Below are 57,671 nucleotides of genomic sequence, written 5' to 3' on the forward strand. Positions count from 1 at the left end.
CTTCCGTTGCAGCCTTAACGAAGAACGGCAAGAACGTGAGTTTCGTACCCTCGCGCTCCATGAAACTCTTCTTCGCCCGAGCCCGCAGGTTCGCCACCCGGGTAACATCCACTTCCACCACAGTTGTGAGCTGCGCGGAGTTCTGCAAAGACTCGTGCATGCGGCGGGCAATGGTTTGCCGCAACCGCGTCATCTTCTCAGTCTTACCACGCAAAGTGGTGTCTTCCTCAATCTTGAACGAAGACTTCTTCGCAGCAGCCGGCGCGCTCGGAGCCTGCGACGGAGTCTGCTGATCGGCCTTAGCAGCCTGTGCAGCTTTCAGCACGTCCTCGCGGCGAATCCGACCGCCAATCCCCGTGCCCTCAACCGTTGACAGGTCTACGTTCTGCTCCCGCGCGAGCTTACGCACCAGTGGAGTCACATACGAACCCGTTGCCTTAGATGCCTTCGGTGCCTGCGGTTTCGCGGGGGCATCTTCCTTCGGTTTCGCGGGGGCCGCGGGTGCCTTCGGTGCCGGGGGAGCAGCGGGCGCTGGCTTCGACGGTGCCTTCGGAGCCGGTTTCGGCTCGGGCTTCGGCTCAGGTTTAGGTTCGGGCTTCGGCTCAGCCTTCGCCTCTTCCTTCGGCGCGCTCGAGCCTCCCTCACCGGGCTTGTTCGCCGAAATAATGGCCACTACCGTGCCCACATCCACGGTCTCATCTTCGTCAACCTCAATGCTCGCAAGGTATCCGGAAGCGGGGGAGGGCACTTCGGAATCCACTTTATCCGTCGCCACCTCCAGCAGAGGTTCGTCTTCTTCCACCTCATCCCCAACGGACTTGAGCCACGCGGAAACCGTACCTTCCGTAACGGACTCACCCAGGGCCGGCATCTTAATTTCAGTGGTCTCACCCAAGTCACCACCAGCCCCGCCCTGGCCAGAATCGCTTGCGTCCGAGGACGCTGAGGAATCAGCGGAGCCTTGCGAATCAGAATCCGCAGCGGGAGCCTGCTCTTCTTCCTGCGCGGGCTGTGCCTGCTCACCGGAATCCGATGAGTCATCGGACACTTCATCCGCGTCCCCAATCAGGCAGAGCTCGGTTCCAACCTCGACAGTTTCATCCTCCTCAACGAGAATTTTCGTGATAACACCCGCGACGGGGGAGGGAACTTCAGAATCAACCTTATCCGTGGCTACTTCGACGATGGGTTCGTCAACCTCTACGGTGTCACCGACAGATTTCAGCCAAGCGGAGACGGTACCTTCAGTAACCGACTCGCCTAAGGCTGGCATTGTTAGCGCTTGCGCCATTTTAAACTCCTCTTATTTCCTTCAGCGGGTGTTCTAGTTGTGTGAGTGCAACGGCTTGCCGGCCAACGCCAACGCCGCTTCACCAACGGACTCGTTCTGTGTCGGGTGGGCATGGATCAAAGAAGCGACATCCTCCGGGTACGCTTCCCAGTTGACCATCAACTGGCCTTCACCAACCTGCTCGCCCATGCGGGCACCGATCGCGTGGAAACCAACGATGGGGCCGTCCTCAACGGCAACCAGCTTCACGAAACCGGTAGTGTTTAAGATCTGTGACTTACCGTTCCCCGCCAAATTGAACTCTGTGGAATGAACCTTGTCCTTGCCGTACTGCTCCTGCGCCTGCTTCTCAGTTAGCCCAACAGATGCAATCTCAGGCTCAGTAAAGGTCACGCGGGGAATACCGCGTTCGTCAATCTGCTGCGGGTTCTTCCCAGCGATTTCCTCAGCCACAAACACGCCTTGCGCGAACCCGCGGTGGGCAAGCTGCAAGCCGGGAACAATGTCCCCAACCGCGTAAATATTCCCCACCCCGGTGTGCAGACGCTCATTAGTGAGGACGAAACCACGATCCATCGGGATCCCAACTTCTTCGTACCCAAGGTTCATGGTCGCCGGCCCGCGTCCAATCGCGACCAGCAAGACGTCCCCGTCGTAAGTCTTCCCATCCTCAGTGGTGACAACCACGCCGTTGTCGTCTTGCTCAACGGACTTGAACATCGTCTTAGTTTTAAAAGTAATCTTGCGTTTACGGAATGCGCGTTCCAAATTCTTAGAGATCGCCTCGTCCTCATTTGGAACCAGGTGAGGCAACCCCTCAATGATCGTCACGTCCGCACCAAAAGAAGCCCAAACGGAAGCGAACTCCACACCGATCACGCCACCGCCAAGCACCACGACCTTGTTCGGCACCCAGTCCATCTGCAGCGCCTGCTCCGAAGTGATAACGCGACCTTCAATATCTAAACCGGGGATCGTCTTCGAGTACGACCCGGACGCAAGCACAATGTTCTTCCCCTTGTACTCTTTTCCGTCTACCGTGACGGTGTCTTGCGCTGTGAGGCGCCCCCACCCGGTCACCAGGTCAATCTTGCGGGACTTAACCAGCCCTTGCAGGCCCTTGTAGAGCTTACCGACCACTTCGTCGCGGTACTTGCCCACGCGTTCCATGTCAATACCCTGAAACTCAGAGTTAATCCCAAACACTTCCGACTGGTTAACCGTTTCCGCTACCTCGGCGGCGTGCAAATACGCCTTCGTCGGAATACAACCGCGGTGTAGGCACGTTCCGCCTAGCTTGTCACCTTCAACTAAAGCTACTTTCATGCCCAGCTGTGCGCCACGCAGGGCGGCCGCATAGCCACCCGAACCGGCGCCCAGAATGACCATGTCGTATAGTTCTTCACTCACGTGCTACTCTCCTTGACATCGTGTTGGTTACACAAACCATGTAGGTCTATTGTCCCACTGTTTGCAAACGAATGCGCCTTAACAGCACGGCATTTTCCGAAGTGCCGGTGACGCGCCGATATGCCAGGTGGGAGGTGTCGGCTCGGCAGACACCTCCCACCTATTGAAGCTACTATCTACTAAACGTTTGTAAACAGCTATTTAATGCGGCTTTCTACCCAGCTCACGAGCGTCAGTAATCCCATGCCGGTAGCGCCCTTATTGTTAGCCCCCCACGGGCTGTTTTCGTTGTACGAAGGCCCCGCTATGTCCACGTGTCCCCACGGTTTTTCGGCAACGAACTCTTGCAAAAAGATTCCCGCAACGAGCATGCCGCCCCACCGCGTTCCAGAGTTCTTCATGTCCGCCACATTCGACTTCAACGAATCCTTTAAATAGCTTGGCAGCGGAGCGGGCCACATGGGTTCACCCACCTGGTTAGCGCTCGTCACGATCGCGTCGCGCACACTGTCACTGCCCATCACGCCCGCGGTCCGTTCTCCCAGACCCACCATCTGCGCACCGGTTAAAGTAGCGACGTCCACAATCGCTTCCGTTCCAGTTTCCGCCGCGAGCGCCAGCGCGTCGGCCATAACTAGTCGCCCTTCCGCATCCGTGTTGGTCGTTTCAATACTCATCCCGTTGCGGGCAATGAGCACGTCGGAGGGGCGTTGCGCGCCGCCCCCCGGCATGTTTTCTGCAAGCGAGAGGTACGTGGTCACTCCGATTGGGGCGCCGAGTTTGGCAAGCGCAATCGTTGTGGCCAGCACGGTAGCCGCTCCGGTCATGTCGGATTTCATAGTTTCCATAGAACTAGAAGGCTTGAGGGACAGGCCGCCGGAGTCGAAGGTGATGCCTTTGCCGACGAAACTCACCTGGTGGGTTGCCCCCGGGTTGTAGGTGAGTTTCACGAGGCGGGGTGGGCGCACCGACCCCATGCCGACCGCGAGAATAGCACCGCAATTTTCTTGCGCAAGCCGGTGCTCATCCCACACTTCCATATCTATTTCCGTTCCTTCAATGAGGCGCTCCACCTCTTTCACGAAGGACTGCGGGTACAGGTCGTTCGGCGCGCAGTTAACGAGGTCCATCACGGTCGTCATCGCTTCGGCCAGCGTGGTGATCCGGTTCTGCACGGACTGCTGGTCAATGTCCTCAGGCACAATAATGGTAATTTCTTCCAAAGCCGCCTGAGCGGACTGGCGGTACTTCGTGTACTCGTAGGCACCTACGATCGCGCCAATACCAGCTTGAACAACGTCCTCTTGGTTCTCGTAATCACCGGCTAGGACCACGTGTTTGGCGCCCGTGTCGCGCACCCCGACCGCGCTGTAATGCCGGTGCGCTCCGGTGCCCACCACCTCAATCGCAGAATCGCGGTCGTATCCGCGAACAGACAGGGACTGCGCGGGGGTAGTGCCAACCATCGCGATACGGCGTGAATGTGAATCTAACGACGGTAAGAGAGTGCGGGAACACGCCGCGGTTTTCGCATCTAAATCAACCAGAGCCTGAGCCACGTCCTCAGACTTTAAAGAAATCTCTAACTCGGATCCAACGTACGCGACGAGCAGATCCGCGCTGATCTCTAACGGATTACCAGTAGAAAAATTAATCTTGACCATATGAACATGGTAACCACATGAACAGGGGGCGGCACGCGTTCTGTGCGGAGGTTAGGATAAAGGAAAGTGGCGAACCCTTTGGTGGATTGGAAGTTAGGGGTGGGGATGTCGAGCAATCTGGATAACGACCCGCAATACGTGAAGGACACGCGCGGAGCCTCGCACGGCCTGGGGCGCATCGTTATCGTCATTTTCTGGCTCATGGCCGCGTGGTCACTTTACGACGCCTTCTTGTTTTTAATGCGTAACCCCTCGGTGCCACTGGGGCCCCGTCTAGTAGGAATTGCGGTAGCAGTGGGGTACGTTGCCGCAGCCGCAGCGCTTACCCACAACGGTAAACGAATGCGGATCCTAGGATGGAGCGCCGTCGGGTTCGAACTAGTAGGTGTGCTGATGACGTCCCTCATGGAACTGGGGATCCCGCAAGCGCAACGGCAGTTAGGGATGTGGACGAGTTTCGGGGCGAACTACTATTTTGCACCGCTCATAGTGCCCGCTATTGGACTGCTTTGGTTGTGGTGGTCTAATCCGCGCAGAATAGTCGAAATCGCGGAACGTTTAGATAGCTAAACCCACTTTGGCAAAGTCTGCGACTCGTTGCGTTTAACGCCAGGTGCCGAAGATGCACGCCTTCAAGATATACACGCCTTCAAAAAAATTCGGCGCGTATGCTCGAAGTCTGCGCCCCGTGCCTTTGAGAGGCGGGGCGGATACCTAAGGAACGCGTATCTACACGCCCCCGGGGAACCCGATTTGCCGCCACGCCTCATACAGGCCGATAGAAGCGGAGTTAGCTAGGTTCAAAGAACGCGCTTTTGGATGCATTTGGATTCGCACTAGGCTCGTAATCCGCGGATCCTCCATAACCCACTGGGGTAATCCAGTGGGTTCGGGGCCAAACAGTAACGCATCCCCATCGTGGTACTGCACGTCCGTGTAATGCGTGTTCGTATGCCCTGTGAAAGCGTATACGTTACCGTCAATGTGCTCTAATGCTTCGTCCAGTGTCTGGCACGTCTTAACGTGCGCCAGATCGTGATAATCCAACCCGGCTCGCTTTAACTTTGTGTCATCCATGTCGAACAATGGGTCAACTAAATAAAGCATGGAACCCGTGCAGGCGGAAAGTCGGATAGCCGCACCCGAGTTACCTGGAATTCGGGGTTCGAAAAAAATAACGTTCAGCACTCACCCCACTTTAGTCGCTGCCGTCCGATTGCCTAAACTCGGTACATGGAGCGATCTGTATCCACTATTTTTGTAAGCGCAGTATTTTGTGGGCGCACTATTTTTGCTGGAACGTGAACGTCAACGACGCCCGCGCTAACGTGTGGAAAAGCGCGTTGAAAGACACGACGGTGGAACTCACATCGTCATCGAGTTCCAACGAGGGCGTATCTAGCGCATACACAGTGAACACGTACCGGTGCGGCCGATCTCCCTGCGGGGGAGCTGCGCCGTAGTAAGAGGCCTCACCACTGTCACCACGGATATGGAACGCAGGCCCGTCCAGTGTTAAATCAGACTCGCCAGCCCCCTCGGGCAATTCCGTAATACTGACGGGAAGGTCTACGATCGCCCAGTGCCAAAACCCAGAGGGGGTAGGGGCGTCTGGGTCAAAACAAGTGACGACAAACGATTCTGTTTCTGCGGGGAAATCGGACCATTTCAGCTGAGGGGAGATTGACCCGCCTGCAGCCGTCATGCTCGGTGGCATGACAGCCCCGTCCTCACCACTTGTGGACGTGAGGGTAAAACTAGGAACGGGTGGTAGAGCTTCGTCAGGATGCGGTGCCTGCGGACGTGCGTTGAGATCCATGAGACTCCTTCTCTAACTGGTTACTGTCCCTTCCATCATCGCATGAAAAGCAGGGAATGTGGTAGAGGTAACTAAAACTCTGTGGGGTAATAGTTTGCTTTGATTCGCAGATGGTGGGCCTTATCAGCAGCGGAATCAGACTTATCCACAGGATGGGGGAGCGGTTTTTAAATGAGGGCAAGTGCGGTACAGTAATTCGAACAGGTGTTCGATAATCCTTGGGGGAGGAAGCGGAATATGGATGGAGCTACAAGCTGCTACTAACTCAGCACCCAAACACGAATCAATGCCCACGCGACACTCAGCGCTCACGCGTCTAGAAAGACTGCGGATGGCCCGAGAAAGCCTCGCGCAAGCGGAATCTAAAACAGGGGTATGCGCATCTAGTGCAGGAGGGGTTTGGCACATCGAAGCGGGAAACCAAGCTATTTTCGAAGCCTTAACCACTCTTAAAGCAGGCACTTGGATAGGCTTCCTCTGCTTCCCTAACGTGGGGTGGGTGCGGGCCCAGCAGATGGGAATAGACCTCGACCGCACACTAGTGGTGCCTCAACTAGAAGAACTTGCCCCTGTTTTAACAGCCTTAATAGACGGGGTAGACGCGGTTGTGTGCGGCCATGCAAATCTGTCGAGGCGACAGCAACGAAACCTAGCGGGAAGAGTGCGCACGCGCGGGGTAACGCTAATTACAGTGGATGCGTGGCCAGGTATTTCACGTCCGTGGAAACGCTCCACACAAGCACCTGTGTTGACCTTCCCTACCCTCCTGCACTCACCCGGTAGCAACAGATCTGCAAGTACCTACCTGCCTGGGCAAGAAAGGAAAGCGGTGTAATGGGTAACGCGGTTATAGCTTTAGTTTGGATACCTCAATGGCCCACCTGCTCCCTTGCTATCGACGTGCCCGCAGGATCCGCCGCCGTGATTAGTCGCGGCGGAAAAGTACTGCACGCAACCATCGCGGCAAAACGGGAAGGCGTACGCGAAGGTATGAAAATAACGCTGGCGCGACACTTATCCTCAAAACTTATTGAACTGGACTACGACCCAGCGCGAGACGCACGAACCTTTGACGTAATTTTAGACGCCCTAAACGCTGTAACCCCAATGCCAGTGGCTATCAGACCCGGAATCGCTTTCTTCAACGCCAAAGCCGCGTTGAAATACGGCACCACTGCCGAGCAACTACAAATCCAAACAATCAACGCGGTTGCAGACGCGGGGGCAGAAGCTTACATCGGATTAGGAACAGACCTGCTCCACGCCTGGGTGGCTGCCACAACGGGAAAAGAACCTACCGAGCAAACCATCGCGAACCTCCCGCTGCGCTACTTGCAGGGGCTCGCGCCAATCCAGAATCTAGTTAACAACCTCCACCCCCTGGGAATACACACCGTGGGGCAAGCTAAAACAGTGGGGTTGAGTGACATCGCTACCCGGTTCGGTTTAGAGGGCATAACTTTGCAGCAACTACTGGAAACCACCGGTGCGGAGCAAGCTTGGAATTACCCGGCGAAAAATATTAAAACAGTAAACAATATAGAAGAACAAATAATTTTTGAATCACCAGTAACCGACGTGGCCCTCGCCGTAGGGCGGATACAACGCCTATCCATAAACCTGATCCGCAAACTAGTAGAACAGCAAGCGGCCCCACGCATAATCACCACCACCGTAACCGTAACGGCTGAAGGGCAAACACAAGAATGTGAACGACACTGGGCACTCCCAGATTTCCCCACGCCCAGAGAAATAACAGACCGCGTGCGCTGGCAAATCCAAGGTTGGTTAGATGCCCTATCTCGAAAAAATGCTGCCCACCAGGTGGAATCACAAGAACCCTGGGGGTTTACCAACATTCACTTAACTGCTAGCGAACTAACTCCCATCGGGGAACAAACCCGTTCCCTGTGGGGACAGCGATGTGCCTCAGACCAACGCGCCAGCCGAACCGCATTAAAACTACAAGCGCAAAACGGTGTAGAAACCGTGCAGCGCGTGCGCGTAACCCAAGGGTATAACCCAGCTGAACGCATGCAGTACTACAACTGGGGAGAGCAAACCCCACAGGAACCCTGGGAAACTTGGCGGCTCCCAGACCAGTATGCCCACCACGGAAACTACCAGCCCACAGACCGGTGGGAAGGTCAAATCAACGGTGCCGCCCCCGCCACCGTGCTAGATACCCCCACCCCCGTGCAGGTATATGACGAAACTGAACAACCCGTATCCGTACGCGACGGCGGAAACATCACCGCAACCCCACGCACCATCACACTGGAGAAACCCTCCTTCCAAAACCCGCCTGGCGCATTAGCCCAATCCTCGTTTGAGACACCTTCCCAACCCTCGCTTGAGGCACCTTCCCAATCCTCGCTTGAGGCACCTTCCCAATCCTCGCTTGGGACGCCATCTCAAGACCTAATTGGACCGCCGTTTCAAGCCCCGTTCCCCTCACCGAACAGGCATACCATCAAACGAGTGCGGGGTCCCTGGCCAATATTGGGACAGTGGTGGAGTGGAGAAGAACCTCAAGTTCTTATGGCATTAGAATGTGAGAACATCCCAGCACTACTCGTCGGGTGGCGAGCTGGAGCATGGACCCTGCGGGCGGTATGGTTTTAAACCAGAAAGGGAAGGAAGGTCGTGGCAAAACTCTATTTCCGATACGGAGCCATGAACTCCGGAAAATCTACCGCACTGCTACAAGCCGCATACAACTACGAAGAACGCGGACAACGCGTAGCATTAGCAAAACCCTCCGTGGACTCCAAAGGAGACCACTACATCATCTCCAGACTCGGAGTGAAACGCGAAGTAGACCTACTCGTATCCGCCCACGACAACCTCCGCACCAGATTCCGCTCCCTAACCCAAGGGGAAGACCCCAACTCCCTAATGCCCAACATAAAAGTAAAACCCATCGCCGCCCTACTAGTAGACGAAGCCCAATTCTTCACCCCCAAACAAGTAGACGACATGTTCAAAATAGCGGTCCTCGACAACGTCCCCGTACTCTCATACGGAATCCGCACCGACTTCCGCACCACCGCATTCCCCGGCGCCCGCCGACTCCTCGAAATCGCCCACACCCTCGAAGAACTAAAAACCATCTGCCGATGCGGCCGCAAAGCAATCTTCAACGGACGCAGAGTCAACGGACACTTCATCTTCAGCGGAGAACAAGTAGCCATCGACGGCGTAAAAGTCACCTACGAATCCCTCTGCGGCGCCTGCTACCTAGCGGAATCCGGTGGCGTCCTAGAACCGTGAACAACCTCAAACAAACAATCGCCCAAGCCCGCGACCAAGACATCATCGGACTCGTCGGCCCCGCCACCTACGGGCAAGCCCTCCGCACCGTAGACCGCGGCGACGTGAAAACCCTCAACTACAACCACCAACAAACCCAAATAATCGCAAAAGTAAAAGGCGCCGGCGTAACCTACACCTGCTGGATAAGCCAAACCGGCCCACTCATCCGCGACCTAGACCTAACCTGCGCCTGCCGCACCCACACCTACTGCAAACACGCCACCGCCGCACTCCTACAAGCACAAAAACAACTCACCCGAACCCACCAACCCAACTGGCGCGCCACCCTCACCCCACTACTCGAACCCGACACACAAGGAACCCCACTCGCACTCGTCCTAACCACAGGCGAACAAATCCTAATCACCCCCAGAAGAACTGGCAAAACCCACAAATGGATAGCCAAACGCGCGTCCTGGGCAGACCTCACCTCCACCAAATGGGAATCAGTAACCCGCGGAATCAGACCCGACCACCTGAACATAATCCGCCGCATCTACCAACAAGCCCGCACCAGCCCCACATGGACCAGCCCCAACCACGTCACCCTCAACGCCCTCGGCGCACAAGCACTCGAACTCCTCAAAGAAGCACAAACCCAAGGCATCCAACTATTCACACAAACCCAAACCGAACTCGACCCCCTCACCATCACCAGCAACGGAGTCGACCTCCAACTCCAAACCACCACGCACGAACACGGCCTCAACCTCCTCGTGCGCATCCGCGAAAACCAGCTACCCATCAGTAAATACCGCATAATCGAAACCCACCCACCCCTCGTGCTATACGAAAACAAACTCACCCACGTCCGCACCGCCCCCCAACCCCTCCTCGAACTCGCCCGCACCCACAAACCCATCACCATCCCCAACCCCGACCTACCCGACTTCTACCTCAACTACGCCCCCCGCCTCAAACAACTCCTAGACCAAGACAGTCAAGCAGTGCGCGGCCCCAAACTAAAAGGTATCGCCCGCTTCACCCCCGGACGCATCCAAATCAACTTCGAAGCCACCTACCAAGCAGGCAACCAAGAAATCCACCTAACCCCACAGCAAGTGCGCTCGCGGTTCCACTCCGACATCCAAACCTTCCGCCAGCAAATCCGGGACCTAGCGAACGAATTCCACCCCCTACGAGCCACCGAAAAAACCCAGTACCTAGACCTAGCGGACCTGAACGCTTTCCTCCAATGGGCACCCGCGGCCAGTGCACAACGCGACTGGCTCACCTGGGAGATTGACGACCAACTGCGCGATATTGACGTGGTAGACCAACCGGTTGACTTCCACGCGCAAGTTTTGGACGCAGACGACCCAGACTGGTTCGAACTCAAAATAGCGGTGGACGTAGATGGAGAGTCCGTGCCATACGGCGATATTTTGCAGGCCGTGGCCACAAACCGCACGTGGGTACGCACCCCATCGGGACGCTGGGCGCAAATTGACTCAAACATAGTGCAGCGGATCCAACAACTCCTGCACGATCTTGGGCAAGAGCGCGATAACAAAACACACGTGCCCACTCACTCGCTGGGGCTGTTGAAACTCCTAGAAGAATTAGACGTCAAAGTGGTGGGGGACAGCAGCTGGTACCAGAATATGCGCGCGCTCCTCCTCGACGAAGAATCCCACGAGAACAATAATGCCTTTACACCACCGGTTTCACAGCCAGAGAATGCGCAGCTGCGGGACTATCAACTCGGTGGCGTGCGCTGGTTGCAGCGCGTCACCACCCGCGGATTCGGAGCGATTCTAGCCGACGACATGGGACTTGGGAAAACCATGCAGCTACTGGCCATGATTCAAACCAAAAAAGACGAAGGGCAACTGAACCAAGGTGTGCTCGTGGTCGCCCCCACATCAGTGGTGAGCACTTGGCTAACGGAAACGCGGCGTTACTTCCCGAACTTGAAGGCCGCGGCTGTGCCCGGCATGCAATCGCGCAGAGCACACGCGCTGACCACGTTGCTTGACGACACCGATATCCTCATTACCTCGTGGGCACTACTGCGGCTCGAAGCCACGCAATATGAGGAACTGGAGTTGGACGGCGCCATATTTGATGAGGCGCAAGCAATAAAGAACCCCACTACAAACGGGCATAAAGCGGCTCGCAGCCTCAAAGCCCCGTGGAAAGTGGCGGTCACCGGTACGCCGGTTGAGAATACGGTGCGTGACCTGTGGTCTTTAATGCGAGTGGTGAACCCGCCACTCCTTCCCGGATTGTCAGCGTTCAACGAGCAGTATCGCCGGCCGATTGAAATTGATGAAAACCCGCAGGCACTGACTCAACTGCGTGGGCTCACCAGCCCGTTTATACTGCGGCGCACAAAAGAGCAGGTGGCGCGCGAGCTACCCGAAAAGATTGAACAAACCCTCGCGGTAGAGTTGGACGGCCCCCACCGGGAAGTGTACGAGCGGGCCCTCATGAAAGAACGCAAACGTATTCTGGGGCTAGAAGACGACGAATCCAGTGCAGCGGATATCCTCGCGGCCCTGACCCGCTTGCGGCTGCTGGCTTTGGACCCGACTTTGGTTCCACTGGAGGCGGAGCAGGAGAGTGGCGACACCGACACCCAGTCGGCAGACAAAAACGCGTCGCGAGCACAGCGAGTAGAACAATCCGCGTCGGCTAAAACCCGGTTGCTGCTATCGCACGTTGACGAACTGGTGGCCAGTGGCCACAGCGTGCTCGTTTTTTCGCAGTTCACGCGGTATTTGCAAAAGATCCGGGAGCAATTGGAACGAAAAGATATTGCTGTGGCTTACCTAGATGGGCATACGCGCCACCGTGACCAAGTAATAAAGAGTTTCACGTCTGGGCAAAAACACGTTTTCCTCATCTCGCTGAGGGCCGGTGGTACCGGGCTTACGCTCACGCAAGCGGACTACGTGTACCTGATGGACCCGTGGTGGAATCCAGCGGTTGAACAGCAGGCGATCGACCGAGCCCACCGCATCGGGCAGACGAAAACGGTGAATGTGTACCGGTTGGCGAGCGCGGACACGATTGAAGAAAAAGTGCTTGCCCTACAGGAACACAAGCGGAAGGTGACCAGTCAGGTCCTCAGCGATGCGTCGCCCACGTTGACGCGTGAGGATCTACGGGAGCTGCTGCAGATTTAATCACAGGCACTCCCGTTTCGAACAAGTGTTCGATACAATATGGGGGTGTCTTACGCTGAACTGCATGCGCACAGCGCTTATTCGTTTCTACATGGGGCGGACATGCCCAGCCGCATGGTGGAGCGTGCGCACCAATTGGGGCTGAGTGGAATCGCGGTGTTGGACTACGACGGCATGTACTCCACAATGCAGACTAATACGGCGGCCAGGCAGGTGGGGATGCCGGTGGTGCAGGGCACGGAGATACGTTTGGATTCCCAAACTCACCTGCCCATTTTGGCTCGTAACGTGCGTGGTTACGAAGACTTGTGTGCAGCTATCTCGCATTTTCAGCTTGCGGCCGGGCAGAAAACAGATTCTATTTTTTCGCTTGAGGAACTAGCAACTCATTCGCATGGGAACTGGACTGTGCTCACGGGCACGAACCATTCTTTAGTGTGGCGAGCGTTAAAAGAAACTGGGATGGCAGGTGCTGTTCGGGCGGTGGAGCATTTGCGGGAGTTATTTGGGCACGTGTGTGTTGAGTCGGCTCTGAAAAGCCCGGCGCAGTGGGAGGATGCGCAAGCGCTCCACGAGTTAGCAGCTAAAACGGGGGCGGCGCTGGTGGCCACCGGTGCTGCCCGGGCAGCTGGGCCAGAATCTGTGCGCCGCGCACACGTGTTGCGCGCAATCCAGTTGGGGGGCTCACTTTCGCAGGTGCAACCGTACTTGGAGGCGTACCCACCGATCTTGCGAAGTGAAAACCAGATGCTGCAAATCCACCGCGACTACCCTCAGGCCGTGTGGAATGCGGCGGAAATAGCGGAAGAACTGGCGTTTGACGTGCGTTTACTGGCCCCGCAATTACCGCGCGCGCAGGTGCCTGCGGGGTATTCGGAGGAAACTTGGTTGCGCCAGTGTGTTGAGGTTCAGGGGCGGAAGAAGTATGGGACCCGCACGCAGGCTCCGCAGGCGTGGGCGCTGCTCGATAAGGAACTGGGACTGATCTGCAGTTTGAACTTCGCGGGGTATTTTCTGATCGTGAAAGAGATTGTGGATTATTGTGCGCAGAACAATATTTTGTGCCAGGGACGGGGGTCGGCCGCTAACTCGGCGGTGTGTTACGCGTTGGGGATCACCGCGGTGGATGCGGTGCGGCACAAGATGATGTTTGAACGGTTCATTTCGCCGGGCCGCTCGTCCCCTCCGGATATTGACTTGGATATTGAAGCGCAGGCGCGTGAACGGGTGATTCAACACGTGTACGACAAATACGGGCGTGAATGCGCAGCGCAGGTGGCGAACGTGATCACGTACCGCAGGAAGTCTGCGGTTCGGGATGTGGCGAAGGCGTTTGGGTATTCAGAGGATGTGGCGCGCGCGTGGTCTGCGGATCTGGATGTGAAAGCGGATAAGAATGTGATGGAGATGGCGCAAAGCGTGCGGGGGTTGCCACGGCACATGGGGATTCACCCCGGTGGAATGGTGCTGACCCGCAGCCCGGTTTCACGCACTTGTCCGATCACGTGGGCGACGAAACCGGGGCGGACTGTACTGCAGTGGGATAAGGAGGACTGCGAAGCGGCGGGTTTAGTGAAGTTTGACCTGTTGGGGTTGGGCATGTTGGGGGCGTTGCGGCGCATGTACGACGCGTTATCGAACGCGGGGTACCAGTGGCGGGGAAAACCTTATTCGTTGCATAACATGCCGCAGGAGGATCCGAAAGTGTACGACTTGTTGTGTAATGCGGACACGGTGGGGGTGTTCCAAGTGGAGTCGCGCGCGCAGATGAACACGTTACCGCGGCTGCGGCCCCGCTGTTTTTACGACATTGTGATTGAGGTGGCTTTGATTCGGCCCGGTCCGATTCAAGGGCAGGCGGTGAACCCGTATTTGCGTAGGCGCGCGGGCGAGGAGCCGGTTACGTATCCGCATCCGATTTTGAAGCCGGTGCTAGCGAAAACCCTTGGGGTGGCTCTGTTTCAAGAGCAGATGATGCAGTTGGCGGTGGTTGGAGCCGGGTTCACTCCGGCGCAGGCCGATCAGTTACGCAAAGCGATGGGTTCGAAGCATCATGCGCAGCGGATGGAGTCACTGCGTCCACTGTTGTTCGCGGGGCTGGCGAAAAATGGGATTACCGGTGTAGCTGCCGACCAGATTTACGAGAGTTTGCAAGGGTTTTCAGAGTTCGGGTTCCCCGAGTCGCACTCGTTTTCGTTCGCCTATATTGTTTACGCTTCCGCTTGGTTGAAAGTGCATTTTCCTGAGGAATTCTACGCCGCAATTCTAGCTAGCCAACCGATGGGGTTTTACTCCCCGGCTTCGCTCGTGCAAGACGCACGTGCCCACGGAGTGCGAGTGGAACGCGCGGACGTGAACTATTCCCACTTCCACGCGCGCGTAGAGCAAGTGGGCGCGAAGCCAGCCGGCTCACAGCAAATGGGCGCGAAGCCAGCCGGCTCACAGCGTGTGAATGCGGAACAAACCTGCTCGCCGCGAGTTGAGGTGAAACAAACTTGCGTGAGGAAGCGGATTGCACCGGTGGAACCCGATGAGTCTAAGGCCGTGCGGTTGGGTTTGGATTCAATTAGGGGAGTGGATGAAGTGGTGGCGGACCGGATTGTTCAAGCCCGTGGGGACGCGGCTTTTACGTCTTTGACGGATCTGGCTCACCGCGCCGGCCTATCACGTGGGGACGTGCAGCGGTTAGCGCACGCGGGGGCCTTAACCAGTTTGGGAGTATCGCGCCGAGCAGGGTTGTGGAATGCGCAGCTCGTGGCCAGCAGTGCGCAGCAACTGACACTGCCGATCGACTGGGAGTTAAAGCGTGACTTACCTGCGATGAGCCCAACCCAAGCAGTAGTTGAAGACTACCTGTCGACCGGGCTTAGTGTTGACGCGCACCCCATGCAGCTAGTGCGCAGCCAGTTGCAGTCACAAAACATCCTCACGTGCCAAGAAGCTAAAACCCAACCTGACGGTAAACGCGTGAAAACCGCGGGGGTAGTGACGCACAGGCAGCGTCCACAAACAGCCGGGGGCGTAGTGTTCTTGTCGCTGGAGGACGAAACTGGGTTAGTCAACGTAGTGTGCCAACGGAACCTGTGGGAACGCTACCGCAAAGTAGCGCTCACCAGCCGGGCACTAATAGTGCGCGGAATGCTTGAAACCGATCGGGGTGCACACGTGTTCATAGCCGACCAATTGATTGCCTGCCCCATCCCCGTGTCCGGACGCTCCCGCGACTTCCGCTAACCAAGGTGCAGCGCCGTGAAACGTACGCTAACACGGGCGCGACGCTCAGAGCCCCGCTGGCTCAAACGCAATGTCCCAAAACCGAGACAGCTCAAACGCAACGCCCGGAACCCCGATAACTAGAACGTGCCCCGTTGGGGCAACGACACCAACCGTTTGACACTACTGGTCCAGGGACAGCAGCAGCCGCGTTAACTCCTCAGGGGAATGGACCACGTGGTTGGCGTTCGCGAACTCATCCGGGGACGTGCCAGACCACGTGACCCCAATCGTGTCCAAACCGCACGCATTCCCACCTTCAATATCGTAAAAACGATCCCCAATCATAACTTTCGTGGAACCATCCACATCCACGCCCGCATCCCGCAGGCGACGCAAAGCTAACTCAATGACAGACGCCTTAGTGTGATCCGCCGAATCCACCTGCGACCCTGCGAGCACTCGGAAAAAGTGGGTAATCCCATATCGGGCAATAATCGGGTTCGCAACCTGCTCCATCTTCGACGTTGCTGTCGCCATCACCACCCCCGCGTGCGCAAGAGCCTCAAGCATAGGAACGACGCCAGCGAAAAGGGGCGCGTCAAACATAACTTCCTGGTAATGCTTACGGTAAGTTGCAATCGCAGGCTCAATCTCAGCGGGCGCGAGGCCAGCAAAATCACTGAAACTAGACGCCAACGGTGGCCCCACCCAGCGGCGCAACTGCTCCTGTGTCTGCAACGGCAACCCCAAGTGCGCGAGCGTAGCATTCACACTATCGGTAATCACCTGCGCCGAATCGGACAGCGTGCCATCAACATCAAAGAGTGCAATCAGCATGTTCTTCCTACTCTAAAGGCCAGCGCCAAGCGATTGGCGTATCCACATCTCACCATGCTAGAGTTTCACTCGTCGCTTTTGAGTGCAAACTCGAATGTTACCCAGCGCGGGTGGCGGAATAGGTAGACGCGCTAGCTTGAGGTGCTAGTTCCTAATTTAAACGGGAGTGGGGGTTCAAGTCCCCCTCCGCGCACAGCAACAACCCCGGGAAACCGGGGTTTTCGCATATTCGCACACGAAACCACAGCATGGACTCCCTGCACATCTGCGAATCAAACACGTAAAGTTGAGACCATGATGCATATCGATATCTGGTCTGACATAGCTTGCCCCTGGTCCTACCTTGGGGTGCGGCACATGCGTCAGGCACTGCGCGACTTTGAACACCGCGACAACGTCCGACTCACCCTACACGCATATTTACTGCGCCCAGAACTAGAGAAAACCACGGATAAAACCGCGCTCGAATACCTCGCAGAAAACAAAGATATGACGCGCGAAGAAGTGCAAGAAGCACTCGAATCAGTTACGAAACTAGGAAGTGAAGAAGGCTTGCACTTCGACTGGGACCGCGTGCGCATCGCGCCCACCACCAGTGCGCACCGCCTCGTGTTCCTGGCGCGCGAAATCGACCTTGAAAACGACACTACCATCGGCCCGGACACGATGGAGCTAAAAGTTAATGAAGCTCTACAGCGCGCCTACTTCGAAATGGGAGCCGACATCAGCCACCCGGAAACCCTCATTTCCATTGCGCAAGACTTCAACATTGATGGCAAACGCGTGCTCGAAGCACTTGAAAGCCCCGACACGGGTACACAAGTGTTCTCGGACTTCCAAGTTGGTGTGCAGATCGGGGTTAACTCCGTTCCCACATTCGTGTTCAACAGCCAGTTCGTTGTCGCCCAGTCACTACCAGCAAAAGCGTACGCGAACGCGCTCCAAACCGCGTGGGAATCCGCAGCGCAGAAACAAGATCGCTAGCCCCGGGCCGGGAACCGAGCGGCATAAATAATAGGAGTGGGAGGAAGCCAATGAAACTAATTCTGCGTACCGCCACCGAAGCGGACGTCCCCAGCATCACCGCAGCTTGCCAGGACGAAGCGATTCAACGCTACACCTCGGTGCCCAAACCGTTCACCACAGAGGATGCGCAAGCGTTTGTGAAAATGAGTCAAGACAGCGTGCCCCCGCAGTGCCATCCGATTGTGGAAAATGAACGCGGCCACCTGATCGGCACGCTCGGCGCCACCAACTACGATCCCGTTCGGAAAAGCATTGAGATTGGATACTGGACAGCCCGCGCTCACCGCGGACAAGGCCTAATTAAACAGGCATGCCAGCAACTGATCGACACCCTGTTCGCGGACTTCGATGTCCAGATAATCCGCTGGTACGCGAAGGCTGGTAACTGGGGTTCATGGTACGTGGCCCGCGCCCTCGGGTTCATTTTTGAGGGAACCCAGCGGCGACTCGAAAATGGTGAAGTAGTCGAATACTGGTGCGCATCCCTGCTAAAAGGCCAAGACACACCACTCGATGCGGTGGATGCACCGGCGCGTTTCCACTTGGCGTCGAGCCAGCAAAAACCTCAAGAAAAAGAACTGGATCCAAGCCGCCCACTGGAACTCGTACGACAATTCCATGAGGTTTACGGGCTGCCCATAAAACTAGGGGAGCAGCCCACTGCGGATTTTGAACGCGTGCACATGCGGATGGGGCTCGTTGGGGAGGAATACGCCGAACTTGTGGGAGCTGTGTACGGGCCTCGGGCAAGGCAGGAAATTGAAACTGCGCAAGAGCAATTGCGAGAGTTAGACGACCAGGAACGCGACGTGATTGAAACCGCGGACGCGTTAGCGGACCTCGTGTACGTGCTTTACGGCATGGGACTCGAAGCGGGCATCGACTTGGACCGCGTGCTCGAACAAGTGCAAGCCTCAAACCTGTCGAAACTTGGGGCGGATGGCAAACCGATTTACCGCGAAGACGGGAAAGTACTCAAAGGCCCCGGCTTCTTCAACCCAGATATCGCCCGCGCCCTACAAGTACCACCATCAACAACGGAAAACTGAAGGAACAGAATCTAGAAGCAACGCGAAAAACAGGGGGATACACATGAATACTGTGGAACAACTACTACCCGATTTCACCAAACTAGACGCAGACCAAGTACGCGAGCAAGTGTTCGCCGCAATCGAAACCTACGAGCAGGCCATCACCGAGCTGGAGGCCGCGGAACCAACCGTCGCAAACTTCCTAGTGCCGTTCGATGAAGCAACCGGGGAATACGACCGGGTGCTCGGCGTGGCTTTCACAGCTATAAGTTCCATCGGGGGCCCGCAGTGGAACCAGTTGGAATCTGACCTCAACGAACCCCTTACCAAACTGGGGTTGCGCATTGACACGTCCGACGCGCTCTATGAGCGTTTCAAAACCCTGGCGCAACAAGACTTGGATGAAGAAAGCGCGCACTACGTACGGACAGAATTGAAAGATTTTGAGGTCGGTGGAATCACCCTCAGTAAACCCGACCGCGCGAAGCTTGAACAGTTGGATCTCAAAATCGCTGACCTGACAACTGAGTACTCGCAGCGCGTCAAAACCATGCTCACCAAGCCCGCGGTTGTAGACGGGCAAGAATATCCCCTCAATAACTTCACGATGCCTCTCGCGCTCGTGCAGGTGCCACAAGCGAGTGTGCGCGCGCAGATTCTGGAAGCATCCACTTCGCGCGGGTGGGGCGCAGACCCCGCCACCGACACGCGCGAACTAGTGCAGCAAATAACGCAGCTGCGAGACACACGCGCGAAACTCCTCGGATTCGACTCGCACGCCGCCCTCGTGCTCGAAACGGAAACCGCGACGTCAACCGCAGCGGTGCGTGACCTCCTGCAAATGGTTGGCACCCAGGCCCTCAAGCGCGTAGAAGAAGAGGCCCAAACGCTGCAGGCAGACGCGCAAGCGGACGGGCTTGAAGAACTGCGGGCAAGCGACTGGTCATACTACGAACAACGCCGGAAACACCACGAACTCGGGTTATCAGACGAAGCTCTGAGCCCCTACCTAGAACTGTGGCACGTATTAGAAAAAGGCGTGTTCTACGCAGCCCAAAAACTATACGGAATCACGCTGGAACACCGCCCAGACCTGACAGGTATCGACGAGTCCTCGCGCGTATACGAAGTGAGCCGTGAGGACGGTCAGACCCTGGGGCTCTTCGTCGCAGACCCTTATACGCGCGACGGTAAAAGCGGTGGGGCGTGGATGAACGAACTGGTAACCGGATACGCCGGCAACAACTACCAATCCATCATCATTAACTGCGCAAACTTTACCCCGCCTGAACCCGGGCACGAAAAGCACCTGGTGTGGGACGAGGTAGAGACCTGCTTCCACGAGTTCGGACACGCACTCCACGGCTTCCTCTCGCAAACCCGCTACCACGGGACCGGCGGTACCAACGTACCTCGGGACTTCGTGGAATTCCCCAGCCAGCTGAACGAAATGTGGGCATTCAACCCAAGCGTGATTGCTTCCTACGCCCGCAACAAAGACGGCGAAGTATTGCCTGAGGACCTGCGCGTAAAGCTGGCTGCATCAAAGTCGTTCGGACAACCGTATTCCACTGCGGAATACTGCGCGGCCGCACTACTGGACCAGTACTGGTACTCGCGTGAACGCGACCGCGGGCCCGCTGAAGTTGAGGCCTACGAACAGTGGGCACTGCAACAGGCGGGCATGAACCACCCGCTGGTACCACCGCGGTACCGCACCACGTACTTCCCCCACGCGTTCACGGTCGGATACGACGCCGGATACTACTCTTACATGTGGTCGGAAATGCTGGTTGGTGAAGTGGAACAATGGTTCGCCGCACACGAGCACACCAGTGGTGACGGTGGATTGAACCGCGAGGCAGGGCAGCAGCTGGAACGCGCAGTGCTTTCGCGTGGCAACAGCCGCGAACCCATGGATTCGTTCCGGGCGCTGCTGGGCCGTGACCCGCGTCCAGAAGCCGTTGTGCAACGCCGCGGCCTGTAAACACTAGTTGCGGCATCATAGTAGCGTAGCGGCGTGGGGCTTAGGACGATTAGGGAGCCCCACGCCGACCGATCAGGATAGACTAGGGGCATGACTATGAATCCACAAGACGCGTTGAATCGGTTGATGGCAGCGTTTGAAGCGCACGCCCAGGCGGCTCGGGCCGCAGAGTTTTCCGACCCGTCAATCGTTGAAGCTGCCGACCAGCGGCTTCGGGATGCCTTCTTCACTTACGACGATGCCTTGTTTAATGCGTACGAAGTGGAGCTGCCCCTGGAAATAGTCGACGAGGACGACGACGATTACGACGACTTCGACGACGATGATCTGGACGATCTGGATGATGACGACCTCGACGACGACTTAGACGAAGACGATCTAGATGAGGACGACGACCTGGATGACGATCTAGACGACTTGGATGATGAGTACGACTTCGACGACGATTACGATGATGACGGGGAAGAAGACTGAACCCCAACCTCGGGGTAATCACGAGTAACAGGTAGCAGGTCGCTAACCGCCTGGACCAGTGGCTGTGGGAGTTCAAAGTCGAGCCCCGCAGCCACTTGTTGCATCTGGATCTCAGTGCGTGGGCCAATGAGTGAACACATGACCCCAGTTTGGGCTTTCAACCATCCGAGCGCCACTTCAATCGGGGAGGCATCCAAGCCTTTAGCCGCGGCAAATACTCCTTCGACCGCAGACGCGTTTTGTTCCGTCAGCAAGGGTTGTACGAAGCCGGCTAATAAGGGGGAGGCTCCGCGTGAGTCCGCGGGGGTGGAATGGCGGTATTTACCGGTTAGCACCCCGCGCGCTAGAGCAGACCAGGCGATGAATCCGATTCCGTGGCGCTTGCAGGCGGGCAGTAGTTCGCGTTCCACCCCGCGGCGTAGCACGGAGTATTCGGCTTCCACCGCGGACGTCGGGATGGTCAGTTGGCGGGCAAGGTAAAACACTTCTGCCGTGTCCCACGCGCTCATGTTGGACACCCCAAAATAACGCACCCGCCCGGTTCTAGCTGCGATATCGATTGCACTCAGGGTTTCTTCAATGGGCGTGTGCGGGTCAGATCCTTGCAGTAAAAACAGGTCAATGTAATCGGTTTGCAAATGCTGCAGTGACCTGTCGATAGATGCGAGCAACGTGCCTCGCGCGTTCGAATGGCGCCAGTGCGGGTGGTTTGCGAAACCGCCTTTAGTGATCAGGGTGAAGTCTTCGCGGTTAAACTCTTGCGCGAGCACGTTCCCAAGTGTCGTTTCACCTTCACCCCCGCCGTAAGTTGGCGCAGTGTCGATTGTGGTGCCCCCGGCGTCCGCGTAGGCATGGAGTATGCGCGTTGCCTCGTCTTCAGTGGTGTCTTGCCCCCACGTGAGGGTCCCTAAACCGAAGTTTGAAACCTGGAGGCCGGACGATCCTAATCTCACCTGTTGCATGTCTCATAGCTTAACGGTATTTGAAGCAAGATAAGTTAGTGCCCATGACGTGGATCGAATCAATCATCATGGGGCTCGTGCAGGGCCTGACGGAATTCTTACCGATTTCTTCTTCCGCACACCTGCGCATTACCTCAGAATTACTGGGAATGAACGACCCGGGAGCGGCTTTTACCGCGATCACGCAGATCGGTACGGAGTCTGCGGTCCTCATTTTTTTCTGGAGGGACATTGTGCGGATCGTTACGCGCTGGTTCCGGTCCTTACCGTGGATTAGCTCTGAGCGGCGGGTGGATTCTTCTGACCCGGATGTGCGCCTGGGGTGGATGATTATCGTGGGTTCCCTTCCGATTGGGATTTTGGGGCTCGTGTTGGAAAAGTGGATTGATGCGCAGTTCCGGAACCTGTGGGTAACGGTCGCAATGCTAGCGGTATTTGCGGTGCTACTGGGGTTGACGGACTGGTTCATGCCGAAACGCAAACACTTGAACGAGATGTCGTGGAAGGATGCGATTTTGTACGGGTTCGCGCAGGCGATGGCGCTCGTACCCGGGGTGTCTCGTTCAGGGGGGACGATCACGATGGGGCGCTATTTGGGGTATACGCGTGAGGCCGCGGCCCGCTACTCGTTTCTGCTAGCTATGCCCGCAGTATTCGCATCGGGTTTCTACAAGACGTTTAAAGTGGCGGTTGGGGGTGACACGGTGTACGTTGGGCCAACCATTTTGGCTACGTTGATTGCCTTTGTGGTTGGGTACGTGGTGATCATTTGGTTCCTCAAACTGGTGTCAACCCGCTCTTACCAGCCGTTCGTCATCTATCGCGTGGCGCTTGCCGTGCTTGTTGCGGTCCTGCTTGGGATGGGGGTTTTGACGCCCACCTCGGGCGCCGCGGTTTAGTTCGCGTTAGGTCTTCACTATCGTGGGATAGGTGAGTCTTGGCCGTTAAGTGCTTGGTGGATTGTAAATGCCTAGGGGAGTGAGGGGTTGTAGTGGTTTTACCACAAGCATTGCTCTTTGATATGGACGGCACGATTGTCGACACGGAACCGTATTGGCAAGAGGCCGAGAAGACTCTGTTTGACCAGTTGGGGGCCGAGTGGGATCCAACAGCAGGTGCGCAGATGGCGGGCATGTCCCTGGCTGAATCCGTGGTCTTGATGCGGCGCGTGAGCGGTCTGGATTTAGATGAGGCGAAGACGATTGAATGGTTGATTACGCAGGTGACAAACCTGGTCACTCACCATGGGGCACCGTGGCTACCCGGCGCGCTGGAGGTACTTCAGCTGGCTAAAGAGCTGGATATTCCCACCGCGTTGGTGACCTCCAGCTACCGTGCGTTCGCGGATGCGGTGGTGGCGCAAGCACCGCCGGACGCGTTCGACGCGGTGGTGGCGGGAGATGAGGTGCACCGCGCTAAACCGCATCCGGAGGCGTATCAGCGGGCTGCACAGAAGTTGGGAACGCAACCGCAGCAGGCATTTGCGTTTGAGGATTCGCCCGCCGGCGCGTTGGCTGCGCTGCGCAGCGGTGCGAAAACCTTTGTGGTGCCCGGAGTTCACCCCGCGCAGGCAGATGAACGGGCGATCCGGATAAATAGTCTCGAAGTTGTCGATGAGGCGTGGCTTAACGCTCCCCGCGGGTCTTAGCGTTCGGCGTGTGTTTTAACGCTCCCCGCGGGTCTTAGCGTTCGGCGTTCGTTCTAACGCTCCCCACGAGTTTTAACCGTCAGCATTGCCTGCGCACCGTCGGCTGACATTTGCGGGGTGTCATCGGAGTAGAGCGGACACAGGTGTTTCACCCCACACCAGTTACACAATGGTTGCCGTTTTGGCGCGAACTGTTCAGTGTGGATCGCGTTTTCAATCTGCTCCCAAATTGCCACCAGGTGGTGTTCGAACGCGTCGATACTGTCCGCAGTCGGATCCATCGTGAGGATCTTGCCGTCTGCCAGGAACACGAGTTGCGTGCGCGCCGGTAACCCAGCTCCGCTGCAGCGCAAGAGGAGGGCGTAAAAACGCATCTGGAACAGCTTGTCTTCCACGTACCGCGGTTTCGGGGAACGCCCCGTCTTGTAGTCAACTACTCGCAGTGCGCCGGATGGAGCTTTATCGACCCGGTCAATGAATCCGCGCAGTAAAATCCCGTCGCGCATGGGGGCGTCCACCAGTTGTTCGCGCGCAATCGGTTCTAGCCGCTGCGGATTCTCAACGGTAAAGTAGCGTTCCACCAGCGCGTACGCGTCATTGAGCCACTGGGTTTTCAACGCCTCCTGGGGGAACATGGCCTCAAAATCTTCTTTCCCGGCAAACAGTTCACTGTAAGCCGGCTGCACCAAGTCCCGCGCTGCCTGTGAGGTTCTTTGCTCAGCGGGAAGCCCGTATAGATCCTCAAGAACGCGGTGCACCAACGTCCCTCGGGTAGTGGCCGGAGAAGGGGGTTCGCGAAAACCATCTATGTACACTAGCCGGAACTTCATGGGGCATTGCAACCACGTGCTAGTGGAAGATGCGGAGAGGGCTTTAGGCCGGGCTGTATTTGCGCTCATGTCTTTAAACATAGCGATGAGCCGCTGGGAAATCCACGTGGCACAACACCCCGGAAAATCTGAAACTGAGTGCGGGGCAAACTGTGAATGAGCACGAGTTTTGCAGAGAACCCGAGGGGGAGCCAGGTAGACTGTTTAAGCAACGGAATCTGCCGTTAATATAACGGGAGTAAGGTCGCAGTGATAATTGCCGATCGTTCTAGACCAAGCAGTTATCGAGCAAAGGAGGAACTGTGAGCGCAATGTCCATGCCGCGTCGTGTAGGTGTATTGTTGTTCGACCAGTTCGAACTGTTAGACGTATTCGGTCCAGTTGAGATTCTCGGCAATCTTCACGAGCAGTACAACGTGTCCTTCCACGCCGTCGAACCCGGCCTCGTGGAATCAGCAATCGGAGTGAAGGTTGATGCCCCTGAACCATTTGGGCAAGACGTCGATATCCTCCTCGTTCCTGGCGGCATGGGAACCAGAAGCCTGGCGCACGATGCGGAATTCATCAGCAAACTCGCTGACTGGGGAGCGCACACTCCATTGGTTATGTCGGTGTGTACTGGGTCTGCCCTTTTAGCGACCGCAGGCCTCCTCGACGGTTATCGAGCCACCTCGAACAAGCGAGCCTTTGACTGGGCAGCACAGTTCGGCACTGGGGTCGAATGGGTCAGGCAGGCACGCTGGGTTGCCGACCGTGACCGATGGACCTCATCCGGTGTGGCGGCCGGCATGGACATGACCGCCGCCCTGGTCAGACAACTCGATGGTGACCAGGTTGCAGACGACGTGTGCTACCGTATCGAGCTCGAAGTTCAACGAGACCCATCCATCGACAACTTCGTCTAATACCTAGCCAATACGCATTTCAGCAAAGTCCCACACGCGTGACGGTGTGGGACTTTGCTGTACCTGCCCGTCTGAACGAACTACGTCAAGCGCGGCACCAGCGCCACCAGCCAAATCTATGAGAAGGTTCTGTTGGTCAAGATGGCCGAGGCCATGCAGGTGCTCGCCGGGCACAGCCGTACGGGAGTCGATCTGTTCCACCTCGAATGCCTTCTGCGCAGAGAAACAATGCAGCGTGAGCCATTTGAAGCTTGACCTTCTTTTTCTCACCACCTTCAAGCTCATGGGCAAGAACACGACTGCCCGTTCCCACGTAGAAGATGCCTGCAGGGGCGTCCTTGTCCTCATCAGACTTGGGGCACCTTGGGGCGATAAGAACGTAAACATAGAACCTGTCAGTATCGGTTTAGCCATCGTGCTCCCCTCAAACTGAAACTACCCCCTACGCCGCGAGCGCGTATGTTCCGCTATTTTGTATCCAATTGAACCTCGAAGCTTCAAACTGTGAATGAGCACAAGTTTTGCAGAGAACCCGAGGGGGAGCCAGGTAGACTGTTTAAGCAATGGAATCTGACTTAACTTACGATGTCCCCGCGCAAGCGGAGCATCCAATGGGACCCGCAGGCCGGCGCGGAACGCTCAAAGCTGGCGAGCACGTGCAGATTACGGACCCAAAGGGGCGGCTGCACACGGTGGTTTTAACACCAAAACAGGTGTTTCGTTGCTCCCGAGGTGAACTGGCGCACAACGACATTATCGGGCAACCACCAGCAACCGTGATGGGCGATGGGGCACACCGATTTCTGGTGCTGCGCCCCCTTCTGGATGACTACACCATGTACATGCCGCGTGGCGCCGCGATTGTCTACCCGAAGGATGCTGCGCAAGTGGTGCAGTTCGCCGACATTTTCCCAGGCGCCAAAGTGCTCGAAGCCGGTGTCGGGTCCGGAGCGTTGAGCATGTCGCTGCTGAACGCGGTTGGTACTACGGGATCGGTTCATTCGATCGAAAAGCGATCGGATTTTGCGGTCATCGCTCAAGGTAACGTGGACCTGTGGTTCGGGGGGCGGCACCCGGCGTGGACGGTAACGATTGGTGATTTTGAGCAAGTAGCGCTCAGTGAACCAGCAGGCAGTATTGACCGCATTGTCCTCGACATGTTGACACCGTGGGAATGCCTGGACGCGACTGAACACGCGCTCGCAGTAGGGGGAGTACTGTGCGTCTACGTCACCACCGTCACTCAGCTCTCTCGCTTGGTGGAAGACCTCAATCGGTACGGCAGTTTCACGCCGCCCAAAGTGTGGGAGAACCTGTCGCGTGGTTGGCATGTTGATGGTTTGTCGGTGCGGCCCGAACACCGCATGGTTGGACACACCGGTTTCTTACTCACCACGCGAAAGCTAGCTACGGGGAAGCTGAACCCACCGAATCCGAAACGGCCCTCACCAGCCATGGAAGGCAGAGCCGGACAGTGGAATGACGCACAGAACTGGGAAGAATACCCCCAGATTCAAGAAGAACGCGCCCCCAAACGCGTTCGGCGGCAGGCGCGCGAGTTATCCCGCCGCAGCCGCAGAGTCTTACCACACGAGGAAGGGGAATAAAATGTCTGCACAACCAGGATCATCCCAGCTTCATTCGCTGCAAGACGAAGTTAGTTCCCTTGAGGGGAAAAACGCGCGGTTAGCACAAGCTCTCGGTCACGCGCGCGAACAGTTGAGTGCGATGCGAAGCCAACTCGAGGACGTCACTAAACCACCCGCGCAAATCGGCACATTTATCGCCGCCGTAGAGGGAAAACGAGAAGCGGAAGTGAGTGTGTCCGGCCGGTTCATGCATCTGGGCGTAGCCCCCGGGGTGGACCTGAAAGGGCTTGCGTGCGGGGAAGAAGTGCGCATTGACGAACACATGGTCGTGGTGGAGCGCCGCGGTGTGCGCCGCACCGGCAGTCTCGCTTCAGTGGTGGAACTGCAGGGCGCAGACCGGGTGCTAGTGAACGTAGACGGGTCCAGTAAACGCATGTTGAAACTCGCGGGTCCCCTGCGTCACGGCGGCGTGAAACCAGGTGATTCCATGCTGGTAGACGTGCGGGCCGGGGTAGCGTTAGAACGCATTGTGCGCTCGGACGTGGAACAACTACTAACCCCGGAGGTGCCGGACGTTACCTACGACGACATCGGTGGTTTGGCAGCGCAGATTCAGAAAGTGCGCGACAGCGTGGAACTGCCGTTTAAGCACCCGCAGTTGTACCGCGATTACGGGTTGCGGTCGCCGAAAGGGATTTTGCTGTACGGCCCACCGGGATGTGGGAAAACGCTGATTGCGAAGGCAGTTGCCCGTTCACTTGCGATGAACGAGAACGGTGCGGGAACCACGTACTTCCTGTCGGTTAAAGGCCCGGAGCTGCTCAACAAGTTCGTGGGGGAGACCGAACGGCAAATCCGCTCTATCTTCGCTCGCGCCCGTTCCCTCGCTTCCGCAGACGTGCCGGTAGTCATCTTTTTTGACGAAATGGAGGCCTTGTTCCGCACGCGGGGCTCGGGAATTTCTTCTGACATAGAAACCATGGTTGTGCCCCAGTTACTGGCGGAAATGGATGGGGTCGAGGCGCTGGATAACGTGATCATTATTGGCGCGTCGAACCGCGAAGACATGATAGACCCAGCGGTGTTACGACCGGGGCGGTTAGACATTCGGATCCGCATCGAGCGGCCCGACCGGCAGGGCGCCCGCGAAATTTTCAGTAAGTACTTGACGGAGCAGATTCCGATTGCCCCACAAACCCTCGCGCGGTTCGGCAGCGCGCAGCGGGCCACACAGGCAATGAGTGAGATGGTGCTTGAGAAGATTTTTGCGCGCAGGCCGCAAACCGCTCTGTTCAACCTCACCCTCGCAACGGGGGAGCTGCAGACGATATACGCCGATGACCTGATCTCGGGCGCAATGATTGCCGCTATTGTCGAGCGGGCGAAAAAGTTCGCGGTGAAAGCCACCTTAGCGGGGCAGCCCGGGTTGACGATGGATCATCTTCAAGCCGCTTTTGATGAGGAAATGCGTGAAACTAAAGATTTAGGGGCAACAACGACGCCGGCTCAGTGGGCCCGCACCACTGGGCTGCGAGGAGAAGGCGTAGTGTCGGTCTCCGCTGTTGAACAATCCTCAGGAAAATAGGAAGAGGTTGGCATGAGTGACCGCGTGGTTGGAACTGAAACTGAGTTCGGGATTATGGGGCAAACTGGTGCGCAGAACCCGATTCAACTATCTGCCGTAGCAGTTGAATCTTTCGCACAGTCAGTGCAGACAACCCAGGTGGTGCGATGGGATTATGCGGGGGAGGACCCACTGAACGATGCGCGCGGCTACCGGATTGAACGAGCTTCTGCGGATCCTTCCATGCTCACGGACGACCCATACCACTTGGCTCCGTCGGGTGGGGTGGAGTACGAACCGCGCCCCTCAGAGTACGAGCAGCACATGCAGAAGGCCACGTCGGTGGTGCTCAGTAACGGAGCACGGTTTTACGTGGACCACGCACACCCGGAGTATTCCGCGCCAGAGACGACGAACGCGCTCGACGCGGTGCTCTACGACCGGGCCGGAGACCGGATTGCTCAGCTGGCGATGGACACGGCTCGCCAGGCGGGCAGACCGATCACGCTGTACAAGAACAACACGGACGGGAAGGGAGCCTCATACGGCACTCACGAGAACTACCAGGTGCCACGCTACGTAGATTTCGACGACATGGTGGCGGTGCTCATCCCATTTTTTGTCACCCGTCCGGTGGTGTGCGGAGCCGGGCGCGTTGGGCTTGGAATGCATTCGAGCGAGGCTGGATTCCAAATCTCGCAGCGCGCAGACTTTGTGGAGAACACGGTTGGGCTGCAAACCACGTTTGACCGCCCCATCATTAATACGCGCGACGAACCCCACGCAAAACCCAGTGAGTACCGTCGCCTGCATGTGATTAATGGGGACGCGAACCAGTTTGACGTGTCGAACCTCGTGAAAATTGGTTCCACCGCGCTGATCCTGCGGGTAATCGAACGTGGTGTCGGCTTAGACCTAGATGCCCTCAGTTTGGATGAAGACCCAGTGAACGCGTGTTGGAAAGTATCGCACGACACGGATTTGCAGGTGGGGCTCGAAACCAAATCGGGTAAAACCATGACTGCGCTGGCGCTGCAACGCCACTATTTTGATCACGCTTGTGACCTCGACGACCTAACGGATGCGGACAAACTCGTTTTGCGCTACTGGGACCAGGTACTAACCGGTTTGGAAACCGACCGCAGTAGTGTTGCGCACCTGGTGGAGTGGGTCGGTAAACACCTGCTGCTAGATAGAGCCCGAACGCGGCTGCGCAGCGACTGGTCTCACCCGCAGCTGGCCGCTATGGACATTCAGTGGGCAGACCTCAGGGAGGGCAAATCACTGGTGGAAAAACTCGACCAAGCGGGCCGGGTGAAACGGTTGTTCACGCCCTCTCAGGTGCAACGTGCCACTACGGTGCCGCCGGCAAATACGCGGGCGCGGCTGCGTGGGGACGCGATCGCACACCTGCCTACAGTTGCGCGCGCATCGTGGACATCGGTGCTGGTAGACGACGGGCAGCAACTGGTGCGTCTGCCACTACCGAACCCGAATGACGCCGGGTCAGACGCTGCTATACGTGCCTTGCAAGCGGGGGATGCAAAAGAGTTTATTAAGCTGATGTCGTAACCCGCGGCGGTAGTGCCCAACACTGCCAAGCGACGCAAATAGACGGTAACTGCAAATGAATGTGACTAGACAGTAACTGCAAAAGGAGGAACAGTGGCTCAGCAATTGGCGTTTGGGGGCGGAGACAATTCCGATTCTGATAATGAAGAGTTAGCTGCCGGCCAGGTACAAGAAGACGCGTCCAGCTTGGATGATCTTCTTGACGAAATTGATACGGTACTGGAAGCGGATGCACAAACATTCGTCCAGGGATTCGTACAAAAAGGTGGGGAATAGGCAAGACGTTGAAGCGACGGATTTTTGGGGTAGAAACCGAGTACGGCCTAACTTGTGCCAGTACCCGCGGGGAACAGTCCCCAATCGATGCGGACCTGGCTGCGCGCTACCTGTTCAAAGTACTGATCGACAGTGGTCGCAGTTCGAACGTGTACTGGCGCAACGGGGGGCGCGTATACCTCGACGTCGGATCGCACCCGGAATACGCCACCGCAGAATGCGACCGAGTTTCGGACCTGCTGGTTCAAGACCGGGCAGGCGACCGCATCCTCACCGAAATGGCGAGTGCAGGCAACGAGTACCTAGCTAACGACGGGATTGCTGGGAAGCTGCACCTGTTTCGCAATAATGAGGACGCGCAAGGCACTTCGTTTGGCTGCCACGAGAACTATTTGATGCGCCGCAACCGACATTTTCGCGATATCGCAGACGCGCTCGTGTCCTTTTTCGTGACCCGGCAGATTCTAACGGGGGCCGGTCATATTCACCGTGAGGGCGTGCCCCGCCTGGGTTACTCGGTGCGGGCCTGGCATATGGATGACGCGGTTTCGTCCGCTACGACGCGTACCCGCCCCATAATTAATACTCGCGACGAACCGCTGGCAGATGCGAGTGAGTACCGGCGCCTGCACGTAATTGTGGGGGATACGAATGTGTCCGAGAGTGCCAAGGCCCTCAAGATAGTAATGACGGACTTGTGTTTGGCGGCGATTGAGAACGGCGTGCGGATCGCAGACCTTGCCTTGGCTGACCCCCTGAACGACATTCGGCGCATTGACGAGAAGGTGGGGAACAATCCGGTTCTGACACTCAAAGACGGTCGGGAAATGGACACCGTAACGCTGCAGCGACAGTGGCGCGAACGAGTTCTAAACCACGTGGACCTATCGACCGCACCTGCGCTTATCCCCGCGATGGTGGACCTGTGGGGCCGCGGGTTGGACGCCGTGGAATCTCAGGACTACACGTCCGTGGAAACGGAGCTCGATTGGGCGATTAAACACCGCTTCTTAACCCGCGCGTGCGAGCGGCACGGTTTTTCGCTAACCGATCCGCGGATCGCACGCATGGATTTGGCCTACCACGACATCACTGACCGCGTGGTTTCGAAAATGGAATCGGCCGGTTTAATGAAGCGGCTAACCGACCCGCGTGAGGTGGAGGAAGCGACGCAAACCCCGCCTAAAACCACGCGCGCTCACTTGCGCGGGCAGGTAGTTGAGGCGGCGGAACGCTACCACCGCGACGTGTCTGTAGATTGGCTCCACGTGCGGTTAAACGAAGCGGGCGCCACCGGAATAACCCTGTCTGACCCATTCGCAAAGACGGACGAGCGGATTGACAACCTGCTCGAACAAATGAGCCAACCCAGCGACCCGACGCCCGGAGTGTTTGCGTGAACGAGCGGGGGAAAAGCCGACACTTCCCATCCCGGCAAGAGCTGAAACGGTCGCGACGGAAATGCGAGCACTCCTCGGGGGCGCGGGTGATGAAGCCTCTCGGCACGTCCCGGGTTGAGCGCCGCCGCAGTGCTCGTGGGCGGATAAAACGCTGGTGGATCGAAGCGCTCGTACTGGTGGTACTGGCCGCTGTAGTGGGCACCGCAATTCTCGTTGCGGTCAACAGGAAGAACGATGCGCAGCAACCTACCAGCTGGTTAGAGCGCATCCAAGTGTCGGGCAACGTGGGGCGCGTTCCAATCCTGAAACTCAGCGAACCGGTGAGTGTTTCCGAAACAAAAACGAAACTCCTTGAGCGCGGCGGTGGCCGGCAGATCAGTAAAGGCGCCCCACTGCTCGTGTCTATCACCTCGTTTTCAGGCGAAAACGGACATGTGTTATCTGCGAATCAGCGGTCTACGTTTGACGTCGGCCTGGCGGACACACAGTCTTTTGAACCCGAACTCCTCGACGGCGTGATCGGAAAAACGGAAGGGTCCAGGGTACTGTTCGTCCGCCCGGTGACGAGCAAAGGACGCCGCACTACCGAGATAAATGTGGTGGACATTTTACCGTCGGTCGCTTGGGGCGACGCGGTGAAAGACCCCGGCAAGCCTCTGAGAGTCACCATGACGGAAGCGGGCCCCCGACCGAGCCACGACGGGCAGAAACCACCCGCCGACCTGACGGTTCAGACTCTAGTGACCGGGGGTGGGCAGCAGGTGCGAGCGGACGACACCGTGCTGGTGCAGTACTTGGCGGCCCGCTGGGACGATTCCGTTGAGATTTCGTCTACGTGGGCCACTGGGATTCCAAAAATGATCCCGCTGCGCACTGCAATGGCCGGCGTGGAACAAGCTCTGCTTGATCAGCGGGTCGGCACCCGCCTGGCGATCACGATTCCGCCCGATCAGGCCTCCGGGGATTCAACCCTCATGGTAATAATCGACATCCTCGCAACGCGGCAGACGGACGAAGCAGAAGTCAAACCAGACAAGAAATAATCCCCTAAAAGCTGCTATAGATTGCACCATAACGCGAAAAAGTGGGTCCGATAAGTGCTGATCATATCGCACTTGCGCGACTCTATCGGCGGAACCATCGGAAAGTGGACGGTTACCTACTTGCGGGCTTTTGCCGCTAAACTTTGCGGTGGAAGGAGCCACATGAGTGCAATCGAAACGATCCGCGATCGGGCACTTGCGGGTGTACGAGAGCGTGAACAACGGGACTCGTTTGCACGCGTGAAACAGTTGGCGGAAGCTGCACCGGCCCCTAAAGATGGATATCGCGCGCTCCGGTGTGGCCCGGGTGCCGTGTCGATTATGGCTGAGATTAAACGCTCTTCTCCCGGAACCGGCCCGCTGGCACCCATTGAGGATCCCGCGCAGCTAGCTGCCGAGTATGAAGCCGGGGGAGCGCGCGCCATTTCTTGTTTAACTGCCGCCTACCGATACGGTGGTGCTTTGAGTGACCTGGATGCGGTGAGCCAGGCTGTGAGCATTCCGGTGTTACGCAAGGACATAATCCTCACGCCCTACCAGATCCACGAGGCTCGAGCCCACGGGGCGGACATGATTCTGCTTATCGTTTCTTTCTTGAGTGACGACCAGCTGCGCGGCTTCGTGGAACGCACCACGTCACTTGGAATGACACCCGTTGTAGAGGCACATTCGCGTCTCGAGGCGCTGCGGGCGATCGACTCCGGAGCGCGCGTGATCGGGATTAATGCCCGCGATCTGCTTTCGAACCATATTGATCGCGACAATTTCTCGCAGGTGGTGGATGTGTTACCGGCCGACGTGGTGGCCGTTGCGGAATCGGGAGTGCGGGATCCGCGCGACGTCTTCGAATACGCAAGTGCGGGTGCAGATTGTGTTTTAATCGGTGAGGCACTGGTTACGTCTAAAACCCCGCGCACACTCGTTGGGGAGATGGTGTCTGCCGCGCAGCATCCCGCGATTCTAGATGACCGGAAGGAACGGGTGAAACGGACGGTTCATCAGCGCCACAGCGACGGCTTCCACTTACGCTAGTGGGGGCCGCTAGTTTTATGTGCTCGTTGGGTGGGTAGTTATATGTGCTGCTGGGCCGCTAGTTTTATGTGCTAGTAGGGTCGCGGATTGTATGTGCTCGTGGCGCCACGAGTTTTGTGTTTTCGTAGGACTTCGAGCTTTGTGTTTTCGTAGAACTTCGAGTTTTGCGGATAGTTGTGAACACATTGCGCGCAACTGAGGACCGGTTGATATTCCGGGGCGGTTACCCAGTATAATTTGGAAGTGAGTATTGTTGAGTAGCAGTTGTGGTCTCAGTTGAAAGGTTCCGAATGGTAATGGCCCTGCCGGCGGCGATTCCGTCTCCGCCGTTTTCTGAGTTTAACGTGGGGCCCCTGACCATCCACATTTATGGGATCACCATGGCGTTGGCGATGCTGATTGCCATGGAGGTCACTGAGCGGCGGTATGTCGCTCGGGGTGGTCAGCCGCAACTGGCTTATGAGGTGGCATTGTGGGCGATTCCGTTTGGGATCGTTGGGGCCCGCCTGTATCACGTGTTCACGTCGCCAGCTGCATATTTTGGACCCAACGGGAGCCTTATCAATATCTTTAAAATCTGGAACGGCGGGCTCGGGATTTGGGGTGCGGTCGCTGCGGGGGCCCTGGGCGCGTGGATTTGTTTGCGCCGTCACCACCTGAGGGTCGCCCCTTTTGCCGACGCGATCGCGCCCGCACTGCTATTTGCACAGGCATTTGGCCGGTTGGGAAACTGGTTTAACCAAGAGTTGTTCGGAGGGCCCACCACGCTCCCGTGGGGACTGCAAATAGACGCCGCCCACCTTCCTGCCACAGCGGCGCCCGGCACACTGTTTCACCCCACGTTTCTGTACGAACTGCTGTGGAATGTGCTAATGGCGTTGGTGCTCATTCGGATTGACCGCACCCGACGGTTGGCGGGTGGACAGCTGATGTGGCTTTACATTTGCGTATACACTTTGGGCAGAGGCTTCATTGAGGCACTGCGGATAGATGAGGCGACGCTCATCTTAGGTGTCCGGTTAAATGTCTGGACATCGCTAATAGTTTTTGTCGTTGGTGTTTTTGGGTTCTACGTGGCCGGTCAGAGGTCGCAGCCCAGGAATGTGATTGGAGAGGAATTGGCACAGGAGGCCGTAGACTAGGATCATGCGCAGAGCAAAAATTGTTTGTACGATTGGGCCGGCCACTGAAAGCCCTGAACAGATCCAAGCGTTGGTCGACGCGGGGATGGATATGGCGCGGATTAACCGCAGTCACGGCACGGTCGAGGCCCATGAGGAAGTTGTGCGGCGCGTCCGTAAAGCCGCGCGTGCATCGGGGCGGGCGATTGCAGTCCTAGTTGACTTGCAGGGCCCGAAGATTCGGTTGGCTCGCTTTGAAAATGGCCCGCACAAGTTGGAGGTCGGTGACGAGTTCACGATCACAACGCGCGATGTTCCTGGCACAAAAGAACTGGTTGGCACCACTTTTAAAGGGCTTCCAGGAGACTGCCGGCCGGGTGACCGCCTGCTGATTGACGACGGTAACGTCGCGGTGCGCGTCATTGAAGTGGACGAGACGGATGTGAAAACCCGGGTTGAAGTTCCGGGAATGGTGTCGAATAACAAGGGCATTAATCTCCCGGGCGTTTCCGTGTCGGTTCCCGCGCTGTCAGAAAAGGATAAGGAAGATCTGCGCTGGGGACTCAATATTGGCGCGGATTACATTGCGTTGTCGTTCGTGCGGGATGCGAAAGATATTGAGGACGTGCGGGCCATTATGGATGAAGAGGGAATCCACCGGCCCGTGATTGCGAAGATTGAGAAGCCGCAGGCGGTGGATAATCTTCTGGAAATCGTTGAGGCCTTTGACGGCATCATGGTGGCTCGCGGTGACCTGGGTGTGGAAATGCCACTTGAGAGCGTGCCGCTGGTTCAAAAGCGGGCGATCGAACTGGCGCGACGCCAGTCTAAACCGGTGATTGTAGCCACGCAGGTGATGGATTCGATGATCAAGAATCCGCGTCCCACCCGCGCGGAAGCTTCCGACTGTGCGAACGCGATTTTGGATGGTGCGGACGCCGTGATGCTTTCTGGGGAAACGTCCGTGGGCGCATATCCGATTGAGGCGGTACGGACAATGGCCCGGATCGTGGAGAACGTGGAGGAGAACGGTGGGGAGCGGATTGCCCCTCTAGGCGCGTTCAACGTAGCTAAGTCCTCTGTGATTACGCAGGCGGCTGCCACCATTGCGGAACGCCTGGACGTGAAGTTCATCGTTACCTTCACCCAGTCTGGTTCTACTGCGCGGCAAATGTCGAGGTTGCGCTCTCCGATCCCGATGCTCGCGTTCACGCCGCTGGACACCACGCGTAACCAGCTTGCGCTGTCGTGGGGGCTGCAAACCTACCGGGTTCCTGAGGTAAAACATACCGACGACATGGTGTGGCAAGTGGATCAGGTGTGTCGGCTCGCCGGGTTAGCTCAAGAAGGCGATGAGATTGTGATTGTGGCGGGGATGCCGCCGGGCACGCCCGGTTCAACAAACTCGCTGCGGATCCACACGATTGGTGATGATGTGGATTACAGCTTGGGCGGTCAGGTGCCGTTCGGGATCTAACGCAGTGGGAGTGGCCGGACGCGATTGTTAGGCCGGCAGGTGTAAGTGGGGTTACTCAACTGTGAGTAACCCCACCTTGTTTTACTTGACTCTTCCCTCTTCGCCGCATATTGTTTAGACTTAATGTGTTGCCGAAAGGTGATGCAAACAACTTGGCTAAACGCTCTTGGCTTTTGCCAACGAAGCCCATGCTGCTAGCAACTACCCATCTTGCGCTAGCACCAAGCCGCTGACGACACAGCGCTATAGCCTCGGGCGGTGCCCAAGTACCAAAAGCTATTAGTGGTGTTTACCTGCGCACACTACGCGCACAGCACCACGGAAGAGGAAGGAAGAAGAATGAAGAAATTTAGCATTTATGACACGCACAGCGGCCGGCAGGCACGCAACCTGTTCGAAACAAGTCTTTCAGAGGCGGTTCGCCCCTGGTTCCAAGACATGACGAACCACCGCGTGCTGCAGGCAATCGACGAGCTAGCAGAACCTGCTAAACGTGGGCAAGCAGCCGCGTTCTTAGGGCTCCTGCTGGAACCGGTGGCGTAAAGCCCGCGCACGTACGTGTGTTTGAGTCCGACGGGACAATCAGCGTTGAAGCAAACGGTAAACTCCGCGCACGCACGTGTGTTTGGAATACACGCGAACGCGCGTTTGGAATATTAGGAATCCACGAACGCGGCCTCTAGGCCACGAACGCGAGGTTGAAACATAAAAAAGAGGCCAAGGTAATCGCCTTGGCCTCTTTAGTTAGTAGCTCGGATGGGATTCGAACCCATAACAAGCCGGGTTTGAGCCGACCGCCTCTGCCAATTGGGCTACCGAGCCGCTGCATTAAGCACGTGTTACAGAATAATGCATGTTCGCTATGAATGCCAACGTGTTACCTCGCCATCTGCGAACATGAACTAGAATAGGATACAAGACCTAGATTTCAAAATAAGGATAAGGATGACCAACTTGGAGAAACAGTCGCGCCGCGTTCTTGTAGCTGAAGATGAGACACTCATCCGCCTCGACATAGTGGAAACGCTGAAGGGCGCTGGATACGACGTGGTTGCGGAATGTGACAATGGTGAGGACGCGGTGAGTAAAGCCCTCGAGCTGGAACCAGATGTCTGTGTGCTCGACGTGAAAATGCCGAAAATGGACGGGATCACTGCGGCCGAGAATATTCTGAAGGAACTCTCCTGCGCTGTGGTTATGCTCACAGCATTTTCGCAGACCGAACTGGTTGAACGGGCACGTGACGCCGGTGCAATGGCATACGTGGTGAAACCGTTCTCACCAACCGACTTGCTGCCCGCCGTTAACATCGCCCTGTCGCGGCAAAGTGAAATGATGGCGATGGAAGACGAAATCGCGGACCTCACCGAACGGTTCGAAACCCGCAAGCGCGTTGACCGCGCAAAGGGACTGCTTATGAACAGCATGGGCATGAGTGAGCCAGATGCCTTCCGGTGGATCCAAAAAACATCCATGGACCGGCGCCTGTCGATGCGTGAGGTTGCGGACGCAGTGATCGAGCAGGTCACGGAGAGCTAACCCCTCAAAGCCCACATCTTTTAACCCGGCTAACATAACGAGGATAAGTGGGTGTCTACGGTGGCGGGGAACGACCTCCCGTACGCGCCTGTGAAAGGGCACCACTAAGAACTTGGGACTAATCGAACGCGCCGGATAACGAGCGTAGTGAATGAGCGTAGTGAAAGGAATCTCCACTCGATGAGTGAATCGGAACTACTGGTAATTGACGGACACTCGATGGCATTTCGGGCCTTTTACGCGCTCCCCGCGGAGAACTTCACTACCTCCGGCGGGCAGCACACGAACGCGGTCTACGGATTCGTGTCCATGCTCGTGAAGATGCTGGAAACGCACCAGCCCACTCACCTCGCAGTCGCTTTCGACCTCGCCAGCGGATCGTTTCGGAACCAGGAGTACGCAGACTACAAAGCGGGGCGGAAGAAAACTCCCGAAGAGTTCAAAGACCAGGTGCCGTTGATCGAACAGGTGCTTAAAGCGATGGGCATCGCGGTTTTGACGAAAGAGGGATTCGAAGCTGACGATATCCTCGCAACCCTGGCGCACATGGGGCAGGACCAGGGTGCGCACGTGCTCGTGGCATCGGGCGATCGCGACTCGTTCCAGCTGATCACCGACCAAGTGCAAGTGATCTACCCGGGTCGGAGCCCATCGGACCTGCGGATCATGGACACGGCCGCGATAGAAGAAAAATACGGGGTGGAACCCGCGCGCTACCCGCACATCGCCGCACTCGTAGGGGAAAAGGCCGACAACCTGCCCGGTGTACCCGGCGTTGGGGAGAAAACTGCGGCCCAGTGGATTCGAAAATACGATGGTCTCGAAGGAGTGCTGGCGAATGCCGATAAGATCGGTGGTAAACGGGGCGAAGCGCTGCGTGAGCACGCGGAAGATGTGAAACGTAACCGGCGGTTAAACCACTTGCGTACCGACGTGGACTTGGGGGTGGACCTGGATGCTCTGCGCCGCCAGCCGGTGGACCACGTAGCTCTCGGTAAACTCTTCGACAGCCTTCAGATTCGCACGTTACGCGACCGGGTGCGGGCCGTTGACGTGGGAGAAGCTGGTGAGGCACATGCGCTGCAGAACTCGGCGCCTCAAGAAACCCATCAGGAAACCCCTCAAGAAACGCACGTGCAAACCACCCGTGATATTTCGGTGCAAGAGTGGGCGAAGCAAGTGAAGGCGGCGCGGGGGATTGCTATTGACGTGTTCCCGCACGAACGAAACAAAGAAATCGCGCAAATCGCACTCTACCGCGACAGTCGGGCGCTCGTACTGGATCCCCTGGAACTGGATGCACAGCGAGAAAAAGAACTGGGTGCACTACTTGCGTCGACCCCTCTCGCGGTCCGTGGCGCAAAAACCCTGCGACACCAATTTGCTGAGCGAGGCATGGAGCTTGGCGATGATCTGTTCGACGTGGAATTAGCGGCGTACCTGTGTCAGCCGGGATGGGCGAACTACCGGATATCCACACTGGCGCAAGCATATCTCGACCGAGAAGTACCGGAACCGGAAGATAAAAAACAGCAACCACTATTTGCGGATACCGCGACCCTCGCACAGTTGGCATGCGCCGTGTTTGACCTGCGCGAACAGCTGGAAGAGTGGTTGGACCAGCGGAACGCAAGCGAACTGTTCGCGGATCTGGAAGCTCCCCTGCAACGAGTGCTCTACCGAATGGAAGCGCGCGGCATACAGGTCGATCGGCGCGTGCTGCAAGACCTGGCGGGGGAGCTAGCGAAAGAAACCCAGCAGGCAGCGCAAGGCGCATACGATGCAATCGGGAAACAAGTTAATCTTTCCAGCCCAAAGCAGCTGCAGACAGTGCTGTTCGAAGATCTGAACATGCCGAAAACCCGCAAGATCAAAACCGGGTACACAACTAACGCGGCGGCCCTCGAGAAACTCTACGCGCAAACCCACCACCCGTTCTTAGAGAACCTGCTGGCGCACCGCGACAAGATTAAACGCCGGCAAACCGTGGACGGCCTGATTGACGCCGTGGCGCCAGATGGGCGGATCCACACGACTTTCCAACAAACTGCGGCTGCGACAGGCCGGCTGGCTTCGTCGGATCCGAACCTGCAGAACATCCCGGCCCGCACCAGTGAAGGGATGCGGATTCGCGAAGCGTTCGTCCCCGGCCAAGATTACGATCTGCTAGTTACCGCCGATTACTCGCAGATTGAAATGCGGATAATGGCGCACTTGTCTAGAGATTCCGCGTTGATTGAGGCGTTTAAATCCGGTGAGGACCTACACAAAACCATGGCTGCGATGGTGTTTCACGTGCCGGTTGAGGATGTGGATCAACACTTGCGGTCGCGAATCAAAGCCACGTCCTACGGGTTGGCGTACGGCTTGTCTGCCTACGGTCTGTCACAGCAGTTAGGTACGAGCGTGAATGAGGCGCGTGCGCTGCGCAAACAATATTTCGAACGGTTCGGAGGGGTACAGGACTTCCTCCAAGCCATCGTGCAGCAAGCACGGCACACGGGGTACACCGAGACGATCATGGGGCGGCGCAGGTACTTCCCAGACCTGAACTCCACGAACCGGCAACGGCGCGAAATTGCGGAACGCGCTGCCCTCAACGCACCCATTCAAGGGTCGGCCGCCGACATCATTAAAGTCGCGATGCTGAACGTAGAAAAAGCATTGGCGGATGCTGGTTTGCGTGCCCGCATGCTCCTGCAAGTTCATGATGAGCTAGTGCTTGAAGTGGGGGAAAACGAGGTTGACCAGGTCGAATCAATACTGCGTGAGCAGATGGGCAGTGCCGGCCACCTGGATGTTCCTCTGGACGTGTCAGTGGGGGTGGGGGCCTCATGGAGAACAGCCGCACACTAAAAAACAGTAAAATGCGACCAATCTCTCTTTCTGAATAGGGGGATACGGCTAGTAATTGCGGGCCTGTTACCTGATAGTATCGGCATTGTGTGTCTGACACTCTGCTCTCCCAACTGGGAAATATCCAATGGATATGCACCCCATAACAGGTGTGAGGCACGCATGTACTCTGTCCGATAACTACTATAAGCAAATTTGGGGAACATAAATATATGACCACCTCTACGCCCCAGCAGCCCGAGCAGGTTGCCGTAAACGACATTGGATCCGAAGAGGATCTACTCGCCGCAGTCGACGAGACCATTAAATATTTCAAAGAAGGCGACATCGTCGAAGGTACAGTCGTCAAGGTCGACCGTGACGAAGTCCTGCTCGACATCGGTTACAAAACCGAAGGCGTTATTCTTTCACGCGAACTTTCCATCAAACACGACGTCGACCCAGACGACGTGGTTGAAGTTGGAGACACGACCGAAGCGCTAGTCCTACAAATGGAGGACAAGGAAGGCCGCCTACTTCTTTCGAAGAAGCGCGCCCAATACGAACGTGCCTGGGGCACCATTGAAAACATCAAGGAAGAGGACGGGGTTGTTACCGGCACCGTCATCGAGGTTGTTAAAGGTGGTCTGATCCTAGACATCGGTCTGCGCGGCTTCCTCCCGGCATCACTGGTTGAAATGCGTCGCGTGCGCGACCTGCAGCCCTACATTGGGCGCGAACTCGAAGCGAAAATCATTGAGCTCGACAAGAACCGCAACAACGTTGTTCTTTCGCGCCGCGCATGGCTCGAGCAGACCCAGTCTGAGGTCCGCACAAACTTCCTCAACACCTTGCAAAAAGGTCAAATCCGCACAGGTGTCATCTCCTCGATCGTCAACTTCGGCGCGTTCGTGGACCTGGGTGGCGTAGACGGCCTTGTGCACGTATCCGAACTGTCCTGGAAGCACATCGACCACCCGTCCGAAGTGGTTGAGGTGGGCGACGAGGTTACCGTGGAGGTTCTGGATGTGGACATGAACCGCGAACGCGTTTCACTGTCCCTGAAGGCCACGCAAGAGGATCCGTGGCAGGTATTCGCCCGCACGCACGCCATCGGCCAGGTTGTGCCCGGCAAGGTCACGAAGCTGGTTCCGTTCGGCGCGTTCGTCCGCGTGGAAGACGGAATCGAAGGCCTGGTGCACATTTCCGAGCTGGCTCAGCGTCACATCGATACGCCCGAGCAGGTCGTTAAGGTTGGCAACGAAGTCTTCGTCAAGATCATTGACATCGACTTGGAACGCCGCCGCATCTCCCTGTCACTGAAGCAGGCGAACGAGGGCATCGACCCGAACTCGGAGGACTTCGACCCGTCCCTGTACGGTATGGCCGCAGAATACGACGAGAACGGCGAGTACAAGTACCCCGAAGGCTTCGATCCGGAAACCCAGGAATGGATGGAAGGTTACGAAGAGCAGCGGGACGCTTGGGAAGAACAGTACGCGCAAGCACACGCCCGGTGGGAAGCGCACAAGGCACAGGTGGCGCGCGCACTCGAAGAAGACGCAGAAGCAGCGCCTTCGATCGAGGACACGGCGTCCTACTCCACTCCCGTGGAATCTTCCGGCACGCTCGCTTCCGACGAAGCACTCGCAGCGCTGCGTGAGAAGTTGACGAACAACTAACGCGCGCACTTAGCGAAAAAGCAAGAGTGGGCTCAGCCAGTGGCTGAGCCCACTTATGCTATGGAAACGCTAGAACAATGATCTGAAAGGGCACGCGCATGCTAATCAAACTGCGGCCACTCCCACCAGCTGCACGCAAGCGAGTCTATCGAGTGGGGATCACCGGGGGAATAGGAAGCGGTAAGTCCACGTTCACAACTGCGCTGCGTCGCTTAGGGAAAGTTGTGGCGGATGCGGACCGGATTGCACGCGAGATCGTGGGGCCCGGTGAGCCGGCGTTGGCTCAGATTGAGCACCGGTTCGGAGCAGCGGTGATTGCCCCAGATGGCCAGCTCAACCGCGCGCGGTTGGCAGAAATAGTTTTCAATAACCCTGCGGCCCGCGCGGATCTAAACGCCATCACGCACCCACTGATTCACGAACGAGCGCAAGCACTCATGGCGAACGCACCGGGTCGCTACGCATTCTACGACGCGCCGGTGCTCATAGAATCCGGCGGGGTAAACAACGTGGATGCGGTTGTGGTGATTACCGCGCCGCTAGAGAAACGGAGGGCGTGGGTGCAGCAAAAGCGAGGACTGAGCCGCGAAAAGTTTGACGCTAGGGTGCGTGCACAACTGAGCGATCAAGAACGCCTCGACCACGCCCACATAGAAGTGCGCAACAACGCGACCGCAAGCAAACTGCGCGAAGACGCCCACCGCCTCACGGAACTGCTCGATACGCACCTGGAAATCGCAGACCAAACGGTTTAACGCGGGAAGCGAACGCGCGTGGCGAAAACCCGGTAGGCACGTAGACTAGCGGGTATGGATAGCCCTATTGTGCGCCAAGAAGCAGCGTTCGAAGTCGTTTCCGAATTCAGCCCCTCCGGGGACCAGCCCAGCGCGATCGCACAGTTGCGAGACCGGATTAATGCGGGGGAAAAAGACGTGGTTCTACTGGGAGCAACGGGCACTGGTAAGTCCGCGACCGCAGCGTGGACAATCGAACAGATCCAACGGCCGACACTGGTGATGGCGCCCAATAAGACACTGGCGGCGCAACTGGCGGCGGAACTGCGGGAACTACTACCCCATAACGCGGTTGAATACTTCGTGTCCTACTACGACTACTACCAGCCGGAAGCCTATGTGCCGCAAACGGATACGTATATAGAAAAAGACTCGTCTATTAACGACGAGGTAGAACGTTTGCGCCACTCCGCCACTAATAGTTTATTGACCCGCCGTGACACCGTGGTGGTTGCGTCCGTGTCCTGCATTTACGGCCTCGGGACCCCCGAAGAATACGTGGCGCGCATGGTGGAACTGCAGGTGGGGATGGAAATCGACCGCAATGAGCTGCTGCGCCAGTTCGTCGCCATGCAATACACCCGCAACGACGTGGCGTTCACGCGTGGCACGTTCCGCGTGCGTGGGGACACGATCGAAATCATTCCCGTGTATGAGGAACTTGCAATCCGCATAGAAATGTTCGGCGACGAGATTGAGAACCTCGCGGTGCTGCATCCGCTGACAGGGAATTTGATTCGCGAGGTCGACCACGCGTTCTTGTTCCCCGCATCCCACTACGTGGCGGGGGAGGAACGGATGAAGCACGCGATCGAGTCGATTGAAGCGGAACTGGATGAGCGGGTGGCGTGGTTTAAGAAGCAAAATAAGTTGCTTGAGGCGCAGCGCCTGCAAATGCGCACCACGTATGACCTGGAGATGATGAGGGAGATTGGCTCGTGTTCGGGGATTGAGAACTATTCGAGGCACATTGACGGCCGCGGGCCAGGTACCCCGCCGCACACCCTCCTGGATTACTTTCCGGACGACTTCGTTCTGGTAATCGACGAATCGCACGTGACAGTACCGCAAATCGGGGCGATGTACGAAGGGGACATGTCCCGTAAACGCACGCTCGTTGACCACGGTTTCCGCTTACCATCGGCGATGGATAACCGGCCCCTAAAGTGGGATGAGTTCTTGGAACGCATCGGCCAAACCATCTACATGTCTGCAACGCCCGGCCCGTACGAATTGGAGCAATCGCACGGAGTGGTGGAGCAAATCATCCGCCCAACCGGTCTGGTAGACCCGAAAGTGATTGTGAAACCCACGGAGGGGCAAATCGATGACCTCATGGATGAAATTAACCAGCGGGTGGAACGGAACGAACGGGTTCTGGTAACTACCCTCACGAAAAAAATGGCGGAAGAACTGACAGACTACCTGCTGGCGCGCGATATCCGCGTGGAATACCTGCATTCTGACGTGGATACGCTCCGGCGGGTGGAACTGCTGCGGGAACTGCGCATGGGGAAGTTCGACGTGCTGGTGGGGATTAACTTGCTGCGTGAGGGACTGGACTTGCCGGAAGTGTCACTGGTCGCGATTCTGGATGCGGACAAAGAGGGGTTCTTGCGGTCCACCACATCTTTGATTCAAACGATTGGGCGTGCCGCCAGGAACGTGAATGGGCAAGTGCACATGTACGCGGACCACATTACGGAATCCATGCGGTACGCGATCGACGAAACGCAGCGCCGGCGCGAGAAGCAGATAGCGTATAACAAGGAACACGGGGTGGACCCGCAGCCGCTGCGGAAAAAAATCCAAGACGTCACCGACATGCTTGCCCGTGAGGATATTGACACGGAGGAACTGCTTTCCGGAGGGTACCGCCAGCCGGTTACGGATGCGGATAAGGGCCTTGAGGGACTGTCGACGCGCGCCCAACTGGCAGGTGCAGCGGAGGCGGACCTGGAGGGGCTGATTGACCAGCTGACCCAGCAGATGCATGCCGCCGCGGAAGACCTCCAGTTTGAGGTTGCAGCCCGGTTGCGCGACGAACTGTCGGAACTAAAACAGGAGCTGCGGCAGATGCGGGCCGCTAACTAAAGCACGGTCACAGCTTTTGTGTGGGCACCTGCTGGGCCCGAACACTGGCTCGCCAACTACCTCACATTATGTTGTTGCCGCGAGCGCAACCCGGGCCGATTAAACTGGGTGCGATATTGTTAAAACTGCAGATAATCCACTGAAGGGACCATCGTTTTGGACGTCCATCTTCTCGGCTGGCTCGGACTAGCGGCCGTAGTCGTAGCGCTGGTGGCGGTAGACATTTTTGGGCACGTGCGCACCCCGCACGAACCCACCCTAAAAGAAGCCGCTAAATGGAGCGCCGGATACATTGCTTTAGCGTTAGCATTTGGCCTTCTGATCTGGGGGATTTGGGGGCTGAAGTACGCGGGGGAGTACTGGGCGGGGTGGATCACCGAGTGGTCGCTTTCGCTCGACAACCTGTTCGTGTTCATCATAATTATTGGCGCATTCCGCGTCCCGCGCGCATTCCAACAGAAAGTGCTGCTGTCCGGTATTATCATTGCGCTCGTGCTGCGGCTCGTGTTCATCCTAATTGGGGGTGCGATTATTGCGCGGTGGGCGTGGATTTTCTACATTTTTGGCCTGTGGTTGCTTTACACGGCGTACACGCAGGTGCGAGATGGGTTGCAAGATGACGAAGCGGACGCGGAGTATACGGAACCGAAGTTCGTGACCCTCATGCGGAAGGTGTTCCCGGTTACTGACGGGTTCGTGTCCGACAAACTGTTGCATCGGCATGCGGGCCGCACCTACATTACACCTCTGTTGCTCGTAATCGTCGCGCTCGGCTCCGCGGACCTCATGTTCGCGTTCGATTCGATTCCCGCGATTTTCGGGTTAACGCGCGAGCCGTTCATCGTGTTTGCCGCCAACGCGTTTGCCCTGCTTGGGTTGCGGCAATTGTACTTTTTGATCGATGGCCTGTTAGAAAAACTCGTTTACCTGCACTTTGGTTTAGCTGCGATCCTCGCGTTCATTGGGGTGAAGCTGATTTTGCACGCTATGCACGAGAATACGTTTAGTTTCTTAAACGGCGGCAAGGGTTTCGACGTTCCCGAAATCGGCATCCCTGGTTCTTTAGGCTTCATCATCGTCACCCTGGTAGTCACGGTAGTCGCATCCATTTGGAAGTCCCGCAAAGACAAGTCGCGTTCGTAGCGAACAAACCGGTTTTCCTTTTGATTTTGCTTGAGGGCCGGTCGGGGTCTCCTGGTGTAGTTAGATACCGCTAAGCTAGTGCGTGTGAAAGATGTTAGTGCCATTTCTACGTACGCAGAATCTGGGTTAACTACCGCGCAAGTGAAGCAGGCGCAAGAGCGCGGTGAGTCGAACAAGATGAACACGCGCTCATCGCGGTCGTTCAAAGCGATTTTGCGGACCAACTTGCTGACCATTTTTAACGCGATCTTGGTTTCTTGCATGGTCGTTGTGCTGCTGGTGGGGCAGTGGCAAGACGCCGTGTTCGGCGTGGTGATGGTCGCAAATATCCTCATTGGAACCGGTTCGGAACTGCGGGCAAAACGCACGCTAGACAAGCTGGCGATACTTCAATCGCCGAAAACAGTGGTGGTGCGCGACGGACAGGCTCAGGAGATCGCATCATCAGACGTGGTCACGCAGGACGTGATTTGTGTGAGCGCGGGCGACCAGGTGGTTGCGGACGGTGAGGTGTGCCACGCTGCGGGGTTGCGGGTAGATGAGTCGATGCTTACGGGGGAGTCCGTGCCCGTGGCGAAGCAGGCGGGGGATTCGCTCATGTCTGGCACGACTATCGTGGCGGGCAACGGGGTGTTCCAAGCAACCGCCGTGGGCAGGGATGCGTACGCGGGGCAGCTAACCGCGGAGGCGAAGCAGTTCACTCGCGCTCGCTCCGAGATTGCCGAGGGCATCGATCGGGTGTTGAAGTGGATTTCCTGGGTGATCGTGCCGATGGTGTGCCTGTTGGTGTGGTCGCAGCTGCGCAGTGCGGAGGGCGTGTCGTGGCAGCACGCCGTCGTCTTGGCGATCGCGGGAGTTGTGGGCATGATTCCGCAAGGTCTGGTGCTACTCACCTCCATGAACTTCGCGTTGGCGTCCGCGCAGTTGGCTCGCCAGAACGTGCTGGTTCAAGAGTTGAATGCAGTGGAGGTACTGGCCCGTGTCGATCGGTTGTGTTTGGACAAAACCGGGACGCTCACCACGGGGACAATGACGGTCACCGACATGAACCACTATGTGGATGATGACCAGGCGGGCCGCCGCGCGTTGGCGTACTTAGTGAGTGACGAGGGGAATGACACCGCGCGGGCCGTTAAATCCGCTCTAGAAGACGTTTCCCCGTCGGATCCGGACCGGTATGTCGCGTTCGATTCGTCGCGCAAGTGGTCTGCCCTGCAGGACCATGAGGGAACCTGGTTCTTCGGTGCGCCCGAGATTCTGCTGAAGCAAGCTAGGGGAGAGGCCGCGCAGCAAGCCCGCGAACAAGTCGATGAATGCGCTAAGCAGGGAGCGCGCGTGGTGTGCCTAGTGCGTTCAAAGCAACCGCTGAATGAGGACGAACCAGAGCTGGCAGACGATCTTGCGCCGGTTCTGCTGGTGGTTTTGCAAGAGGAAATCCGTTCGGATGCCGAAGAAACGCTGCAGTACTTTAGGGAACAAGAAGTGGGGTTAAAGGTCATCTCCGGAGACAACCCCACTACTGTGGGCGCGTTGGCGCAGCGCGTAAACTTATGCGGGGACCGGCAGGTGCGGACGTTTGACGCCCGCGAGTTTCCGCAAGATGAGGCTGAAGCCCGCCGCGTGTGTCAAGAATACGACGTGTTTGGCCGCGTCACCCCGGATGTGAAACGCAAAATGGTGAAGGCCCTGCAAGCTGACGGGCACACGGTGGCGATGACGGGTGACGGTGTAAACGACGTTTTGGCACTGAAAGCTGCAGACCTGGGGATCGCAATGGGGTCGGGCACCACGGCTACAAAAGCAGTGGCGAAAGTGGTGCTGGTTGATGGAAAGTTCTCCAAACTCCCGGGCGTCGTGGCGCAGGGACGGCGCATTATCGCGAACATGGAGCGCGTCTCGTCCCTGTTCTTAACGAAGACCTTCTACGTTGCCGCTATCTCCGCGGTGGTTGCCCTTATGGCGTGGCGGTTCCCGTTTTTGCCGCGGCAAATGACGATCATCTCTAGCCTCACAATCGGCATTCCCTCATTCTTCTTGGCACTCGCACCCAACAAGCGCCGCTACACACCCGGGTTCTTGCAACGCACCCTGGCATTGGCTGTGCCTTCAGCCGCAGTGATTGGCATTACCGCCCTGGTGATATACCGGCTTTGCGGTGAAACCAGGGAGGAATCATCCACAGCTGCGACCCTCGCGGTAGTTATTGGTGGGCTCTACTTACTTGGCATCTTGTCGCGGCCCCTAGTGCCGTGGCGCATCGCGCTCCTGACCACCATGGCGGGTTTAGCGGTAGTTACCGTAATGACGCCGATGCTGCGCACCTTCTTCGCACTGCAGTGGCCGACGGGATGGACGTGGCTGATAATCGTCTTGGCCGGCATCGTGCAGGCACTGCTTTTAGAGGGGATTCACCGAACCCACGACCGAGCGTACGGTGCCGTGACCCGCATCGTTCGGTGACCTACCAGGTGGAGGTGTCCTCTGCGTTACCAGCGGCGAGGCGGCGTGACAGCACGGCTGCGACCATGAGCTGTAGCTGGTGGAAAACAATGACCGGGATCGTCACTTGCGCAACTATGTGCGGGGGGAAGATGATCGCCGCCATCGGCAGGCCGGTGGCTAGGGATTTCTTGGAACCACACATGAGTAACGCGATGTTGTCGGGTCGGGACAGTTTGAGGACACGCCCGGCCCGCCAGGTTGCTGACATGACGATAGCCAGGATTATGGCAGCTGCGATGATGAGCATAATCGCGTCTTTCCACGACACAGTGGCCCACAATCCGCGCGCGGTAGCACCGGCAATACCGGCGGCGACGACAATCAGAATGGTGCCGCGGTCCACCGCTTTAGTTAGCCACTTTGAGCGTCGAACCCAGTTCCCTACTTTTGGTTGCAGTAGCTGGCCGATAATAAAGGGGATCAATAGCTGAATCAAAACGTTAATTATCGAGTCACTGCCCACCCCCGTTTTTGCCCCCATTATGAGCATGACCAGCAGTGGTGTAATGACCATGCCGATAATATTAGACACGGTCGCAGAGCAGACCGCGCCCGCCACGTTCCCTCCGGCAATCGATGTGAACGACACGGAGGACTGCACTGTGGAAGGCAGCAGCGTCATGTACAGTACCCCCAGGGCGAACGTGGGGCCAAGCAGTGCCTCGTGCCTCAAAAGCGGATAAAGTGCCCACCCCAGCAGGGGAATGAACACGAACGTGGAAAACATTACGGTCCCTTGAAGTTTGAGATTCTTTAAACCTTCCCAAACTTCAGAGGTGCGAAGCCGCATTCCGTATACGAGGAACAGGGCCATTACCGCAACTTTGCCCGCTATTTCAAGAGCCTTAATCCACCCGGAGGGAATTGGAATCAAAATTCCCAGCACCAAAATGGTCACTAGGGAGACAATAAACGGGTCTATATAACGCGATAACTTCACTTTTGTCACCATAGCAAAGTTCCCCCGCGTTGCCATGAGGGTTGGCATGGGTCACAGCGGCTTTAAGTGCTAGCGTAAAGGCATGGATACAAATCTTTCTTGCGACATTAAGGGACACCCGGAAGCGCCGGTGCTACTACTGGGGTCAGCGCTTGGATCTGATCGGCACATGTGGGATGACGTGATGCCGGCGCTCACCAAGTTCCGCGTGGTTCGCTACGATCTTCCCGGGCACGGCCTGTCCCCACTGCTTGATGTGGATGGGCCCGCCCAGGTTGAGGACCTTGGGCGCGCGATTTTGAAAATGTTGGACGACGTGGGGGTAGACACGTTCCACGCGGCTGGGTTGTCGCTGGGTGGAATGCTCAGTTTGTGGTTGGCAATAAACGCGCCGGAACGGGTTAAATCAGTAACCATGCTGTCGTCGGGGCCGGTGTTGGAACCGTCGAGCGCGTGGGAGGAAAAGGCGGCGGCCGTGCGGTCGAATGGCACGCAGTCACTGGTGGATGCAACGATGCAACGGTGGTTCACCCCCCAGTTCCTCGCCCAGGGTGGCCCGCGCGTGCAGCGCACCCGCAACACGTTCATATCCTGCGCTGACGAGGGGTACGCGCAGTGCTGCGAGGTGATCGCTTCGATGGATAACCGCGATGGTGCGGCAAAACTGCAGCAACCGTTGAATATTATCTGCGCGACGCACGATCAGACGCTCCCGCCCAATGAGGCCCACGAGTTCGCGAAAACGGTTAGAAACGGCGGTAACGACGCTGTGACCGTGCAGGAGATTACGGATGCGGCTCACATGAGTGCGGTGGAACGCCCCGATGAAGTCCGGGTGGCGCTCAGCCAGGCGATGGCACAGATAAAGCCGTTTCGCTTCAAGTTCGGAGCCACTAAGCTCAGCTACGGCATGAAGTAGTTGCCAATCCAATTTTTCAGCCAGAAAGGTCCCCGCGTCTTCGGAAGCGGGGACCTCGCGCTAACCACAGTGCCTACACCTAGTGGGCCAGCGAATTAGAGAAGCGGCCGAGGATCAGGGGTTGGGCTGTGGAAAATCAGCGGGAGTTTCAAATTTCTCCGCCATCTCCCCAATCGTGGGTTCCCATTCGCGGATAATTATGCGCCGCACCAGGCCCTGTGAGAAGAACGGGTCTTTTTCCAGTAGCTCTTGCGCTTCCCGCGCAGTAGCAGTGTGCATGAGCAGGAGCGCGCCGGCGAACGTGGCGTCGCGCAAGTGCCCGGAAGAAATGAGTTTCCCCTGCGCATTCAGCCCACGCAGATAGCTGCGGTGCGAGTGGCGCAGTTCGTTCAAAAATGTTTGCGTCGATGGTTCGTATTCGTAGGTCACAGCATAAATCGGCATATAACCAGTATCCTCCTGAAATCGTTAATTTTCTAGGCCTTTAGTGAGGATTCTCAATCGAACAGTTGTGCGACAGTTTGCGACGATGATCTAGAGTGGGTGATGTGCATGAGAATCTTGTAGTCCGCGGAGCCCGTCAACATAACTTGAAGAGCGTTAATGTCGATTTGCCGCGCGACAAAATGGTGGTGTTCACCGGTTTGTCTGGGTCAGGTAAGTCCTCACTTGCGTTTGACACGATTTTCGCTGAGGGGCAGCGGCGGTATGTGGAGTCTTTGTCGTCGTATGCCCGCCAGTTTTTGGGGCAGATGGACAAGCCGGACGTGGATTTCATTGAGGGTCTTTCGCCCGCTGTTTCGATTGATCAAAAGTCCACGTCCCGCAACCCGCGGTCCACGGTGGGGACGATTACGGAGATTCACGATTACTTGCGGTTGCTCTACGCGCGGGCTGGGATTCAGCACTGCCCGGTGTGTGGCGAAGAGATCGTGTCGCAAACCCCGCAGCAGATTGTGGACGCGGTGATGGAGTTTCCGCAGCGCACCCGGTTTATTGTGCGTGCGCCCATGGTGCGTGGCCGCAAGGGCGAGTACCAGGATTTGTTTGAGGAGCTGCGCGAAAAAGGGTTCGCCCGCGTGGTGGTCGATGGGGAACAGTTCCGGCTCGATGACGTGCCGGTTTTGGAGAAGAAGCTGCGTCACGATATTGACGTGGTAGTGGACCGCCTAGTTATTCGCGAGGGGATTCACCAGCGGCTAACAGATTCGGTGGAAACAGCGCTCGGTTTAACGAATGGGATCGTGGTGGTTGAACGCGTGGACCTGCCCGAAGATGATCCGGCGCGGTCGCGTCGGTTTTCGGAAAAACGCGCTTGCCCCAATAACCATGAGTTGACGCTTGAGGAGATTGAGCCGCGCACGTTCTCATTCAACGCTCCATACGGGGCGTGCCCCACGTGTTCCGGAATTGGTTCGCGGTTGGAAGTGGATGAAGACCTAGTGGTGCCCGATAAGGAACTGTCATTAGCCGAAGGTGCGGTAGCGGTGTGGACAGCGAACAACAAGTACCACCGCAATTTGTTGAAGGGCTTGGCGAAACAGTTAGATTTTTCTATGGATACGCCGTGGAAAGATCTGCCGAAGAAGATTCAAAAAGCGGTGTTGCACGGGCGTGACTACAAGGTACACGTGCGGTACCGCAACCGGTGGGGGCGTGAACGCTCCTACACGACGGGGTTCGAAGGCGCAGTACAGTACATTGAACGCAAACGGGAAGAAACTGAGTCTGAGAACCAGTTGGACCGGTTGAACTCGTACATGCGGGAGGTTCCGTGCACCAAGTGTCACGGGGCCCGGTTAAAACCTGAGGTTCTGGCCGTCACGGTTGGGGGAGTTTCAATCGCGCAGCTATCAGACCTGTCTATTGCGCGGGCGCACGAACTGCTGTCTACCCTCAAGCTAGAAGGGGCGGCGGCGAAAATTGCCAAACCCGTGTTGACTGAAGTACTGGTGCGCATGCAATTCCTGTTAGACGTGGGGCTGAACTACCTAACGCTTTCACGCGCGGCCGGAACCCTGTCTGGCGGGGAAGCGCAACGAATCCGACTGGCAACGCAGATAGGTTCGGGCCTGGTGGGAGTGCTGTACGTACTCGACGAACCGTCAATCGGCTTGCATCAGCGCGACAACCGGCGCCTGATCGACACGCTCCTTCACCTGCGCGACCTGGGGAACACCTTGATCGTGGTGGAGCACGATGAAGAAACGATTGAATCTGCCGACTGGATCGTGGACATTGGGCCGCGAGCGGGGGAAGAGGGCGGCGAAATCATCCACTCCGGCACGGTTGCGGCGCTGAAGAAAAACACTCAATCGTTGACGGGGGACTACCTGTCGGGGCGGAAGGCGATTGCTGTGCCGTCAAAACGGCGGCCGGTGAACAAGAAACAGATGATTACGGTGAAGGGGGCGCGGGAGAACAACCTGCGCAACATTACCGTTAAGTTCCCCCGCGGCGTGTTCATCTCCGTCACGGGCGTATCTGGGTCTGGAAAGTCGACGCTCGTGAACTCCATTTTGTACCGTTCACTCGCGACGCGGCTGAACCGGGCACAGCTCGTTCCCGGCCGGCACACGTCCGTGACCGGCACGGAAGATCTGGACAAAGTGGTGCACGTGGACCAGTCGCCAATCGGGCGCACTCCGCGTTCAAACCCCGCGACGTACACCGGCGTGTGGGACCACGTGCGGCAACTGTTCGCACAAACGCCGGAGGCGCAAGTGCGTGGGTACACGCCGGGCCGCTTCTCGTTCAACGTCAAAGGCGGTCGGTGCGAGGCATGCAAAGGGGACGGTACCCTCAAGATAGAAATGAACTTCCTGCCTGACGTGTACGTGCCGTGCGAAGTGTGCCACGGTAAACGCTACAACCGCGAGACGCTGGAGATCTTGTATAAGGGCAAGACCGTGTCTGACATTTTGGAAATGCCAATCGCGCAGGCTGCGGAATTTTTCGCCCCGATCCAAAAGATCGCGCGGCACCTCAATACGCTCGTGGAAGTCGGGTTGGGATACGTGCGTTTAGGCCAGTCCGCAACCACCCTGTCGGGCGGTGAGGCTCAGCGCGTGAAGTTGGCGTCCGAACTGCAGCGGCGTTCCCGTGGGCGTTCCGTGTACGTGCTGGACGAACCCACCACGGGTTTGCATTCCGAGGACATCCGTAAGCTCCTGTTGGTATTGCAGGGCCTGGTGGATAAGGGCAATACCGTGATCGTGATCGAACACAACCTGGACATTATTAAATCCACGGACTGGGTAATCGACATGGGGCCAGAAGGTGGTGAAGGCGGCGGCACTGTGATCGCGCAGGGTACCCCCGAGGATGTGGCCACCGTTGCCGCGTCTTACACCGGGCAGTACCTAAAGAAGGTGTTGGCTAGTTCACCCGTTGAGGAACGCGAGTCAATCGACTAGTCGTCTTCCTCGTTGTACAGCGCGTCGATTTCGTTTGCGAAGTCGCGGGTGATTACGTTGCGTTTGATTTTCAGTGAGGGCGTGAGGTACCCGTTGTCGACCGTGAACTGCGCGTTGATGATGCGGAACCGGCGAATTGACTCCGCGCGGGACACCGCTTTGTTAGCGCGTTTAATGGCGCGGTCCAGGGAAGCCCGCACGTTCGGGTCGTGGGTGGCTGCGATCGGGGAGATCGGGTCTAGCCCGTGGTTTTCCAGCCAGGTTGGGAGCATTTCTTCATCTAGCGTAATTAGGGCTCCGATGTAGGGGCGTTTCTCACCGACCACCACCACGTGGGCGATGAGGGGGTGGGTTATCAACGCGTCCTCCAGCACGGCGGGGGACACGTTTTTCCCACCGGCCGTGACGATGAGGTCTTTCATCCGCCCCGTAATGGTGAGGTTCCCGCGCTCATCTAACGTGCCGAGGTCACCGGTGTGGAACCAGCCGTCTTGAAGTGCCTCCTGGGTCTGTTCTGGGTCGTCGAGGTACCCGTGGAACACGACGTCGCCACGCACGCACACTTCTCCGTCGGAGCTGATGCGCAGTTCGTTGCCTGGCAAAGCCGAACCAACGGATTCCATGGGGGTCGTGACGGGGTCTGAGAGGGTGGCGGGGCCGGTAGTTTCCGATAGGCCCCAGCCTTGCAAAATCTCGATGCCGAGGCCGTGAAAGAAGTGCCCTAAATCGGAAGACAGGGGGGCGCCACCAATCACCATGTACTGCATTGGGCCGAGCACATCCGTCACCCGGTGGAGCACCAGGCGGTGGGCGAGCGCTTTTTCGGCACGCAGACGCGCCGATGGCCCCAGGCGGGTGTGCTGTGCTTTCGAGAACGCGATGGCACGCGAGGCCGCCCACCGGAACAGTTTTAGACGCAGACCCTTGCCGGCTTTAGCTTCCGCGGCGTTGTAGATTTTTTCGAGTACGCGGGGGACTAGTAGGAGCGCGGTGGGTTTAAAGCTCTCCATGTCCGTGAGGAGGTTCTTCGTGTCGGGGCTGTGAGCGACCACGGCGGGGCCGGCTAGAACCGCGTATTGCACGAAGCGGGCGAGCACGTGCGCGAGCGGGAGAAAGAGCAGCAAGCTCTGATTCGGGTCGCCGATCGCATAAGGAACCCGCTCGTGGATCGCGTAGATCGTATCGACGAAGTTGCGGTGCCTTAGAATCGCACCTTTGGGCTTACCGGTGGTGCCGGAGGTGAATATGATCGTGGCGATGTCATCAATTTGTGGTTGCGACTGTGCCGTGGTGAGCTGATTTTCGTCTACCTGAGCGCCCGCGTCAATGAGGGTTTGTAGGCCGTCTGATTCGAGGGTGAAGAACTGTTTCACAGTGGGTGCGCACGCGTGTTCCAGCAGTTCGTAGCGTTGAATCGTGTCACAGATCGCCATTTGAATGTGTGCTTTACGGGTAATCCACGTGATTTGCTCGGCGGAGTCTGAATCGTAAATCGGGACGATGACTATCCCCAAGGAGGAGGCCGCGTAGTCAAGCAGCATCCATTCGTATGAGGTGGATGCCATGATCGCCACCCGGTCGCCTTTTTTTAGGCCCATCCCGAGGAAACCGCGGGCGCACTCATTGATTTCGTTGAGCAGTTGCCGCGCCGTAACCCCGGTCCAACCGCCCACGCCACGGCGCCGACGGACAGCAACCTGATTCGGTGATTTACGCGCGCGTTTAACCATGAAATCGTAAACGGTGCATTCACTGCGGTTAGGGTGCGAACGGTTGCGTCCACGAAACAACACCACGGTCTCCTTCAAAACAATAGTCGAGTGTAACTTAACAATAGTTGATGAAACGCCTTGAGGTTAAACGCTAGACTGAATGCGTTTAATGGTGAGGAGTAGTAGCCGGTGGTTTTGCGGAGCACTTTGACGGTGAGCCCGATTGGGGACTTGATCTTGTCGGCGCGTTCAGATGAGCTAGTTGCGTGTCAGTTTGCGGATCATACCCGCACGGATAACCCCTACGTCGGGGTGTGGGTGTCCCCGGCAGATTCCGTTTTGTCGAATGCGGCTGAAGAGTTGGCGGCTTATTTTGAGGGCGAGCTGCGCACCTTCGCGGTGCCTCATAATGTGAGTGGCCCAGCTTTTAGTGAGCGCGTGTGGCGGGCTTTAGAAGCGATTCCGTATGGGGAAACGGTTTCGTATGGGGATATTGCTCGTAAGCTCGGTAAGCCGGGTGCTGCGCGGGCAGTTGGATCAGCTGTGGGACGTAACCCCCTGTGCATCGTGTTGCCGTGCCACCGGGTGATTGGAGCGGACGGGTCCATCACGGGATTCACCGGTGGGGTGGAACGCAAACGCGCCCTCTTGCAGCTTGAGTACCGGGCTACGCACGCGCCCCACACGCGTTCCGCCGATCTGCTGTCTGGCCTCTGACCGGGCGTGGTGCGAGCGGCCTAACGACGGTGGTTTAAGATCCACTTCATTACTTTGAGCACCCCCGTGTCCGCGTGATGCTCGGCAACGTAGCGGGCGTGTGGAAACACGTTCTCGTGTGCGTTCGCCATCGCAAAAGAAAATCCGCACGCGTCCAACAGTTCGTTGTCGTTCTCGTAATCACCAAACCCGATGGTTTCGTCGTGGCTGATCCCCAGTTCGGCTTGCAGAGTGCGCACGGCAACGCCCTTGTTTGACCCCAGGGGCATGAAATCTAACCAGTGGTCAGCTGCCCGCACGATTTGCAGCTGGTCCTTGAACGGTGCCAGCCGGGCGTACGAACCCGTGTCCGGGTGGCCGAAGTCGTACAGCGCCATTTTTGTGCATGGGGACGCGCCTGCCTCATGCAAATCACCAATCTGGTTGGTACGCACGTTGTAGTACAGCACCTGGTCCAAGAACGGCTGGTCAGTGCGTTCAACGTACGCACCTTCGGGAGTGGAAAGCAGCAGGCCCACGTCATAGTTTTCTGCACGCAGTTGCCGGACCGCGTCAATCAGCGCATGCACCAGATCGGGTTCGAACACGACGGTAGGTTCGCCGTGGCCATCGCGGCGGATCATCCCACCGTTTTCGCCAATCAGCGTCATCCCCGGGTGGTGTGAGTCGAACATGCGGGCAAGCGTGTACTGCTGCCGCCCCGACACAGGCACAAATGTAATCCCAGCGTCATCCAGCTCGTCCAGCAGGTCCCAGAT

General features: G+C 57.3%; 46 protein-coding genes and 2 tRNA genes (2 of these 48 only partly in view). 34 read left to right on the forward strand and 14 right to left on the reverse strand.

The features are described from left to right. The 3 genes from sucB to QS713_RS05750 form a co-directional block, all read right to left on the reverse strand. Positions 1-1,291, reverse strand: partial view of a 2-oxoglutarate dehydrogenase, E2 component, dihydrolipoamide succinyltransferase gene (gene sucB, locus QS713_RS05740; protein WP_313273226.1) — the 5' portion only. 503 nt of this gene lie to the left of the window's left edge; only the first 1,291 of its 1,794 coding nucleotides appear in the window; its start codon is at positions 1,289-1,291; its stop codon lies beyond the left edge, outside the window. Between the two features lie 33 nt (positions 1,292-1,324). Next, positions 1,325-2,701 carry a dihydrolipoyl dehydrogenase gene (lpdA, locus tag QS713_RS05745; RefSeq protein WP_102215864.1) on the reverse strand — a complete coding sequence of 459 codons (1,377 nt, stop codon included), beginning with the start codon at positions 2,699-2,701 and terminating at the stop codon, positions 1,325-1,327. A 197-nt stretch (positions 2,702-2,898) separates the two neighbouring features. After that, positions 2,899-4,365 carry a leucyl aminopeptidase gene (locus tag QS713_RS05750; protein ID WP_313273230.1) on the reverse strand — a complete coding sequence of 489 codons (1,467 nt, stop codon included), beginning with the start codon at positions 4,363-4,365 and terminating at the stop codon, positions 2,899-2,901. 105 nt (positions 4,366-4,470) lie between these two features. On the opposite strand from QS713_RS05750, the gene QS713_RS05755 reads away from it, so the two are divergent. Then, the gene (locus tag QS713_RS05755; RefSeq protein WP_313273232.1) at positions 4,471-4,935 is read left to right on the forward strand and encodes a hypothetical protein; all 465 of its coding nucleotides are present in this window, start codon (positions 4,471-4,473) and stop codon (positions 4,933-4,935) included. A gap of 159 nt (positions 4,936-5,094) precedes the next feature. Here the strand turns inward: QS713_RS05755 and QS713_RS05760 are convergent, their stop codons facing one another. Then, complete coding sequence (locus QS713_RS05760; RefSeq protein WP_313273233.1) at positions 5,095-5,553, reverse strand: tRNA (cytidine(34)-2'-O)-methyltransferase; 459 nt, start codon at positions 5,551-5,553, stop codon at positions 5,095-5,097. 97 nt (positions 5,554-5,650) lie between these two features. Continuing rightward, a complete protein-coding gene (locus QS713_RS05765) occupies positions 5,651-6,184 on the reverse strand; it encodes a YbhB/YbcL family Raf kinase inhibitor-like protein (RefSeq protein ID WP_313273235.1) in 534 nt (177 codons plus the stop codon). Positions 6,185-6,515: 331 nt separating this feature from the next. Here QS713_RS05765 and imuA' point away from each other — a divergent pair, with 331 nt between their 5' ends. The 5 genes from imuA' to QS713_RS05785 are packed head-to-tail and all read left to right on the forward strand — an operon-like array spanning position 6,516 to position 15,864. After that, positions 6,516-7,019, forward strand: a complete 504-nt coding sequence (gene imuA', locus QS713_RS09200) for a DnaE2-dependent mutagenesis accessory factor ImuA' (RefSeq protein WP_512699823.1) — start codon at positions 6,516-6,518, stop codon at positions 7,017-7,019. Further along, positions 7,019-8,809: a DNA polymerase Y subunit UmuC family protein gene (locus QS713_RS05770; RefSeq protein WP_313273238.1), complete on the forward strand. Its 1,791-nt coding sequence runs from the start codon at positions 7,019-7,021 to the stop codon at positions 8,807-8,809. Before imuA' ends, QS713_RS05770 begins: the two co-directional genes overlap by 1 nt. Before the next feature lie 21 nt (positions 8,810-8,830). After that, positions 8,831-9,457, forward strand: a complete 627-nt coding sequence (locus tag QS713_RS05775; RefSeq protein ID WP_102215858.1) for a thymidine kinase — start codon at positions 8,831-8,833, stop codon at positions 9,455-9,457. Next, on the forward strand, positions 9,454-12,630 hold the full coding sequence (locus tag QS713_RS05780) for an SNF2-related protein (protein ID WP_313273240.1): 3,177 nt from the start codon (positions 9,454-9,456) through the stop codon (positions 12,628-12,630). Before QS713_RS05775 ends, QS713_RS05780 begins: the two co-directional genes overlap by 4 nt. A gap of 39 nt (positions 12,631-12,669) precedes the next feature. Further along, positions 12,670-15,864: an error-prone DNA polymerase gene (locus QS713_RS05785; protein ID WP_313273243.1), complete on the forward strand. Its 3,195-nt coding sequence runs from the start codon at positions 12,670-12,672 to the stop codon at positions 15,862-15,864. Positions 15,865-16,026: 162 nt separating this feature from the next. On the opposite strand, the gene QS713_RS05790 is transcribed toward QS713_RS05785, so the two are convergent. Further along, positions 16,027-16,683, reverse strand: coding sequence for an HAD hydrolase-like protein (locus QS713_RS05790; protein ID WP_313273244.1), 657 nt, complete (start codon positions 16,681-16,683; stop codon positions 16,027-16,029). Between the two features lie 104 nt (positions 16,684-16,787). On the opposite strand from QS713_RS05790, the gene QS713_RS05795 reads away from it, so the two are divergent. From QS713_RS05795 to QS713_RS05815, 5 genes are all read left to right on the forward strand, one after another. Then, positions 16,788-16,876: transfer RNA gene (locus tag QS713_RS05795), tRNA-Leu, on the forward strand. A 101-nt stretch (positions 16,877-16,977) separates the two neighbouring features. Beyond that, positions 16,978-17,667 (forward strand): DsbA family oxidoreductase, encoded by a 690-nt coding sequence (locus QS713_RS05800; RefSeq protein ID WP_313273247.1) that lies wholly within the window; start codon positions 16,978-16,980, stop codon positions 17,665-17,667. A 50-nt stretch (positions 17,668-17,717) separates the two neighbouring features. Beyond that, positions 17,718-18,758, forward strand: coding sequence for a GNAT family N-acetyltransferase (locus QS713_RS05805; RefSeq protein ID WP_313273249.1), 1,041 nt, complete (start codon positions 17,718-17,720; stop codon positions 18,756-18,758). Between the two features lie 43 nt (positions 18,759-18,801). Further along, entirely contained in the window at positions 18,802-20,727 is a 1,926-nt protein-coding gene (locus QS713_RS05810) for a M3 family metallopeptidase (RefSeq protein WP_313273252.1), read from the forward strand. Positions 20,728-20,817: 90 nt separating this feature from the next. Continuing rightward, entirely contained in the window at positions 20,818-21,201 is a 384-nt protein-coding gene (locus QS713_RS05815; protein ID WP_313273254.1) for a hypothetical protein, read from the forward strand. Here QS713_RS05815 and QS713_RS05820 read toward each other — a convergent pair. Next, positions 21,174-22,163 carry an aldo/keto reductase gene (locus QS713_RS05820; protein ID WP_313273256.1) on the reverse strand — a complete coding sequence of 330 codons (990 nt, stop codon included), beginning with the start codon at positions 22,161-22,163 and terminating at the stop codon, positions 21,174-21,176. The genes QS713_RS05815 and QS713_RS05820 overlap by 28 nt on opposite strands. A gap of 44 nt (positions 22,164-22,207) precedes the next feature. Between QS713_RS05820 and QS713_RS05825 the strand changes: the two genes are divergently transcribed. Then, the gene (locus QS713_RS05825; RefSeq protein WP_313273258.1) at positions 22,208-23,062 is read left to right on the forward strand and encodes an undecaprenyl-diphosphate phosphatase; all 855 of its coding nucleotides are present in this window, start codon (positions 22,208-22,210) and stop codon (positions 23,060-23,062) included. Between the two features lie 92 nt (positions 23,063-23,154). Further along, positions 23,155-23,811 carry an HAD family hydrolase gene (locus QS713_RS05830; RefSeq protein WP_313273260.1) on the forward strand — a complete coding sequence of 219 codons (657 nt, stop codon included), beginning with the start codon at positions 23,155-23,157 and terminating at the stop codon, positions 23,809-23,811. Positions 23,812-23,864: 53 nt separating this feature from the next. Here QS713_RS05830 and QS713_RS05835 read toward each other — a convergent pair whose 3' ends face one another. Further along, a complete protein-coding gene (locus QS713_RS05835) occupies positions 23,865-24,710 on the reverse strand; it encodes a RecB family exonuclease (RefSeq protein WP_313273262.1) in 846 nt (281 codons plus the stop codon). A gap of 242 nt (positions 24,711-24,952) precedes the next feature. Here QS713_RS05835 and QS713_RS05840 point away from each other — a divergent pair, with 242 nt between their 5' ends. After that, positions 24,953-25,546, forward strand: coding sequence for a DJ-1/PfpI family protein (locus QS713_RS05840; RefSeq protein WP_313273793.1), 594 nt, complete (start codon positions 24,953-24,955; stop codon positions 25,544-25,546). 3 nt (positions 25,547-25,549) lie between these two features. On the opposite strand, the gene QS713_RS05845 is transcribed toward QS713_RS05840, so the two are convergent. Continuing rightward, on the reverse strand, positions 25,550-25,960 hold the full coding sequence (locus QS713_RS05845) for a hypothetical protein (protein ID WP_313273265.1): 411 nt from the start codon (positions 25,958-25,960) through the stop codon (positions 25,550-25,552). 149 nt (positions 25,961-26,109) lie between these two features. Between QS713_RS05845 and QS713_RS05850 the strand changes: the two genes are divergently transcribed. The 10 genes from QS713_RS05850 (at position 26,110) to QS713_RS05895 (ending at position 37,163) form a co-directional block, all read left to right on the forward strand. Beyond that, on the forward strand, positions 26,110-27,153 hold the full coding sequence (locus QS713_RS05850) for a tRNA (adenine-N1)-methyltransferase (protein ID WP_313273267.1): 1,044 nt from the start codon (positions 26,110-26,112) through the stop codon (positions 27,151-27,153). A gap of 1 nt (position 27,154) precedes the next feature. Continuing rightward, entirely contained in the window at positions 27,155-28,720 is a 1,566-nt protein-coding gene (gene arc / locus QS713_RS05855) for a proteasome ATPase (protein ID WP_313273269.1), read from the forward strand. A gap of 12 nt (positions 28,721-28,732) precedes the next feature. Next, the gene (gene dop, locus QS713_RS05860) at positions 28,733-30,271 is read left to right on the forward strand and encodes a depupylase/deamidase Dop (protein ID WP_313273271.1); all 1,539 of its coding nucleotides are present in this window, start codon (positions 28,733-28,735) and stop codon (positions 30,269-30,271) included. Positions 30,272-30,364: 93 nt separating this feature from the next. Continuing rightward, complete coding sequence (locus QS713_RS05865) at positions 30,365-30,547, forward strand: ubiquitin-like protein Pup (protein WP_313273273.1); 183 nt, start codon at positions 30,365-30,367, stop codon at positions 30,545-30,547. Between the two features lie 8 nt (positions 30,548-30,555). Next, positions 30,556-31,947, forward strand: a complete 1,392-nt coding sequence (gene pafA / locus QS713_RS05870; protein ID WP_313273276.1) for a Pup--protein ligase — start codon at positions 30,556-30,558, stop codon at positions 31,945-31,947. An 89-nt stretch (positions 31,948-32,036) separates the two neighbouring features. Next, complete coding sequence (locus QS713_RS05875; protein WP_313273279.1) at positions 32,037-32,990, forward strand: FKBP-type peptidyl-prolyl cis-trans isomerase; 954 nt, start codon at positions 32,037-32,039, stop codon at positions 32,988-32,990. A 162-nt stretch (positions 32,991-33,152) separates the two neighbouring features. Then, positions 33,153-34,022 (forward strand): indole-3-glycerol phosphate synthase TrpC, encoded by an 870-nt coding sequence (gene trpC / locus QS713_RS05880; protein ID WP_313273282.1) that lies wholly within the window; start codon positions 33,153-33,155, stop codon positions 34,020-34,022. A gap of 296 nt (positions 34,023-34,318) precedes the next feature. Continuing rightward, the gene (lgt, locus tag QS713_RS05885; RefSeq protein WP_313273285.1) at positions 34,319-35,164 is read left to right on the forward strand and encodes a prolipoprotein diacylglyceryl transferase; all 846 of its coding nucleotides are present in this window, start codon (positions 34,319-34,321) and stop codon (positions 35,162-35,164) included. A gap of 4 nt (positions 35,165-35,168) precedes the next feature. Beyond that, the gene (pyk, locus tag QS713_RS05890) at positions 35,169-36,620 is read left to right on the forward strand and encodes a pyruvate kinase (RefSeq protein ID WP_102215844.1); all 1,452 of its coding nucleotides are present in this window, start codon (positions 35,169-35,171) and stop codon (positions 36,618-36,620) included. 339 nt (positions 36,621-36,959) lie between these two features. Further along, on the forward strand, positions 36,960-37,163 hold the full coding sequence (locus tag QS713_RS05895; protein ID WP_102215843.1) for a hypothetical protein: 204 nt from the start codon (positions 36,960-36,962) through the stop codon (positions 37,161-37,163). Between the two features lie 205 nt (positions 37,164-37,368). Here the strand turns inward: QS713_RS05895 and QS713_RS05900 are convergent. Further along, positions 37,369-37,442, reverse strand: a tRNA-Leu gene (locus tag QS713_RS05900). Positions 37,443-37,565: 123 nt separating this feature from the next. Here QS713_RS05900 and QS713_RS05905 point away from each other — a divergent pair. The 7 genes from QS713_RS05905 to QS713_RS05935 all read left to right on the forward strand — a co-directional run bounded on the left by QS713_RS05905 (position 37,566) and on the right by QS713_RS05935 (position 49,167). Further along, positions 37,566-38,159 carry an ANTAR domain-containing response regulator gene (locus QS713_RS05905; protein ID WP_313273288.1) on the forward strand — a complete coding sequence of 198 codons (594 nt, stop codon included), beginning with the start codon at positions 37,566-37,568 and terminating at the stop codon, positions 38,157-38,159. A gap of 180 nt (positions 38,160-38,339) precedes the next feature. Then, positions 38,340-41,015 carry a DNA polymerase I gene (polA, locus tag QS713_RS05910; protein WP_313273291.1) on the forward strand — a complete coding sequence of 892 codons (2,676 nt, stop codon included), beginning with the start codon at positions 38,340-38,342 and terminating at the stop codon, positions 41,013-41,015. Between the two features lie 212 nt (positions 41,016-41,227). Further along, positions 41,228-42,676: a 30S ribosomal protein S1 gene (rpsA, locus tag QS713_RS05915; RefSeq protein WP_102215840.1), complete on the forward strand. Its 1,449-nt coding sequence runs from the start codon at positions 41,228-41,230 to the stop codon at positions 42,674-42,676. Positions 42,677-42,774: 98 nt separating this feature from the next. Further along, the gene (gene coaE / locus QS713_RS05920; protein WP_313273295.1) at positions 42,775-43,431 is read left to right on the forward strand and encodes a dephospho-CoA kinase; all 657 of its coding nucleotides are present in this window, start codon (positions 42,775-42,777) and stop codon (positions 43,429-43,431) included. A 54-nt stretch (positions 43,432-43,485) separates the two neighbouring features. After that, the gene (uvrB, locus tag QS713_RS05925; protein ID WP_313273296.1) at positions 43,486-45,564 is read left to right on the forward strand and encodes an excinuclease ABC subunit UvrB; all 2,079 of its coding nucleotides are present in this window, start codon (positions 43,486-43,488) and stop codon (positions 45,562-45,564) included. Positions 45,565-45,720: 156 nt separating this feature from the next. Continuing rightward, entirely contained in the window at positions 45,721-46,707 is a 987-nt protein-coding gene (locus QS713_RS05930; RefSeq protein ID WP_313273299.1) for a TerC/Alx family metal homeostasis membrane protein, read from the forward strand. An 84-nt stretch (positions 46,708-46,791) separates the two neighbouring features. After that, positions 46,792-49,167, forward strand: a complete 2,376-nt coding sequence (locus QS713_RS05935; protein ID WP_313273302.1) for an HAD-IC family P-type ATPase — start codon at positions 46,792-46,794, stop codon at positions 49,165-49,167. A 1-nt stretch (position 49,168) separates the two neighbouring features. Here the strand turns inward: QS713_RS05935 and QS713_RS05940 are convergent, their stop codons facing one another. Further along, positions 49,169-50,149, reverse strand: coding sequence for a bile acid:sodium symporter family protein (locus QS713_RS05940; RefSeq protein ID WP_313273305.1), 981 nt, complete (start codon positions 50,147-50,149; stop codon positions 49,169-49,171). 82 nt (positions 50,150-50,231) lie between these two features. Between QS713_RS05940 and QS713_RS05945 the strand changes: the two genes are divergently transcribed. Continuing rightward, positions 50,232-51,068 (forward strand): alpha/beta fold hydrolase, encoded by an 837-nt coding sequence (locus QS713_RS05945; protein WP_313273308.1) that lies wholly within the window; start codon positions 50,232-50,234, stop codon positions 51,066-51,068. Between the two features lie 114 nt (positions 51,069-51,182). Here the strand turns inward: QS713_RS05945 and QS713_RS05950 are convergent, their stop codons facing one another. Continuing rightward, the gene (locus tag QS713_RS05950) at positions 51,183-51,512 is read right to left on the reverse strand and encodes a YciI family protein (RefSeq protein WP_313273310.1); all 330 of its coding nucleotides are present in this window, start codon (positions 51,510-51,512) and stop codon (positions 51,183-51,185) included. Positions 51,513-51,616: 104 nt separating this feature from the next. On the opposite strand from QS713_RS05950, the gene uvrA reads away from it, so the two are divergent. Next, complete coding sequence (gene uvrA, locus QS713_RS05955) at positions 51,617-54,484, forward strand: excinuclease ABC subunit UvrA (RefSeq protein WP_313273312.1); 2,868 nt, start codon at positions 51,617-51,619, stop codon at positions 54,482-54,484. Here the strand turns inward: uvrA and QS713_RS05960 are convergent. Beyond that, positions 54,481-56,280, reverse strand: a complete 1,800-nt coding sequence (locus QS713_RS05960; protein ID WP_313273313.1) for an AMP-dependent synthetase/ligase — start codon at positions 56,278-56,280, stop codon at positions 54,481-54,483. The genes uvrA and QS713_RS05960 overlap by 4 nt on opposite strands. Positions 56,281-56,385: 105 nt before the next feature. Between QS713_RS05960 and QS713_RS05965 the strand changes: the two genes are divergently transcribed. Then, entirely contained in the window at positions 56,386-56,913 is a 528-nt protein-coding gene (locus QS713_RS05965; RefSeq protein WP_313273315.1) for a methylated-DNA--[protein]-cysteine S-methyltransferase, read from the forward strand. Positions 56,914-56,933: 20 nt separating this feature from the next. Here the strand turns inward: QS713_RS05965 and QS713_RS05970 are convergent, their stop codons facing one another. Further along, on the reverse strand, positions 56,934-57,671 hold the 3' portion of the coding sequence (locus QS713_RS05970; RefSeq protein WP_313273317.1) for an HAD family hydrolase. 126 nt of this gene lie beyond the right edge of the window; the window shows 738 of its 864 coding nt (coding positions 127-864); its start codon lies beyond the right edge, outside the window; the stop codon is at positions 56,934-56,936.

It is taken from the genome of Gleimia hominis (assembly GCF_032085515.1).
In the GTDB taxonomy this organism is placed as follows: Bacteria; Actinomycetota; Actinomycetes; order Actinomycetales; family Actinomycetaceae; genus Gleimia; species Gleimia hominis.

Coding starts and splice junctions, on each gene's coding strand:
- QS713_RS05750 (WP_313273230.1), bottom strand. CDS start 4,365: ATGGTCAAGATTAATTTTTCTACTGGTAATCCGTTAGAGATCAGCGCG.
- QS713_RS05755 (WP_313273232.1), top strand. CDS start 4,471: ATGTCGAGCAATCTGGATAACGACCCGCAATACGTGAAGGACACGCGC.
- QS713_RS05765 (WP_313273235.1), bottom strand. CDS start 6,184: ATGGATCTCAACGCACGTCCGCAGGCACCGCATCCTGACGAAGCTCTA.
- imuA' (WP_512699823.1), top strand. CDS start 6,516: ATGGCCCGAGAAAGCCTCGCGCAAGCGGAATCTAAAACAGGGGTATGC.
- QS713_RS05770 (WP_313273238.1), top strand. CDS start 7,019: ATGGGTAACGCGGTTATAGCTTTAGTTTGGATACCTCAATGGCCCACC.
- QS713_RS05785 (WP_313273243.1), top strand. CDS start 12,670: ATGGGGGTGTCTTACGCTGAACTGCATGCGCACAGCGCTTATTCGTTT.
- QS713_RS05790 (WP_313273244.1), bottom strand. CDS start 16,683: ATGCTGATTGCACTCTTTGATGTTGATGGCACGCTGTCCGATTCGGCG.
- QS713_RS05800 (WP_313273247.1), top strand. CDS start 16,978: ATGATGCATATCGATATCTGGTCTGACATAGCTTGCCCCTGGTCCTAC.
- QS713_RS05805 (WP_313273249.1), top strand. CDS start 17,718: ATGAAACTAATTCTGCGTACCGCCACCGAAGCGGACGTCCCCAGCATC.
- QS713_RS05810 (WP_313273252.1), top strand. CDS start 18,802: ATGAATACTGTGGAACAACTACTACCCGATTTCACCAAACTAGACGCA.
- QS713_RS05815 (WP_313273254.1), top strand. CDS start 20,818: ATGACTATGAATCCACAAGACGCGTTGAATCGGTTGATGGCAGCGTTT.
- QS713_RS05820 (WP_313273256.1), bottom strand. CDS start 22,163: ATGCAACAGGTGAGATTAGGATCGTCCGGCCTCCAGGTTTCAAACTTC.
- QS713_RS05825 (WP_313273258.1), top strand. CDS start 22,208: ATGACGTGGATCGAATCAATCATCATGGGGCTCGTGCAGGGCCTGACG.
- QS713_RS05835 (WP_313273262.1), bottom strand. CDS start 24,710: ATGAGCGCAAATACAGCCCGGCCTAAAGCCCTCTCCGCATCTTCCACT.
- QS713_RS05840 (WP_313273793.1), top strand. CDS start 24,953: ATGTCCATGCCGCGTCGTGTAGGTGTATTGTTGTTCGACCAGTTCGAA.
- QS713_RS05845 (WP_313273265.1), bottom strand. CDS start 25,960: ATGGCTAAACCGATACTGACAGGTTCTATGTTTACGTTCTTATCGCCC.
- QS713_RS05850 (WP_313273267.1), top strand. CDS start 26,110: ATGGAATCTGACTTAACTTACGATGTCCCCGCGCAAGCGGAGCATCCA.
- arc (WP_313273269.1), top strand. CDS start 27,155: ATGTCTGCACAACCAGGATCATCCCAGCTTCATTCGCTGCAAGACGAA.
- dop (WP_313273271.1), top strand. CDS start 28,733: ATGAGTGACCGCGTGGTTGGAACTGAAACTGAGTTCGGGATTATGGGG.
- QS713_RS05875 (WP_313273279.1), top strand. CDS start 32,037: ATGAAGCCTCTCGGCACGTCCCGGGTTGAGCGCCGCCGCAGTGCTCGT.
- trpC (WP_313273282.1), top strand. CDS start 33,153: ATGAGTGCAATCGAAACGATCCGCGATCGGGCACTTGCGGGTGTACGA.
- lgt (WP_313273285.1), top strand. CDS start 34,319: ATGGCCCTGCCGGCGGCGATTCCGTCTCCGCCGTTTTCTGAGTTTAAC.
- pyk (WP_102215844.1), top strand. CDS start 35,169: ATGCGCAGAGCAAAAATTGTTTGTACGATTGGGCCGGCCACTGAAAGC.
- QS713_RS05895 (WP_102215843.1), top strand. CDS start 36,960: ATGAAGAAATTTAGCATTTATGACACGCACAGCGGCCGGCAGGCACGC.
- QS713_RS05905 (WP_313273288.1), top strand. CDS start 37,566: ATGACCAACTTGGAGAAACAGTCGCGCCGCGTTCTTGTAGCTGAAGAT.
- polA (WP_313273291.1), top strand. CDS start 38,340: ATGAGTGAATCGGAACTACTGGTAATTGACGGACACTCGATGGCATTT.
- rpsA (WP_102215840.1), top strand. CDS start 41,228: ATGACCACCTCTACGCCCCAGCAGCCCGAGCAGGTTGCCGTAAACGAC.
- coaE (WP_313273295.1), top strand. CDS start 42,775: ATGCTAATCAAACTGCGGCCACTCCCACCAGCTGCACGCAAGCGAGTC.
- uvrB (WP_313273296.1), top strand. CDS start 43,486: ATGGATAGCCCTATTGTGCGCCAAGAAGCAGCGTTCGAAGTCGTTTCC.
- QS713_RS05945 (WP_313273308.1), top strand. CDS start 50,232: ATGGATACAAATCTTTCTTGCGACATTAAGGGACACCCGGAAGCGCCG.
- QS713_RS05950 (WP_313273310.1), bottom strand. CDS start 51,512: ATGCCGATTTATGCTGTGACCTACGAATACGAACCATCGACGCAAACA.